The organism is Streptomyces sp. NPDC020597, from assembly GCF_044335095.1.
Classification (GTDB): Bacteria; Actinomycetota; Actinomycetes; order Streptomycetales; family Streptomycetaceae; genus Streptomyces.
Window position 1 is genome coordinate 113,664 of the sequence record NZ_JBIRUL010000015.1, and the last position, 56,916, is coordinate 170,579.

Here is a 56,916-nt window from a genome sequence, read left to right on the forward strand (position 1 = left end):
CCCTCCGGGGCCGGAAAGTCGACTCTGCTGGCGTGCCTGGCCGGACTCGACGAACCCTCCGGCGGCGAGGTCCACGTGAGCGGCATACGGATCAGCCACCGGCCGGAGGCCGAGCGGGCCCGGCTGCGCGCCCGCCACATCGGCGTCCTGCTGCAGACCCGCAATCTGCTGCCCCACCTGAACGTGCTCGACAACGTCCGCCTGCCGCAGCGGGCGCAGGGCCGCAGGGCCCCCGTCCCGGCCCAGACCCTGCTGGCGCAGGTCGGGCTGGCCGGGCGGGCACGTGCCCTGCCCCGGCAGCTGTCGGGTGGCGAGCTGGCGCGGGCTGGGCTCGCCGTCGCCCTGGCCAACGCGCCTGCCGTGCTGCTCGCCGACGAACCGACCGGCGAACTCGACGGCGAGACAGAACAGTTGGTGCTTTCGCTGCTGCGGGAGCGGGCCGCGGAAGGCTGCGCGGTGCTGCTCGTCACGCACAGCGCGGAGGCGGTCCGGGTCGCGGACCGGGTGATCACCCTGACGGACGGCAGGGCCACCGGTGCCCCGCCGCCGAACGACCGCGAGGAGGCACACGATGTCGTCGGATGACGTGCTCGTCAGCTGCACGGACGCGGCCCTGACCTTCGGCCGGGGAGTCCAGGCGGTGGTGGCCGTGCACGGCGCCGGCCTGACGATCCGGGCCGGGGACCGGCTCGCGGTGGTCGGCCCCTCGGGATCGGGCAAGAGCTCGCTGCTCCATCTGATCGCCGGACTCGAACAGCCCACCAGCGGCACCGTCACCCGCGCCGCCTCCCTCGGGCCGTACGACATCGGCCTCGTCTTCCAGGGCGACAGCCTGATCCCCGCCCTGAACGTGGCAGAGAACACCGCCCTGCCCCTGGTCCTCACCGACTGCGCGGAGGACGAGGCCAGGCGGGCCGCGCTCGCCGCGCTCGCCCGGGTGGACGCCGCCGACCTCGCCGAACGGCTGCCCGAGGAGATCTCCGGCGGCCAGGCCCAACGGGTGGCCGCCGCCCGGGTGCTGGCCCAGGCGCCTCGCCTGATCCTCGCCGACGAACCCACCGGCCGCCTCGATCACGCCACCGGCGCCCGTGTCCTGGACGCCCTGCTGACGGCCGCCGACCACACCGGTGCGGCCCTCGTCGTCACCACCCACGATCCGGCCGTCGCTGCCCGGCTCGCCGTCCGGCGCAGCATGCACGACGGACGGCTGCTCGCACCCGAGGAGGTGTCATGATCACCGCATGGGCGCACGGCCTGGCCCGCCACCGCACAGGTCGGCTGCTGGCCGCCCTGGCAGGCGTCACGCTCGCGGTCGCCCTCGTCGCCGCGCTCGGCTCCTTCCTCACCGCGTCCAAGGCGACCATGACCCAGCGCGCCCTGCGCTCGGTCGCCGTGGACTGGCAGGTCCAGGTGCAGCCCGGCGCCGACCCGAACGCCGTCCTGTCGCTCGTCCAGAAGACTCCCGGCACCCGCACCGCGCTGCCCGTCGGCTTCGCCCACACCAGCGGCTTCACGGCCCGTGTGCAGGGCAGCACCCAGACCACCGGCCCCGGTGTCGCCCTCGGGCTGCCCGACGGCTACCGTGCCCGCTTCCCGGACGCCGTCCGTACGCTGTCGGGCTCCTCCACCGGCGTCCTGCTGGCCCAGCAGACCGCCTCCAACCTGCACGCCGCCCCGGGCGACACCATCGGCATCCAGCTTCCCGGTGCCGGCACGCGCCAGATCAAGGTGGACGGCGTGGTCGACCTGCCCCAGGCCGACTCCCTCTTCCAGACCGTCGGCGCCCCCAGCCAGTCGCAGCCGACCGCGCCCCCGGACAACGTCGTCCTGCTGCCCGCCGCCCGGTTCGCCTCCCTCACCCGCGGTGCCACGGCCGTGACCACCCAGATCCACGCCGCCCGCGGCAACACCGGGCTGCCCTCCGACCCGGCCGCCGCGTTCTCCTCGGTCACCGGTGCCGCCCACAACCTGGAGGCTCGCTCGGCAGGCACCGCCCTGGTCGGCAACAACATCGGCGCCGCCCTCGACTCCGCCCGCCAGGACGCCCTGTACGCCCAGATCCTCTTCCTCTTCCTCGGCGTGCCGGGCGCGGTCCTGGCGGCCGCGCTGACGGCGGCGGTCGCCTCGGCCGGCGGTGAACGGCGGCGCCAGGAACAGGGGTTGCTGCGACTTCGCGGGCTGCGGCCCCGTCAGATCACCGGCCTTGCGAGCCTGGAAGCCTCCCTCATCGGCCTCGCCGGGGGCCTGGCGGGGCTGGGTGTCGCGGCGCTCACCGGCCGTCTCGCGTTCGGTGCGGCCTCGTTCGGCGCGAGCGCGGGGCAGTGGGTCGTCTGGTACGCGATCGCCTTCGTCCTGGGAGCCGCGGTGGCCGCCGGTGCCGTTCTCGTCCCCGCGCTGCGGGACCTGCGCTCGGTCACCGTCGCCGACACCCGCAAACAGGAGGGCGTACGCCCCTCCCGGTCGCCCTGGTGGCTACGGTACGGCCTGGACTTCGTGCTCCTGATCGGCTCGTGGCTGGTCTTCCGTGCCTCCTCCGGCAACCAGTACGCGCTGGTCCTCGCCCCCGAGGGCGTTCCCAGCATCTCCGTGTCGTACTGGGCCTTCCTCGGCCCCGCCCTGCTGTGGATCGGCGCGGCCCTGCTGCTGTGGCGCCTGACCCTGCTGGTCCTCACCCGTGGCCGTGCCGTGCTGACCAGGCTGGCCCGCCCGCTGACCGCGACCCTGGCCGGGACCACCGCGGCCGTACTGACCCGGCGCCGGCGACCGCTCGCCCGCTCGGTGGTGCTGCTCGCCCTGGCCGTCTCCTTCGCCGTGTCCACCGCCGTCTTCAACGCCACGTACCACCAGCAGGCCGAGGTCGACGCCCGGCTGACCAACGGCGCCGACGTCACCGTCACCGAACCGCCCGGGGCCCGGGTCCCGCCTGCTTCCGGAGCGGCCCTGAAGATCTCGGGTGTCCGCCACGTCGAACCCCTTCAGCACCGCTTCGCCTATGTCGGCTCCGATCTTCAGGACCTCTACGGCGTCCGCCCGGACACCATCGCCGGGGCCACGTCGCTCCAGGACGCGTACTTCGCCGGAGGAACCGCCCGGCAGCTGATGCAACGCCTTGCCCAGCATCCGGACAACCTCCTGGTCAGCGTCGAGACCGCCAAGGATTTCCAGCTCTCCCCCGGCGACACCGTCAATCTGCGCGTCCAGGACGCCCGCACCAAGGCCCTGCACACGGTCCCCTTCCACTACGCGGGCATCGCCAAGGAGTTCCCCACCGCGCCCAAGGACAGCTTCTTCGTCGCCAACGCCTCCTACGTCGCCAAGGCCACTGGCAGCGACGCGGTGGGCGCCTTCCTCCTCGACACCGGCGGCAGCCACCAGAAGCAGATCGCCGCACAGCTGCGCGGGCAGCTCGGCACAGGTGCCAGCGTCACCGACCTCACCCAGACCCGCGGCACCGTCGGCACCAGCCTGACCTCGGTCGACCTGGCGGGCCTGACGCGCATCGAACTCGCCTTCGCGGTGCTGCTGGCTGCGGGAGCCGGCGGGCTCGTCCTCGCCCTCGGACTCGCCGAACGCCGCCGTACCTTCGCCATCGCCACGGTCCTCGGCGCGCGGGCACGTCACCTGCGCGGCATGGTCCTCGCCGAGGCCCTGCTGCTGGCCGCCGGCGGTCTCGCCGGAGGCGCCCTGATCGGCTGGGCCCTGTCACAGATGCTGGTCAAGGTCCTGACCGGCGTCTTCGATCCGCCACCCGCGGGCCTCTCGGTCCCCGGCGCCTACCTCGCACTCACCGGCGCCGCCGCCGTCGCCGCCATCGTCGCCGCGGCCCTCAACGGCATCCGCAGGACCCGACGCCCCGCCGTGGAGGAGCTCCGCGACCTGTGAACACTCCCCGCGCGCGACGGGCTCGTCGCCCTGTCCGCTCCTAGGCTGTCGTCCATGCGCACGCCCGCCGCACCGGCCCACCACCACCGTGTCCTCGTCGTCGAGGACGACGACACCATCGGCCGCCATCTGGAAGCCGGCCTGCGCGGCCACGAGTACGCGCCGACCTGGTGCCGTACGGGGGCGGGCGCCCTGGCCGAGGCCGCGCGGGCACCGTACGACGTGCTGCTGCTGGACCTGGGACTGCCCGACATGGACGGTCTGGACGTGGCCCGGGATCTGCGGGCCCGCCTGCCCGATCTGCTGATCGTGGTGCTGACCGCGCGGACCGAGGACATCGACGTCATCGCCGGACTGGATGCCGGGGCCGACGACTATCTCGTCAAGCCGTTCAGCATGACCGTGCTGCTCGCCCGGCTGCGAGCGCATCTGCGGCGGCAGGCAGTGGCCGCCCCGGTCCGGAAGCCGGTGCGGCTGGGCGATCTGGTCGTCGACGTCTCCGCCCGCCGATGCGCGCTGCACGGTGTCGAGATCCCCCTGCGGGCCAAGGAGTTCGACCTGCTCGCGGTGCTGGCCGAGCGGGTCGGCGAGGCGGTGTCGCGGGAGACGTTGATGGCCGAGGTGTGGGACGAGAACTGGTTCGGGCCCACCAAGACTCTCGATGTGACGATGGCGGGTCTGCGGCGCAGCCTGACCGAGGCGGCGCAGGCCAGGGGCGGTCCTGTCAGCCTGCCGGAGATCACTACGCTGCGAGGGCATGGATACCGGCTGGACCGGCCGCCGGATCCGGTGGGTTGAGAATCGGCTGACGTGTCCGCGAGCAAGGACAGGTGGGGAACGTGACGTCGAGTGCGACATCCCTCGTACCGGTCGACATCACCCTCGGCGTCCTGCTCGCCGCTCTGCTCCTGGCGGCGGCCGTGGTCGCGGCGCGGTTCCGTCTCGACCCGCACCCGTACCGGAGCCGAGCCCGGGAGATCATCGTTGCCGGACTGAGGGCCGCGACCCAGCTGGCCGTCGTGTCGGTGGTCATCACGTGGGCCGTCAAGTCCGTGGCAGGGCTGTTGGCCTTCCTGGTCGTCATGTTCTCGGTGGCGGTGCGTACGGCCGGACGGAGGATCACCAGCGACCACACCTGGTGGCTCACGGCCGCCCCGATCGCCGCAGGCGTGGTTCCGGTCGTCGCGGTCCTGCTGCTGACGGGGCTCGTCCCGCTGCGGGGCATAGCACTGATCCCGATCACGGGCATCCTCATCGGCGGCGCACTCACGGTGACCGTCCTCGCCGGACGTCGTGCCCTGGACGAACTGACCCAGCGCCATGGGGAGGTGGAAGCCGCGATGGCCCTGGGCTTCCCGGACCGGGACGCACGGATGGAGATCGCACGGCCGGCGGCATCGGAGGCACTGCTGCCCGGCCTCGACCAGACTCGGACGGTGGGGTTGGTCACCCTCCCTGGTGCTTTCGTCGGCATGCTGATGGCAGGGGCGAGTCCCGTGATGGCCGGGGCGGTGCAGTTGTTCGTCCTGATCGCGCTCATGACAGTGCAGTCCGTCGCGGTCGCGGTGACGCTCGAACTCATCGCCCGCGATCACCTGCACCGCCCGGTAGCCAGCGCGCCGACGGGATCGCCGCGCAAGGCGAGGTGGCCGATGAAACGGCTGCCGCGTCGCTGAGGACAGGGACGTGCGGGGCCGCTGGAGGCGACCGAGTGAGGGCGTTCCGCCGTCTCAGAGCGCCGACCGGCGGGCAAGCAACCCCAGGACCAGCAGTCCCGGTGCCATCGGCAGCCAGCCGGTGAGCAGGCGGTAACCGATGACCGCCGAGATCGCCGTCTGCCCCGGCGCTCCGGCGGCCGTGAGCGCGAAGGCGAGCGCGGCGTCCAGCGACCCCAGTCCACCGGGCGTGGGAAGCAGAGCCGCCGCCCCGCTGGCCACAAGGTACGCCATCACCACATGGCTCGTGGGCAACGCGAGCCCGAGCGCGTGGACCACGGCCACGACCACAGCCGCGTGCAGCAACGCGAACGCGACCGAGCCGCCCCACAGCGCGCAGGCCCGCCCTCGGGAGCGATGCACCTCCCGCACGTCGGTCACGGCCCGCCCCACCGCCCGCCTGATCCGACCGCTGGCCATCAACGCCGCCCCGACGGCCGCCCCCACCACCGGCACCAGGACCAGCACGTGCGGGACCCGCTCCGACAGCGGGACAGCGCCCGGTGACGCCACCAGCAGGACGACACCCAGCACGCACCGGACGATCCCGCCGACAGCCGCCTTCACCGCCAGCGCGGTCGCCGAGCGCCTGGTGGACAGGCCGCACCGCGTCAGGAACCGCAGGTTGACCAAGCTCGCCCCTGCTCCCGCGGGCAGGATGTGGTTGGCGGCGCACGCCGCGAGCTGAGCGGCCACCAGCCGTCCCTTCGGCAGCCGCTCGACGACCGCCCCCTGCTGCGCCACAGCCGAGCACACCCACGTGGCGAGAGTGGCGAAGCAGGCGAGCACGAGCCATTCCCCGTCGGCGGCGGCCAGTTGGTCGGTACCGCTGTCGAGGGTGGCCCGGTGCGCCGCGAGGGTGCCGCCGGCGGTGACGAGCACCGCGAGGGTGATGCCCAGCCGGACGTACGGGCGCCTGCCCGCGGTCGCGGTCACGCTGTCGGACACGGTCACCACGGTCACCGCCCCTGCCGGACGAAGGGAGCGACGTAGGCGTGGAGAACGCCGGCCCGCTCCATGGACCAGGTACGCGCGTAGGCGGGCGGGCGGTCGCCGGACCGGGTGAGGACGGCGAGGGGGGTCCGGTGGGCGGCCCGGGCCAGTGCGGCCGCGGTGGTGCTGGTGTCGTGGCCGTCGGTCTGTGCCGAGCCGCAACCGGTGTAGAAGGCGATGGGCACGGCCTCGTAGCCGCTGAGCAGGCACGGCGGCCGTACGCCGAGCGTGTGGAGGGCCGAGGCGGTGCGGAACCAGTTGTCACGGGTCGCGGCGGAACTTCGCAGAGTACGTTCCAGGACGACGTACTGCACGGCCAGATGAGCCGCAAGGCAGGATGCGACGAGGCCCACAGCGACGGTGCGCCCGGTCCTCCGACGTGGGGTGCTGACCAGGTGAGCGAGGCCATGGGCGACGGGGAGGGCGAGCAGGGCGTAGGCGGGCAGCAGGAAGCGGGGGGCCGCGTAGCCGATGAGGAACAGGTAGGGGACGGCGGCCGTGGCCGCGCAGGCCAGCGGCAGCAGGACGGGCAGGGCGCGGCGGGCGCGGACGGCGCCGAGCGCGGCGAGGACGGGCAGCGCGAACCACCACAGGGTCTCCACCAGGTTGGGGGCCGATCCGGTGCAGGGACGGCAAAGGGTACGCCCGCCGAGACTGTGCCACTGGTCGACGACCGCCAGGTGCAGACCGAGACCGCCCTGGATGCGGGAGGCGTCGGAGAGGCGTTGCGCGAGGCCGCCGTAGCTCACGTACGCCTCGATCACCCACTCACCAGCACCTGCCAGCAGGCCGGCGGCCAGTACGACGAGGAGGCGGGGGCGGCGCAGGGCGAGGGCGAGCAGGGGAAGCACCACGTAGACGGCGTCCATCGGGCGCATCCACGCCATCAGTGCCGCGCCCGCGAACACACCCCACAGTCCTGCCCGGTCCCCTGAGTCCGCGCGGGCACGCAGGAAGCAGCCGACGCAGGCCAGGGCGCCGAGGGCGACCCAGTAGTTGGGCATTGCCTGCGGGCCGTAGAACAGGGTCACCCAGAGGGAGGCGAACAGGGCACCCGCCAGCGCCAGGACGCGCGGCATGACCTGGGCTCGCCAGACGCGCAGGGCGAAGTAAAGGGCCAGACCGGAGAGGACCGCCAGGTAGATCCTGAGGAGGGCGGTGGAGTCGGACCACGACGCGATCGGCGCGGCGAGCAGAGAGATGCCGCGGGCGCGGGGCGCGCTGAAGAAGGCGGCGGGAACCTGGCCGCTGACCTGGCTGACGTAGACCGTCTCGTCCCAGCCGAGACCAAGATCCGGTCGTACGAGGACGAGCTGGGCGAGTGTGAAAGCCCCCGCGACCGCCGCGAGCCAAGGTTCGCCCCACCGGCGCCGAGGCCGGGCCGACCAGGGCGGGCAGCCGGTGCGGATGGCACCGGTCATCGTGACGTTCGAGCCGTCGGCCATCCTGCACCTTTCGTCGTCACGCGCCCCGGAAGCATGAGCTCCTACACGTCGTAGGAGGTCAATTCGCCGTACGGCTCGTCGGTTGGAGACGGGTGAGAGGAGTCGTCTCCCTCATCCCTGTCCACGGTGAGGGGAGGGCGGGCCGCAGCCCACGCGGGAGGCCCGAACGGCGTAGGGGACCGTTCAGGTTGCGTTCATGCTCGGAGTGCGATCGTGCGGATCATGACCGCGGAACCTGTCCTCGACGAGCGCCCCCTCACCCCCGCACGCCGACTGGCGAACAAGGTGCCGGAGGTGACCGTCTATTTCTGGATCATCAAGGTGCTGACCACCGGCATGGGCGAGACGGCATCGGACCTCCTGGCCCGCACGCTCGGCCCGATCCCGGCGGTGGCGCTCGGCGGCCTCGCCCTCGCGGCGTCCCTGGCCGTGCAGTTCACGGTCCGCCGGTATGTCGCCTGGGCCTACTGGACCGCCGTCGTCATGGTCAGCGTCTTCGGCACCATGGCCGCCGATGTCCTGCACGTCGGCCTCGGTGTGCCGTACGGCGTCTCGACCCCGGCGTTCCTCGTCATGCTGGCCGCGGTCTTCGGCCTCTGGTACGCGAGCGAGCACACCCTCTCCATCCACACGATCCGGACGCGGCGCCGTGAGGCGTTCTACTGGGCGGCCGTCCTGGCAACCTTCGCCCTCGGCACCGCCACGGGCGATCTCACCGCCACCGCCGGCTTCGGCTACCTGGGCTCTGTCGCCCTCTTCGCAGTCGCCATCTGCGTACCCGCCCTGGCCCACCGCTTCGGGGCCCTCGGCGCGGTGACCGCTTTCTGGACCGCCTATGTGATCACCCGCCCCCTCGGAGCCTCCCTCGCCGACTGGATGGCCCTCCCCCACACCCGCGGCGGCCTCGCCCTCGGCCTGGCACCGGTCACCCTCGCCTGGACGGTGGCGATCATCGGATTCGTCGGCTACCTGGCCGTGTCACAGCCCGACAGGGGCGCGCACGCGGCGGTATGAGGTGAGGCCGCGGAACGTGTCGGCCCGGTGTGCTGCTGTGGGACACGGGGCGGTCGGAGCCATCGGCACCGGCTTGGACCGCCCCGACGGGGTTCGCGGAGGGGGGTGGACGGTCAGCCCATGTCCGTCAGGAGGGCGCTCAGTTCCTTCTCCTGCTGCGCGGGCGGCATCGGCGGGTTCGAGTGGTCGATGCCGAAGGTCCCCAGCACCTTGTCCATCTGGGCGTCGATGGAGGTCCACCCGGTCTCGTCCAGCGGCTCCAGGGCGGCCTGGTCGGCATCCCACAGGTCACGCAACGACTGTGCGGCCGTGTGCGCACCCTTCGCGTCCCCCGAGCGTGCGTCCTTGAGCGAGGTGGAGGCGAGCGCCTTCAGAGCGGCGACCTTGGCGGGCGGGAACTTCTTCACCGCCTCGCCTGGGGCCATCTGGACCGCGGAGGTGTTGTCCTCCTCCGGCGCGGGGCCGGTGTGCGGCTGGCTGTGGGCCCAGATCAGCAGGCCCGCGGTGGCGACGGCGAGCAGTGCGAAGCCGGCCAGACCGACGCGCTCCTTTCGCCGGTCGCCGGTGGTGTGGGTGGCGTGGGCGGCCTCGTAGGTCTCGGTCACGTCCGAGCGCGTCACCGTCAGGTAGACCACGGTCGCCAGGATCAGGCCGAGGAAGATCAGGCTGGTGGTGAAGGTGCCCAGCGCGAGGCCGGTCGGCTCGCCCGGCTGGGCGACCTTCGGGGAGGCGAGCCAGTCTCCGATGTTCGCGCCCAGCGGGCGGGTCAGGATGTAGGCGAGCCAGAAGGACAGCACGGGGTTCGCGCCGAACTTCCACAGCAGCGTGATCGCGGCGATGAGGCCGAGCGGCAGCAGCACCGAGGCGCCCGGGCTCCAGCCGGTGAGCTCGAGGGTCCAGTCGCCGGTCGCGGTGCCGAGCGCGAACGTGACGAGTACGGCGAGCCAGTAGAATGACTCGCGCGGAAGCGTGGTGACCGAGTGGATCGACAGCGTGCGCTCGCGCAGCCACCACACGCCGAAGACCACGGCGAGCAGCACCGAGAAGACCGCGGAGCTGATCCACAGCGGCACGTTGAGCTGGTCGGTGAGGATGTCGGTGTACAGGGTCCCCGTGACGCTGACAACGACCACGGTCAGCCAGTAGGGGAACGGTACGTACCGCTTCAGCCGCAGCTGGACGGCCAGGACCACTACGAACACCCCGGTGAAGATCCAGGCCGTGTTCACCAGGCCGACGCCCAGCTTCATGTTGATCCAGTCGGCGAAGCTCTCACCCACGGTGGTGCACAGGATCTTGATCACCCAGAACCAGATGGTGACCTCGGGGACCTTGTTGAGCATGAGATGCCCGCTGCGCGTGCGCGCTTCCGCTGTCGTTGTCATGCCGCCAGGTTCACGCGGGGAACCTGCAAGCAACCTGACTACGTGATCGCGCGCACGGCCGGGAGCGTCACCTCGACATGACCGCGGCCGTCCGCGATCGCGCGGACCTCCGCACCGGCCGAGGCGGCGATGCGCCGGACCACCGGGAGCCCCAGCCCATATCCGTCACCGCGGGTCACACCCGCTTCGAAGACCCGCTCGACGTCCGCAGGATCGATGCCCGGGCCGTCGTCCAGGACATCGACCACGACGGCCGCACCCTGGTTGCGCGCGGTGATCCACACACGCGTCTTCGCATGCCGCAGGCCGTTCTCCAGCAGGGGTGACAGCAGCGACACGGCGACGTCGGGCGCCACGGCCACCTCGATCTTCGCGGGAAAGGCGACCTCGACCGCGCGGCCGCCGATCGCCTGCCGCGCGGCGGAGCGCAGATCGCACCGGGTGCCCTCGTCCGTGCGGGCGCGCGCGGCGCGCAGGATCGTCGTGATCGCCGCGTCGAGGCGGTCGACCTCGCTCAGGACCGCCTCCGGCGGCACCGGCTCGCCGGACAGCTGCGCCAGCTGCGCCTCGCCCCGCAGGACCGTGAGCGGTGTCCGCAGCTCGTGGGCGATCTCGTCGGTGAGCCGGCGCTCGTCCGCCAGTGCGTTGTCGACGCGCTCCAGGAGGCGGTCCAGCGTCTGTCCCAGTTCCCCGAACTCATCCCGGGGGACGCCGAGGTTGAAGCGGCGCCCGGGTTCGTGATGGCCCCAGTCGTCGGCGAGGGCGGCCATTTCGTGCACGACCCGCAGCGCGCGGTGCACCACGAGATGCGCGACACCGCCGGCGAGGACGATCGTGAGGCCGCCCAGGATCAGCGACAAGGTCAGACTGCGCTGCTCGGACGTCTCATAGGGCGTGAGGTCCACCCTCACGACCACCATGACGTGGTGGCCGTCGACGGGAACCTGCCGCGCGTACAGGAGGGAGTCGCCGACGGTCGCGGTCTGCGAACGCCCCGAGTCCACCAGCTCCTCGACACGCCTGACCACGCTCGCCGGCACGTTCCCGTCGATCAGGCGGCCGTCGGCATACACCCAGGCGACCTCGTCCAGCGCCTCGCTGTCGTTCTCCGTGAGCACGACACGGCCGCCTTTGGCAGTGACGTTCGCCGCGACCGCCTCGGCTCGCGTACGGGCCAGATCGTGTGCGTCGGCGTCCGTCACCCTGCTCAGCAGCACGTGCGAGACGACGACCAGGATGGCGACCACGGCGGTGGCGATCAGGACGGTGAGCGCGACGACGCTTCTGCGGAATCCCGTCACTGCCATCGGTAGCCCACGCCTCGGACGGTCGCCAGACGCTCGGCCACGCCCAGCGGACCGAGCTTGGTCCGCAGCCGGCGCACATAGGAGTCGAGGGTGTTGTCGCTGACGTGCGCCCCGTGCGGCCAGCCGGCGGCGACGAGGGCGTGGCGGCGCACCGCGTCGCCCTGCGAGGCGATCAAGCGGCCCAGCAGACGGAACTCGGTCGGGGTCAGGCTCATGCTCACCGCATCGTAGGTCACCACGTGCTTCGCCGGATCGAGGACGACCTCGTGCGATGCGGGCGCCACGGTGGCCCGGCGCAGCAGGGCCCGGACGCGGACCAGCAGTTCCGGGATGTCGAAGGGTTTGGTCATGTAGTCGTCGGCGCCCGCCTCGAAGCCGCCCACCTTGTGATGCAGACCGTCCAGGGCGGTGAGCATCAACACCGGCACGTCGACGCCGCGAGCCCTCAGGGCCAGGCAGACGTCGCGGCCGTCGGCGTCGGGCAGCCCGAGATCCAGGACGACCAGCTGGGGCGCCGGTGCGAGCTGCCGTAGCAGGCTGTCTGCCGTGGCAGCGACGGAAACGGTGTGACCGTCGTGCTCCAGCGCACGCTTGAGGATGCCGCGAACCGCCGCGTCGTCTTCGCACACCAGGATGAAAGCCACGTGCCGACCCTAGATTCCCGCATCTCAATACTCCATCTTCCCCGGCCGGGTACTTGACGCCGGGGCGCGGCCAGCCGAGGGCAGCTCGACTACATAGTCCTCCAGGTCGCCGACGGTCTCGCGCACGCCGCGTCCGTCGGCGTCAGCCGCGATCTCACTGTGCGTGACGTGGCGCGGCGTAGCGGCTCAGGGCCATGGCTCTCGCCTGCGCCGCCCCCTTCATGGGAGTCGTGGCCGTCCTGTCCGTGACGGCGCCCCGTCTCGTGCCGGCTCCGTTCTCCACAGGGGTGAGGGGACCGCGACCGACACGGCCGTCCCGCTCCTGCCATCGCCGCCGTTCTGCAGTGCTTCGACTGTGCGCGCAACATCGGGGTGGGCCTGCTGCACGGCCTCGACGACATCAGGGGCAGATTTCGGGCCACCGTCGTCGGTGGTCGGTGAAGGGCGCCGCTCAGGCTTCCAGCAAGGTGCGCCCGAGCCAGTCGGAGGAGTTACGGGCGCCGGGCAGGGCGTAGAAGTAGCCGCCGCCGGTGGGGAGGATGTAGTCGACGAGGGGTTCGTCGATCAGGCGGGTCTGGGTTGCTTCGAACTGCCGTTCGACGTCCTGCTGGTAGCAGCAGAAGACCAGCCCCATGTCGAGGTTGCCGACGTTGTCGACGCCGCGGTCGTAGTTGTAACCGCGGCGCAGGATGCGGGAGCTGTCGGTGGCGGCGGTACGCGGGTTGGCCAGCCGAATATGGGCGTCCAGCGGGATCGCGTTGCCCTTGGGATCCTGGGCGTACTGGGGGATGTCGGTCTCCTGAGCGCCGTCCAGCGGGGCTCCGGTGTCCTTGCGGCGGCCGAACATCAGCTCCTGCTCGCTCAGCGACACCCGGTCCCAGAACTCCACCAGCATCCGGATGATCCGGATCACCTGGTAGCTGCCGCCCCTCGCCCAGACGGGCTCGCCCTGGCCGTCGCCGACCCAGATCAGGCGGTTGGTCTCGCGGGCCGAGGACACGTCCGGGTTGGCGATGCCGTCCTTGAAGCCGAGCAGGTTGCGCTGGGCGCCGGTGGGACGCGGGGTGTTCTGGAACCCGTCGATGCGCCACTTGATCTGCATGGCGCCGCGGGTGTGCCTGGCGATGTCGCGCAGCGCGTGCAGCACGGTGTCCTGGCGGTCGGCGCAGATCTGCAGGGAGAGGTCGCCGTGACACTCGGCGGGGTCGAGGCTGTCGTTGGGGAAGGTCCGCATCGGTGTGAGGCGGACCGGCTTGGCCCTGGCGAGGCCGTAGCGTCCGTCGAAGAGGGAGGCGCCGACACCGACGGTGACGGTGAGCGCGTCGGCGGGGACGGTCGGGCCGAGGATGCCGTTGTCGGAGGGCGGGGCGCCAACGCCCAGGTCGGCGGGAATGCCGCCCTCGGTGAGGAAACGGGCCCGCTCCGTGATCGTCCTGAACAGGCCGGCCAGTTCCGCGCGGGACGGCGCGATGACGTCGAAGGAGACGAACGTGGCCGCCGTCGGAGTGGGGGTGAGGATGCCGGCCTGGTGCGCACCGTGGAAGGGCACCTTGGCCGCGTTCGTGGTGCCCGCGGCCTGCGCCCGGGGTGCGTCTGTCTGGCTGAGGGCGAACCCTCCGCCCGCCAGGACGGCGCCGGCGGCCCCGGCGCCGAGCGCCGACTTCACGAAGGAGCGGCGGCCGTGACCGGCGGGGCAGCCGCCCGGCGGGGCGGGCGTTTCGGCGGACGGCATCGGTTGATTCCCTTCCATGGATGCGGGCGCTGGTGCGGAGTGCTCGGCGGTCATCAGGCGGCCTTCCTGATCTCCAGGAGGTCCGGGACGGGCGCCACGTCCTCAAGAAGCTGTCCGGTGGCTCCGTTGATCCGGGCCCGGGAAGTGGCGTCCAGGCGGTCCACGGGGGTCCAGGCGGTGCCGTGCTGCGCGGCGTCGAGGAGCGTCTGCAGACGGGCGATGTCCGCGTCGACGCTCGGCAGCAGCTCGGGCGCGCGAGTGGTCAGCAGCGGCCTGAGTACGGTGAGCAGCTCGCGAGTGCCGGCCAGGTTGGCGCCGGCGGTGGCGAGGTTGGTGCCGCTGCCCTCGTCGGTGTCGCCGGTGAGCTCGAACTGGAGGGTATTCTCCAGGATCTCGTGGGCGCGCAGCGGCAGGTCCGACGAGGCGAAGTCCTGGCTGGGGAACGCCTTCTGCAACCCGGCGGCCGAGGCGACGAGCTGGTCGGCCGGGGCCTCGAGGCTCGCGGCCGACTCGCCGTGCCACAGGCCGTACTCGAGGCGGTGAAACCCGGCGAAGTCCTTGTCCCGCTCGCCGCCCGGAAGGCCGTCGGCCCGGCCGTTGACCATCTTGTCGAAGTCCTCGAAGGTGCCGTAGGCGGCTCCGAGGGAGGAGTACGTGAGGTGCGCGGTGAGCCAGTCGATGCGGGCCTTGTCGAGGTGGTTGCCCTTGATGTCGTCGTCGAGGGTGCGGGTCTGCACGACAAGGGTGGCCAGGCCGTGGTTGACGTACGCCTTGTACTCCTGGAGCGGGGCGGCGAGGTCCTCCTCGGAGACCGGTACGACGGCCTTGGCGCTGCCGCCGCCGGTGACGCGGACGGCCTTGGAGGTGACGGCGGTCCCTCCGGTGGGCACGCAACGCCAGGCGTAGGTGCCGCCGGCGACGGTAGCGACAAGGGCGCGGGTGGTGCCCGGGGCCAGTCCCTCGATCTCGCCGTAGACGGCACTCGTCGACGGGTCGATCAGGTATACCTCGGACGTCTTGCCGCCGGTGTTGTGCATCTGGAAGGTCTGCCGACCCGGTTTGGGCGCGGTGAAGCCGTTGCCGCACTCCTTGTCGGAGACGGCGATGGTCTGCGCGGCGGTGGGCTTGGGGCGGCCGAGGGCGACAGCGAGCGAGGCGATCACCACGGGGACGGCGACGACGGCGACGGGGACGATCCAGGTGGGACGGCGACGGGGTGCCTTCTCGGCCTTCCCGGCCCGCGACACCGGCTCCTTCGCCGCGTAGGCCTTCGTCGGCTCCGTCGTCGTGGCCCGGGCGGGGGCGCGTACACCGCGGACGAACAGGGTCATGACGACGGCGAGGTAGCCGACGTAGGCGAGGACCTGGAGCCAGGTCATCATCGGGGTCAGGTTGAACACGCCCTGGACAAGGGTGCTGTACCAGGATCCGGTGTCGACGTTGCCGCTCAGGTCGAGGGCGTAGGCCGACTTGCCGGGCAGCACACCGCCTTCCTGCAGGTCGCGGAGGCCGTAGCCGAGGACGCCGGCGGCGATCACGATGAGGACGACGCCGGTGGCGGTGAAGAACTTCGTCAGGTTGATCTTCAGGACGCGGCGATACAGGCCCCAGCACAGGCCGGCCGAAAGGACCAGGCCGATCCCGGCACCGGTGAGGGGGCCGGCGGACTCGCCGGCGGCCTGGGCGGTGGTCCACAGGAACAGTGCCGTCTCCAGGCCCTCACGCCCCACCGCGAGGAAGGAGGTGACGATCAGCACGCCCGCGCCCGTGCCGAGCGCACCGGTGACTTTCTCCTTGAGCTCGCCGGAGAGGCCGCGTGCGGAGCGGCGCATCCAGAAGACCATCGCGGTGACGAACACGACCGCGATCACGCTGAGAGTGCCGCTGAAGGCTTCCTGGGCGGCGGCCGACAGGGAGGCTGCGGTGAAGGTGAGAACCGCGCCGAAGCTCATGGACAGGGCGACGGCTGCCAGGACGCCCGTCCATACCTGCGGCAGACGGGACTTGGCCCCGGCCCGGACCAGGGTGGCGACCAGGATGGAGACGATGAGTCCCGCTTCGAGCCCCTCCCTCAGTTCGATCAGGAAACTCGGAAACGCGTCGTCCCACATACGGCTCTCCCAGCTCCGGCCGAGCCGGTACAAGTTAGCGAAGGCATGCCTTATCCACGCCCGGTCCATCATGACTACAGGCCTGTAGTCAGTTGGTCATGAAGGGGTAACGGCGGAGCAAAGTCCGAGGCGGAGCGTCAGGCGAGACCGAACCAGCCGAGCACCGTCCGGACCAGCCGAGCACCGTCCGGACCAGCAGGATGGCGGACATGGCGACGACTCCGACGCGACCAGGGCGGTCGCCGCCAGGCCGTAGCGAGGGCCGCCAACGGCCTCGCCGAGCAAGGCGCAGCGATGGGCCGGCACCAGGAGTACACCAGAACGACAGAGCTGATCAGGACCTGTAGGACCTGAGCGCCGATGAGCAGTTGGATGACGTCGCCCGGATCGCGTCCGAGACGGGAAAGCCAGCCGAGGTGCTGACGTGAGCAGGCTGCGAACCTACACGTCCCGTCATGCCGGTCGTGATCGTCCTGGAGGGGGCCGCCGCCGACCGCTTGACTGTCACCGTGTCGCTCGCGGAACTGACGGCGAGCTTCCACGTCCTGACCGAACACACCCATCACACCGAACACGCGCTCTGGGCATAGACGACCAGCCGCGACGTCCCGGCCTCACCCCGGGCCGGCCTGCGTCGCTTCGCCCCGCCGTGTACGGCGCTGCGCTGGCGGGGCATCTCCCCGGGGCTGAACGCACCCCTGCCGGAACTGGCGACGGACCGGTGTTCGCCGAACCCACCGCCTACACCTGCGCCAGCGGCTACCGCAGCTTCGGCTTCAGCCGCCTGCTCCACAACCCGGCACGGCCGCCGCGCCGCGCCGGGCGGCCTCCGGTCTGCCGGAACCGCAACCGGCCCTCGCCGAAGACCTGCTGCGCGACCCGAAGCAAACTGCGCACCGACATCCTCGACCTCTGCCGCCGCGTCTTCTTCGCCGGCCTGTGGGCGACGACCGAGCCCGCGCTCACCCGTGCCGCACACCTCGCGCGGCAGCGGCTCGCGGACGAGGGACCGGAGGCGGCCCTGCTCTCATCAGCCCGTCCAGCGCACGGCCGACCGGTCCATCGCGGGTCGCCTTCGACAAGTGCTCCACGCGGTGATCAGCCCGGCCCGTACGCCGATCCTGCTCATCTTCACCCGATACGGCGCCGCCGCACCTGCTCGTGAAGGACGAACCGGAACTCCCACCGGTCGTCCACTTCCCGGTGAAGCCCCGGGGACGGGCGTCACCTTGGCCCGCAGCCGCATGCTCGCGCTCACCGATCCGCGCCGCGTCCGGCTGCGCCGGCTCATCGCCAGGCGATGACCACGGCCGACCTCGCGGGCCAGCAGTCGATGACCCGCCCCCAGGTTTCCCGTTGCCTTCGCGCCCTGGGGCTCGTGCGGGTGGAACGCAACCGGCGCTACGTCCACCACGGTCTCGACCTCGCGGCGGTCGAGCGCATCGGCAGGGACGTGGCCACGGGCCTGCAGCACTGAAGGCGACGGCATGACGACCCGATACCCGATCCTCCGCCACCGCGAACTGCGACCTCGGCTGCGGTGGAGAGGGTGGCGCGAGCGGCGCGCTCCGCTGGTAGCAAGGCCGGTGGAGTCCTCGCGCACGAGATCGACGGGGAGCACAGGACGGGGGCCGACAACACGGCGCGGGCCACGGCCGACTCCGCGGCACATCAGGAGGATCACAAACCGGCCCGCGGCCGATTCCCCTTCCAGCACATAGAGGACACCCGGCATGATCAGAGGAAACGAAGATCGCCATCTCGGGTTTCACGGAACCCGCGACGGAGCCGGTATGCCGAGGCCACGACCGCATGGGCCTTCTCACAATTCGGGCCGGAATGGGTTCGTAGTGACAGGGGCCACTTCACCTCGCGCGCGTTATCTCTACCTTTACCATGCACTTTCCCTTTGTCGACCCACTGCGAGGCCTGCCCGACTATGTCCCGCCCGCGCTCCATACCGTATTCGAAGACCTCAGCCAGGCGCCGCGGAAGCCGCATCGGCGCCTGCACCGGTGTGCTCCTGGCCTCGGTGACGACCCTCGTCTCCCTTGGCGCCCTGCACGCGGCACCCGCTGCCGCCGCGCCCGCGCTGTCGGCGCACACCCAGGCCACGGCCGGCGTCAACGCCGCGATGCAGGCTCAGAGCAAGGCACGCGTGACAGCGGCCGTGCTCCGCCTCGACGCTGGGAGCCGGAAGCCGTCGCTGTACGGCCCGGACGCCCTGTACGACACCGCCAGCATCATCAAGGTCGACATCCTCGCGACACTGCTGCTGCAGGCTCAGGACACGGGCCGACATCTCACCGCCCATGAACGCGCCCTGGCCGAACCGATGATCCGCAACAGCGACAACGCGGCGGCGAACCTCCTGTGGCGCGAGATCGGCCAGGCACCGGGCCTGGATGCGGCCAACAAACGTCTGGGACTGACCTCGACCAAGGGTGGTCACGGCCCGAAGTGGGGGCTGACGCGGACGACGGCGAGTGACCAGATCAGGCTCCTGCTCTCCGTGTACGACGGCGCTGCGACGTCGAAGACTGACTCCCCGCTGAACAAAGAGTCCCGGACCTACGTCCAATCCTTGATGAGCCGTATCGCGAGCGATCAGGCGTGGGGGGTCTCGACGGCCTCCGGCGCGGAGTACGCATTGAAGAACGGCTGGCTGCAGCGCAACACCACCGGACTCTGGGACGTCAACAGCGTCGGCCAGGTGACGGTGGACGGACACCAATACCTCGTCACCGTGCTGTCGGACGGCAGCGCGTCGATGAGCGACGGCATCTCACTGGTGGAGCGGGCGGCCCGACAGGCCGTGACCGCGACCGCCCGCTCCTGATGGGCAGACCCGTCCTACCTGTCCGCACGCGTCACGCCTGAGTCGGTCGCCGACTGGGCTCAACGCCCTCTTGCGCACAGCTTCGGAGGCCGTTCATGAGCGACCTCGCGCCCCCTGCCGCAGGGCTTCTGCACCGAAAAACCGGTGCCCCAGCTCCAGGAGAGCCGGCGCACCTTCGCGGACTACCGCGGCACCTTCACCTTCCTGCTTGGCTTCGCAGAGCGGCGAACCGGACGGCGGCCGACCCGCTTGAGCATCGCCGACCTGGACGCACCGACGAACGGCGCGTTCCTCAAGCACCTCGAAGCAGTCCGCGGCACTCCGCGGCGACCCGCCACGTCTGTCACACCGCGATGCGCTCGTTCCCGCACTACGAGGCCTACGGACACCCGAACGCGCGGCGCGATCCAGCGGGGCGCGAACGCTTCGACCGGGCCAAGGTCAACCACCTCACCACCACCGAGACCGACGCCCTCGTCGCGGCACCGGACCGCAGCCCCTGAAGCGGACGCCGCGACCACGCCCTGCTCCCATAATCGGCTGCAAACCTGCTAAATAGTGGCCTATGGCTGAAAATCGATCAAAAGGATATTCGGGCTTGTCATTACCCAGCCCAGCCCCTGGGTGCGGCGTCTCTCGCCAGAGCCGGGGCCGCTCCGTCAGGCGTACAGGGCTCTCGTTCCCGCGCCGTGGCGGCCCGGCGCACCTTCCGGGCAAGGAGGGGACTGATTGATGCGTGACTTCGGACAGCCGGCATCACCGGTCGGTCGCCGGACGATACCGCTGGCGGCGGGTGGAATGGCATTCGGCGCCGCAGGCTGTTCCAGTGACCGCCCTCATGCCACCGCAGCGGAAAGCCCCGGAAGCCCGTCGGGACTCGCGCGCGCCACGTCGTGGCATCCCAGCCCTGATGATGTCGATCCGCAGGTCAAGCCGCGCGCCATACAGCTCATCGAGGCTCTCGGCAACTGGCGCGTCGGGGGAAGATGACGCGATTCCCCAGGGTGTCGTCCCTGAGATCGGGCACCGGCCCCTTGCCGTGGGAACCTGGATGGATGGCTGATCGTCCTCTTGGGCATGCCTCGAGTGCTCATTCTTGGAATCGACCCACGTGCAGTGCCCGGTATGGACGGAGACGCCCTTCGAGCGGCCCTTGACCAGGAACTGGCGCGATTCGGCAAACACGCCATCGATGCGTCCATGACGCTGATCGAGCTGGATGAGTCGGCAGAGCCGGCGATCGTCGCAGCACTGTCCGAGCACGACTGGGACGTCGTCGTCATCGGGGGTGGGATCCGCAAGCCGGAACCGCTTCTGCCGCTCTTTGAGCAGGTCGTGAATCTGGTCCGGCGTCATGCGCCGAAGGCTGCGATCGCGTTCAACACGAGCGGCGGCGACAGCGTCGAGTCAGCCAAGCGGTGGCTGTAAGCCCGAAGTCGCCGACAGGCTTCGGCGGCGGTGGAAGTGTGGGCTCAGGGCCGCGAGTCCGGCCGGGCAAGGCCAAGGTGATGGCCCCGCCCTTGAGAACGATCAGTCCCGCTGGGCTTCGAGGGAGGCCGACTGCCCGCTTCTCCGGGTGCTTCGACGGGTGATTCGCCTGGTCATCAAGGTGATCGCGGCCCAGGTGACGAGCGATTCCGAGTGCTGGATGAGCCGTTCGTAGTCCCGCGCCCACGGATAGTGGTCGCAGACCTCCGGAAATCCTGCGTCCCCAACACGTCCCCACGATCATGAAAATGAGGTCAAGGAGATGGTGCTGTCTTCGACAACCTGTCTCGGCACCACTTGGGCAACGAGATCGGGCGCCACCCATGCCACCCGGAGCCTGGCGTCGACATACGGGCTGAGCTGGGTACTTCCCCCTGTCGCTGCCGTCTTTGGCAGTCGGAAGTGGCGCCCGTTTCCGTTGCCCGAGTGGTGCTCAAACGACTTGCCCAAAACAATGGTGCCGGCTCGTCGGCTCAGGCCCCGCTGGCCAGCGTCGCGAACGCGTCCCGGAGGGACACGCATACCCGGTTCAAGGACCTTCCCGCCATCTGGGGAGAGGGCCTCGGAGCCATGCGCAGCGGATTTGCCTTCCAACGCGCGGCGATGCAAGGGCAGATGGATCGCTCCCCAAGTAGCGGAGCCGACATTTACCCTCCGTCACCTCAACAACGGCGCCGTACGGGCTGTACCCACGCCCGGGGCCGGCCGGGCACCTCCAAGGTGCCGAGCCCGAGTGGAAGCGGCCCCCGCGCACTTGGGACAGCTCCGCATGTGCGAAGCCTGCTCTCCCTCACTGCCACAGGCGACGTCGCCCCGGATAGCCACTGGGCCTTCCCTGCGGCCTCGGAGGCCTTGCCGGCCGCTACCTCGGCGCCCACCTCCCACCGCTCCTGCCCGAGAGCGCACTTCGGCTCCTGCTGGGCACCCTCGCCACCGGAATCGACACGCTCTACACGGTCCAGATCCTGCGCTGACCACGCACGACTCAGGCCCCGTAGCCACGGCCGGGCCGCCACCGGACACGGTGTTCGCCTCGACCCGGCACCGGCATTCGCAACACGACGCCGAGCGACTGCGGGACCGCAGCCGAGCGACGCATCGCCCAGACCGGACAGTTTTCAGTTCGGGCAGTTTCCATGAGCTCCAGCAGCGAAGAGCGGGAGCCACACTGCGCCGCGCGGTGCCGACCCCCTACCCGCCCTCAGGTGACGCCGGCGCGGCGGACGGAGCGACACCTTCCGTTTCCCTGCGTCCTAGCAGCGTCCCGACTCAAGCGCCCCAGCCACTCACGGAAGCCACCTGCGGCGACTTCTCCGGTTACGCTCCGAGGCATCTGTGCAGGTCAGAGCAGTTCGGACTCTCGCTGGCGACAACGCTGCCGAACCCACGAGCAGCGGATTCAGTCCGTTGAGGCAAAGTTGACGCTCCAGCACCCAAAAATGAACGTTTCCGCAGGTCAGAGACCTGCACAAGTGGGGCGGGTGGGACTCGAACCCACGGCCGACGGATTATGAGTCCGCTGCTCTAACCGGCTGAGCTACCGCCCCATAGCGGCGTGTCGCGTACATGAGTGCGCGCCGTCTGCCGCAGCATAGCCGCTCATACGATCTCACGCTCCGGCTGGTCGGCCTTGCCACCGACCTGGGGACAGCACCCCTGGCCTGCACGGTTCCCGCCGGTGTGACACCACATGAAAAAGGACCCCCACGGGGTCCTCGTTCACGATGCTCCCCCGACTGGACTCGAACCAGTAACCTGCCGGTTAACAGCCGGCTGCTCTGCCAATTGAGCTACAGGGGACCGAGCTCCCCCGACTGGACTCGAACCAGTAACCTGCCGGTTAACAGCCGGCTGCTCTGCCAATTGAGCTACAGGGGAATGCCTCGTCGCATCGAACGTGCCTAGCTGGGTATTCGCCAGGAAGCGCTCGCTCGCTGCGACACATACATTAGCGCAAGCAGGGGGGTGCTCCGCCAATCGGTTCCCCCCGGCGCCGCTGTCGTGCCAGGGACCTACACGAGGGAAGGTGGCCGTCATGCGCTACAAGCTCACGTTCGTCGTCGGGCTGGCTGTCGGTTACGTGCTGGGCACGCGTGCCGGGCGCGAGCGTTACGAGCAGCTGAAGAAGTCGGCGCGGCAGGTCGCCCAGAACCCCGCCGTGCGCAACACCGCCGAGACCGCGGCCCAGCAGGGCCGTCAGTACGCGGGCAAGGCGTATCACGCGGTCAGCGACAAGGTCGGCGAACGGATGCCGGAGTCGGTGGCGGGCCGGGTGCGCTCGCTGCGCGACCGCAGCGTCAACGGCGCGGGCGGCGACGACTGGGGCACGAGCAACACCTGAGGACGCCGCGGCGACGGCGGGCGGCGGTGCCGTTCGGCGGTTCCGCCCGCCTCCGAGGCGACTGACGGCCGCATCCGGGCCCGGCGTGCGGCAGAATTTTCGGCATGGGGATAGTCGCCGGGTTGGACAGTTCGCCCGATTTCACTCGTATCGTCGTCTGCGACGCGGACACCGGAGCCGTGCTCCGGCAGGGATACGCGCCACATCCGGTGGAAGGCGCCGAGGGCGGCGGCCGTCCGTCCGACGTCGATCCGCAGGCCTGGCTGCTGTCCCTGGGCGAGGCCGCGGGCGGGGGCCTGCTCGAAGGCGTGCAGGCCATCGGCGTGTCCGCACAGCAGAACGCGGTCGTACCGCTGGACTCGCAGGGCAACACCGTGCGGCCGGCGATGGTCGGCGGGGACAAACGGGCGCAGGTCGCGGCGGCCGACCTGGTCGACGCCCTCGGCGGACGCGAGGCGTGGGCGCAGGCGGTGGGGTGCGTGCCCCAGGCGGCCCAGCCGGTGACCAAGCTGCGCTGGCTGGCGAAGAGCGAGCCCGACGCCGCCGCGCGGAGCGCCGTGCTGCTGCAGGCGCACGACTGGCTGGTGTGGCAGCTGCTGGGGCGGCCGGTGCGCAGGACCACCGACCGCGGCGGCGCCTCCGGCACCGGGTACTGGTCGGCCGCCACCGGCGGATACCGGCCCGATCTCGTGGAGCTGGCGCTCGGCCACCAGGCGATGCTGCCGGAGGTGATCGGGCCGTCCGACGCGGCCGGCACCACTCCGGAGGGGCTGCTGATCTCCGCCGGGACCGGGGAGACGATGGCGGCGGCGCTGGGGCTCGGGCTGGGGATGGGCGACGCGGTGGTCTCGCTCGGAGCCTCGGGCTCGGTGATGGCGGTGCACCCCGAGGCGCTCGTCGACCAGAGCGGGATGATCACCTCGCTGGCGGACGCGACCGGCATGCACCTGCCCGTCGTCACCACGCTGAACGCCGTACGGACCCTGCGCGGCGCGGCCGAGCTGGTCGGCGCGCCCGACCTGGACGCGCTGTCGGACCTGGCGATGAAGTCGACGCCGGGATCGCACGGGCTGGTGATGCTGCCGTACCTGGAGGGCGAGCGGACGCCGAACCTGCCGCACACCGCCGGAACGCTGGCCGGGCTGCGACGCGAGTCGATGAAGCCGGAGCACTTCGCGCGGGCCGCCTTCGAGGGCATGCTGTGCGGGCTCGCGGACGCGCTGGACGTGCTGCGCGGCCGGGGCGTGGACGTGCGGCGGGTCTTCCTGCTGGGGGCGGCGGCGGAGCTGCCGGCGGTGCAGTCGGCGGCGCCCGCGCTGTTCGGGGCGCAGGTCGTGGTGCCGCAGCCGGCCGACTACGCGGCGATCGGGGCGGCCCGGCAGGCCGCATGGGCGCTCGGGGCCTCGCAGGGCACACTCGACCCCCGGACGCCGCCCGCCTGGCAGGGAGCGGCGGCGCAGGTCCTGGACCCGGGCGAGGACCTGGCCGTGGGGCAGGCGGTGCGCCAGCAGTTCGTGTCGGTGCGGGAGCAGACCCATCCCGGAGCATTCCGGGCTTGAGGGTGCAGATGGGGCATATCGGACGTTCGGGGGCCGGAAAAGCACTGCTGTCGGCTTAATCGGTTGAGGTAACACGGGTGGGGTGTCGGACGATAGGGGCCAGGGGCAACCAATGCCCTCCCGGCTACCCGATGCCCCTCCCGCCGACTCCGAGAGACGTAGCGTGCTCATACGACTTCTGCGGACCTATCTCAGGCCCTACAGGAAACCCATCGCTCTTCTGGTGCTGCTGCAGCTCCTGCAGACCTGCGCCACCCTCTACCTGCCCACCCTGAACGCGCACATCATCGACAACGGCGTCGTCGAGGGTGACACCGGTTACATCCTGACGTCCGGCGGCGTGATGATCGCCGTCTCGCTGGCGCAGGTCGTGTGCAACATCGGCGCCGTGTACTACGGCGCCAGGACCGCCGCCGCCCTCGGCCGGGACGTGCGGGCGGCCGTCTTCGACCGGGTGCAGTCCTTCTCCGCCCGGGAGGTCGGCCAGTTCGGCGCGCCCTCGCTGATCACCCGGACGACCAACGACGTCCAGCAGATCCAGATGCTGGCCCTGATGACGTTCACGCTGATGGTGTCGGCGCCCATCATGTGCGTGGGCGGCATCGTGCTGGCGCTCGGCCTGGACGTGCCGCTGTCCGCGGTGCTCGTCGCCGTCGTGCCGACCCTCGGCATCTGCGTGACGCTGATCGTGCGCCGGCTGCGGCCGCTGTTCCGGTCCATGCAGGTGAAGCTGGACACCGTGAACCGGGTGCTGCGCGAGCAGATCACCGGCAACCGGGTCATCCGCGCGTTCGTGCGGGACGAGTACGAGCAGCAGCGGTTCCGGGAGGCCAACGCCGATCTCACCGGCGTCTCGCTGAAGACCGGCAACATGCTGGCGCTGATGTTCCCGGTGGTCATGACCACGGTGAACCTGTCGTCGATCGCGGTGGTGTGGTTCGGCGCGCACCGGATCGACAGCGGCGGGATGCAGATCGGCGACCTGACCGCGTTCCTCGCCTACCTCATGCAGATCGTCATGTCCGTGATGATGGCCACCTTCATGTTCATGCAGGTGCCGCGTGCGGAGGTGTGCGCCGAGCGCATCCAGGAGGTGCTGGACACCTCGTCGTCCGTGGTCCCGCCGGTGGCTCCCGTCACCGAGCTGCGACGGCACGGGCACCTGGAGGTCCGGGGGGCCGGGTTCCGCTATCCCGGCGCCGAGGAGCCCGTCCTGAAGTCCATCGACCTGGTGGCCCGCCCCGGTGAGACGACGGCCGTGATCGGCTCGACCGGCAGCGGCAAGTCCACGCTGCTCGGGCTGGTGCCCCGGCTGTTCGACGCCACCGAGGGGGACGTGCTCGTCGACGGGGTGGCCGTGGACGAGGTCGACCCGGTGCTGCTGGCGAGGACCGTCGGTCTCGTGCCGCAGAAGCCGTATCTGTTCGCGGGCACCGTCGCCAGCAATCTGCGGTACGGCAACCCGGACGCCACCGACGAGGAACTGTGGCACGCGCTGGAGGTGGCGCAGGCCAAGGACTTCGTCAGCAAGCTGGAGAACGGCCTCGACTCCCCCATCGCGCAGGGCGGGACGAACGTCTCCGGCGGTCAGCGCCAGCGGCTGGCGATCGCCCGCACGCTCGTGCAGCGGCCGGAGATCTACCTGTTCGACGACTCCTTCTCGGCCCTCGACTACGCCACCGACGCGGCGCTGCGGGCGGCGCTCGGGCGGGAGACCGCCGAGGCGACCGTGGTGATCGTCGCCCAGCGGGTGGCGACCATCCGCGACGCCGACCGGATCATCGTCCTCGACGAGGGCCGGGTCGTCGGCACGGGCACCCACCGCGAGCTGATGGCGGACAACGAGACCTACCGGGAGATCGTGCTCTCCCAGCTCACGGAAGCGGAGGCTGCCTGATGGCCGGGCCCATGGGGCGCATGATGGCCGGCGGAGGTCCCGAGAACCGCTCGCTGGACTTCAAGGTGTCCGGCAGGCGGCTGCTCGCCCAGTTCAAGCCGGAACGGCTCACGCTCTACGCGATGCTGGTCTGCGTCGTGCTGAGCGTCGGGCTCAACGTGGTCGGGCCGAAGATCCTCGGCCGGGCCACCGACCTCGTCTTCGCGGGCATCGTCGGCCGGGAGATGCCGGCCGGTGCGACCAAGGAGCAGGTCCTCGACTCGATGCGGGAGCGCGGGGACGACGGTGTCGCCGACATGCTCAGGAGCACCGACTTCACGCCCGGCAAGGGCATCGACTTCGGCGCGGTGGGCGAGGTGCTGCTGGCCGCGGTCGGGGTGTTCCTGGTCGCCGGGCTGATGATGGCCGTGGCGACGCGCCTGGTCAACAGGACCGTCAACCGCACGATGTTCCGGATGCGCGAGGACGTGCAGACGAAGCTGTCGCGGCTGCCGCTGTCGTACTTCGACAAGCGCCAGCGCGGCGAGGTGCTGTCCCGCGCGACCAACGACATCGACAACATCGGGCAGACGCTCCAGCAGTCGATGGGGCAGCTCATCAACTCGCTGCTGACGATCATCGGCGTGCTGGCGATGATGTTCTGGGTGTCGTGGCTGCTGGCACTGGTGGCCCTGGTCACCGTGCCGCTGTCGGCGGTCGTGGCCACCCGTGTGGGCAAGCGCTCGCAGCCGCACTTCGTGCAGCAGTGGCGCTCCACCGGCAAGCTCAACGCGCACATCGAGGAGATGTACACCGGTCACACCCTGGTGAAGGTGTTCGGCCGTCAGCAGCAGTCCGCCGAGCAGTTCGCCGAGCAGAACGAGGCGCTGTACGAGGCCGGGTTCAAGGCGCAGTTCAACAGCGGTGTCATGCAGCCGCTGATGATGTTCGTGTCGAACCTCAACTACGTCCTGGTGGCCGTGGTCGGCGGGCTGCGCGTCGCGTCGGGTTCGCTGTCCATCGGCGACGTGCAGGCCTTCATCCAGTACTCCCGCCAGTTCTCGATGCCGCTGACGCAGGTCGCGTCGATGGCGAACCTGGTGCAGTCGGGCGTCGCCTCGGCCGAGCGGGTCTTCGAGATCCTGGACGCCGAGGAGCAGGAGGCGGACCCGGTGGCCGCCGAGCGGCCCGCGGAGCTGCGCGGACGGGTGGCGCTGGAGGGCGTGTCCTTCCGCTACGACCCGCAGAAGCCGCTGATCGAGGACCTGTCGCTGGCGGTGGAGCCCGGCCACACGGTCGCCATCGTCGGCCCCACGGGCGCCGGCAAGACGACGCTGGTGAACCTGCTGATGCGGTTCTACGACGTCTCCGGCGGACGCATCACCCTCGACGGCGTCGACATAGCGCGGATGTCGCGTGACGAACTGCGGGCTGGGATCGGCATGGTGCTGCAGGACACCTGGCTGTTCGGCGGCACCATCGCGGAGAACATCGCGTACGGCGCGTCGCGGGAGGTCACCCGGGGCGAGATCGAGGAGGCGGCGCGGGCCGCGCACGCCGACCGGTTCGTCCGCACGCTGCCCGACGGCTACGACACCGTGATCGACGACGAGGGCAGCGGGGTCAGCGCGGGCGAGAAGCAGCTCATCACCATCGCGCGGGCGTTCCTGTCCGACCCGACGATCCTGGTGCTCGACGAGGCCACCAGCTCCGTCGACACCCGTACGGAGGTGCTGATCCAGAAGGCGATGGCGAAGCTGGCCCACGGCCGCACGTCGTTCGTCATCGCGCACCGGCTGTCGACCATCCGGGACGCGGACACGATCCTGGTGATGGAGAACGGCTCGATCGTGGAGCAGGGCGCGCACGGCGACCTGCTGGCGGCGGACGGGGCCTACGCCCGGCTGTACAAGGCGCAGTTCGCGCAGGCCGTGGCGGAGGTCGACTGACCGGGGACGGCTGGCAGGGGGGCGGACGGCCGGGTGCGGATGGCCGGCCGGCCGCCGTGCCGTGGGGGCCGCCCGCGTCGGGTGACGGCGAGCGGCCCCGCCCGGTCCGCGGGCCCCGTTCTTCCGGGCGCCCGGTCCGCGGGCTCAGTCCAGGTAGCCCCTGAGCTGGTCCGCGAAGGCGTGGTCGCGCAGCTTGTTGAGGGTCTTCGACTCGATCTGCCGTATCCGCTCGCGGGTCACGCCGAAGATGCGGCCGATCTCCTCCAGGGTGCGCGGGCGGCCGTCGGCCAGTCCGTACCGTAACTGGACGACCTTGCGCTCGCGTTCGCCGAGCGTGGAGAGCACGGCCTCCAGGTGCTCGCGCAGCAGCAGGAAGGCCGCCGACTCCACGGGGCTGGCCGCGTCGCCGTCCTCGATGAGGTCGCCGAGGGCGACGTCGTCCTCCTCGCCCACCGGGGCGTGCAGGGAGACGGGCTCCTGGGCGAGCCGCAGGACCTCTCCCACGCGCTCCGGCAGCAGGTCGAGCTGGGCGGCCACCTCCTCCGCGGTGGGCTCGTAGCCGCGTTCCTGGAGCATCCGGCGCTGGACGCGGACGACCCGGTTGATGAGCTCGACGACATGGACCGGGACGCGGATGGTGCGGGCCTGGTCGGCGAGCGCGCGGGACATCGCCTGCCGGATCCACCAGGTGGCGTACGTGGAGAACTTGTAGCCGCGGGCGTAGTCGAACTTCTCGACCGCCCTGATCAGGCCGAGGTTGCCCTCCTGGACGAGGTCGAGCATGGTGAGACCGCGGCCGACGTACCGCTTGGCGACGGACACCACGAGCCGCAGGTTGGACTCGATGAGGCGGCGCTTGGCCATCCGGCCCATGACGACGAGCCGGTCGAGGTCGAGGGCGAGTTCGCCGGCCAGGTCGGCCGACCCGGCCAGTTTCTCCTCGGCGAACAGGCCGGCCTCCACGCGGCGGGCCAGGTCCACCTCCTCGGCCGCGGTGAGCAGCGGGATGCGGCCGATCTCCCGCAGGTACTGGCGGAACAGGTCGGAGGACGGGCCGGCGCTCTCGGTGACGCGGGCGCGGCGAGGGGCCTCCGCGGCGTCGGGCTCGGCGCCCTCCGCGAGCGCCTCGGGCGGCGGGTCCGCCGCCTCGGGGCCGGTGTCGGGGTCGGGTTCCGCCGCGGCGTCGGTTCTCGTCTCCGGGTGGTGCGCGGCACGGTTCTGCGGCGGGACCGCGACCAGGACGTCGGACTCGGCGTCCGGATCCATGCCGTCGGGGGCGCTTTCGGCGGTGCTGTCGGTCGGGGTGAGGGTCCGGGTCTGGGTCTGCACGGGGGCGACCTCCAGGATGATCGCTGCTGAGGTGAGCGGCGGCGGTTCCGGGGGGCCGCTCCGAGGACTCAGGCACCGGACCCAGTGTGGCGTACGGCACATCCTCGCCACGAGGGGCGTGCGGTGACTTTTTGAGTCCGGACCGTGACGTGCAGTTCAGAGGGCGTCGGGGCCGTGCACCTTCAGCGCCTGGTCGTACTGCTGGAGGACCCACAGCTCGTTCTTTGCGGCGGCCAGCTGCGCCGGGTCGCCGCCCGCCTCCAGCCGTTTGACGGTGATCTGGATCTCCTGGACGCGGCGCTCGACGGCGCGGCGGCGCACCTGCACCAGGACGTTGCCCGCGTACACCTCGTCGACCGTGCGGCGCATGATCGGCTCGACGGCGAGCTCGGTGACCATCGCGCGGACGGCGTCGTCGGGGGCCGTGTCACGGACGCGGACCAAGTACTCCGAGCCGTCCTGGACGCCGAGCTCCGCGCCGCCCGCGTCGAGGACGGCCTGGCGGACGGCGGCGTAGGGCGCGGCGGTGAACTCGTCGGCCCCGTACGCGTCGAAGGCCGGGGAGACCAGCTCCGGGCGCTGCAGGGCGAGCTTGAGCAGCTCGCGTTCCGTGGCGTAGACGGGGTTGCGCAGGGTGAGGGCCGGGCCCGAGGCCTGGCGGGGGGAGGCCTCGAACTGCTGGGGGCCTCGGCCGGCCGGCGCGGGACCCTTGCCGCCCCGGTCGCGGGCCCAACGGGCCAGCTGGGCGACCCGCTTGACGACGAACTGGGTGTCCAGGATGCCGAGCATGCCGGCGAGCTGGACGGCGACCTCGTGCTGTGCGCCGCTGTTCTTGATGCGGGCGACGATGGGCGCGGCCTCGTCGAGGGCGGCGGCGCGGCCCGCCGGGGTGTCGAGGTCGTAGCGGACGACGATCTGGCGGAGGGCGAACTCGAAGAGCGGGGTGCGGGGCCGGACCAGGTCGGCGACCGCCTCGTCGCCCTTGGCGAGGCGCAGGTCGCAGGGGTCCATGCCGTCGGGGGCGATGGCGATGTACGTCTCGGCGGCGAACTTCTGGTCGTCCTCGAAGGCGCGCAGGGCCGCCTTCTGTCCGGCCGCGTCGCCGTCGAAGGTGAAGATCACACGGGCGCTGCCATTGTCCATCAGCAGCCGGCGCAGGATCTTGATGTGGTCGCCGCCGAAGGCCGTGCCGCACGTCGCGATGGCGGTGGTGACGCCGGCCAGGTGGCAGGCCATGACGTCGGTGTAGCCCTCGACGACGACGGCGCGGCTGGACTTGGCGATGTCCTTCTTCGCGAGGTCGATGCCGTAGAGGACCTGGGACTTCCGGTAGATCGCGGTGTCGGGCGTGTTGAGGTACTTGGGCCCGTTGTCCGCCTCGTAGAGCTTGCGCGCGCCGAAGCCGACGACCTCGCCGCCGATGTCGCGGATGGGCCACATCAGACGGCCCCGGAAGCGGTCGATGGGCCCGCGGCGGCCCTCCTGGGCGAGCCCGGACAGGAGCAGCTCCTTGTCGGTGAAGCCCTTGCCGCGCAGGAAGCGGGTGAGGTGGTCCCAGCCCTGGGGGCTGTAGCCGACGCCGAAGTGGACGGCGGCGGCCTGGTCGAATCCGCGTTCGGCGAGGAAGAGCCGGCCGGTGTCGGCCTCCGGGCTGAGGGCGAGCTGTTCCGCGTACCACTCGGCGGCGATCTTGTGGGCCTCGACCAGGCGGATGCGTTCGCCCCGCTGGTGGGCGGGGTTGTAGCCGCCCTCCTCGTAACGCAGGGTGATGCCGGCCTGGGCGGCGAGCCGCTCGACGGCCTCGGAGAAGGTGAGGTGGTCGACCTTCATCACGAACGTGATGGTGTCGCCGCCCTCCTGGCAGCCGAAGCAGTGGAAGAGCCCCTTGCTCGGGCTGACCTGGAAGGACGGCGACTTCTCGTCGTGGAACGGGCAGAGGCCTTTGAGGTTGCCGCCGCCCGCGTTGCGCAGCTGGAGGTACTCGGACACCACGGCGTCGATCGGGACCGCGTCCCGAACAGCCTTCACGTCCTCGTCGTTGATCCGTCCTGCCACGTGGTGATTCTACGGGGGCGCACCGACACTCACGGGAGGAGACCGTCCAGGGGGACGTGGGGGTCGGCCAGTGCCTGCGTGTCCACCGGGGACCGGGAGGCGATCAGTTTCTGGATGGGCTCCGTGACGTCCCACACGTTGACGTTCATCCCGGCCAGCACCCGGCCCGACTTCACCCAGAACGCGATGAACTCGCGTTTCGCCGCGTCGCCGCGGATCACGACCTCGTCGTAGGCGCCCGGCGGCGCCCAGCCGCTGTACTCCATGCCCAGGTCGTACTGGTCGGAGAAGAAGTACGGCACGCGGTCGTAGGAGACGTCCTTGCCGAGCATCGCGCGGGCGGCCGCCGGGCCGCCGTTCAGGGCGTTCGCCCAGTGCTCGACGCGCAGCCGGGTGTCGAACAGGCCGTGCGGGAAGGACGCGACGTCGCCGGCGGCGTAGATGTCGGGGTCCGAGGTGCGCAGCGTCGCGTCCACGGCGACGCCGCCGCCGTGGGCGCGGTCGGCCATCTCCAGGCCGGCCGCCTCGGCGAGGGCCGTCCGCGGGGCCGCGCCGATCGCCGCGAGGACGTCGTGCGCCGGGTGCTCCTGGCCGTCGTCGGTGCGGGCGGCGAGGACCATGCCGTCCTGTCCGACGATCTCGGTGAGCCGGGCGCCGAAGTGGAAACGCACGCCGTGCTCGCGGTGCAGGTCAGCGAAGACGCTCCCGAGCTCGGGGCCGAGGACCCCGTGCAGCGGCGTCGGCTCGGGTTCCACGACGGTGACCTCGGCGCCGTACTCGCGGGCCGCCGCCGCGATCTCCAGCCCGATCCAGCCGCCGCCGGCGATCACGATGTGGCCGTTGTCGCGGCCGAGGGCCGCGAGGACGCCCTTGAGGCGCTCGGCGTGCGCGAGGCGGCGCAGATGGTGCACGCCGGCCAGGTCGGTGCCGGGGATGTCCAGACGGCGGGGTTCGGCGCCGGTCGCCAGCAGCAGCTTGTCGTAGTGGGCGAGCGTGCCGTCGTCGCCGAAGCGGACCGTCTTCGCGGTGCGGTCGATCGCGTCGACGGTCTGGCCGAGGTGCAGCTCGATGTCGTTCTGCGCGTACCAGGCGGGCTCGTGCACGAAGACGCTCTCGCGCGGCTCCTTGCCGAGCAGATAGCCCTTGGAGAGCGGCGGCCGCTCGTAGGGGTGGTCGCGTTCGTCGCAGATCAGTATCACGCGGCCGGTGAAGCCCTCCGCTCGCAGCGTCTCGGCCGCCTTCGCGCCGGCCAGGCCTCCTCCGACGATGACGAATGTCTGATCCGCGTCGACCACGTGATGCCTCCTCGTTGAACGTGCCGCCATATGCGAGCGTCCCGCACGCAGCGTGATGGGGGAAGGGGGACGTGCCCGATCACGGCACGCCGTGGCGCGTTCCGGCCCGTTTGGGCGCACGGGGCGGACGGGGCGCTCCCGGTCAGCGTCTGGTGTGCGTCGTCAGCCGGCGGTGGAGCGAGCGGGCGGAGGCGTCGGTGAGGGACGCGATCTGGTCGACGACGACGCGTTTGCGGGCGCGGTCGTCGGGGGCCCGGTCGAACAGCGCGCGGAACTGGGGGTCGAGGCCGTCGGGGGCGCGGGCGGTGAGGGCCTCGGCGAGTTCGCCGATGACGACGCGCTGGTCGGCGCGCAGGCGTTCCTGCTCGGCGCGCTGCATGACGTACCGGTCGGCGACGGCCTTGAGGACCGCGCACTCCAGGCGGGTCTCGTGCGGGACGACGAGTTCGGCGCCGTAGCGCGTGAGGCGGCCGGCGTGGTGCCGCGCGCGCGTGGCGCCCTCGGCGGCGAGACAGAAGCGGCCGATGAGCTGGCTGGTGGCGTCCTTGAGGCGGGCCTGGGCCACCGCCGTGCCGTCGTAGCCGTGCGGCCACCACTCCTGGTCCTGGAGGCGGTCGAGGGCGGCGGCGAGCTCGGCCGGGTCGGTGCCGGCGGGCACGTAGCGGCCGACGGCGACCCGGAAGATCTCCTGGCGTTCCGGTTCGGCGTGCAGGCAGTTGGGGTCGATGTGGCCCGCGTGCAGGCCGTCCTCCACGTCGTGGACGGAGTACGCCACGTCGTCGGCCCAGTCCATGACCTGGGCCTCGAAGCATGTGCGCGTGCCGGGGGCCTCCTGGCGGACCCAGTCGAAGACGGGACGGTCGTCGTCGTAGACGCCGAACTTGGGCGAGCCGGCGTCGGTGGGGTGGCCGCCCCGCGGCCAGGGGTACTTGGTGGCGGCGTCGAGGGTGGCCCGGGTGAGGTTGAGGCCCACGGAGCCGTCCTCCGTGAAGCGCTTGGGCTCGATCCTGGTCAGCAGGCGCAGCGACTGGGCGTTGCCCTCGAAGCCGCCGCAGTCCCGCGCGAAGTCGTTGAGGGCCTGTTCGCCGTTGTGGCCGAAGGGCGGATGGCCGAGGTCGTGGGAGAGGCAGGCCGCCTCGACCAGGTCCGGGTCGCAGCCGAGGGCCGCTCCGAGCTCCCGGCCGACCTGGGCGCACTCGAGGGAGTGGGTGAGGCGGGTGCGCGGCGTCGCGTCCCACTCGGGGGTGCGCTCTCCGGGGGTGACGACCTGCGTCTTGGCCGCGAGCCTTCTGAGCGCCGACGAGTGCAGGACGCGCGCGCGGTCGCGCTGGAAGGCGGTACGGCCGGGGCGTTTGTCGGGCTCGGGGGCCCAGCGGGCGACTGACGTCGGGTCATAGGCGGTGTCGGGGTGTGCGGTGCCTTCCATGATTCGACAGTAAGCGGCGGGAGTGACAATCGGGGCGCTACTCGCCTGCCGGGTTCCGTGGGGGGCGTGTTCGTGTCGTCCGCGGCGGGCCGTGTGCGTGCGCGCGCACGTCAGGCCGCGTCGCTCCTGCCGTCGGCCGCCAGGGCCCGGTCGTAGCGGTGGAGCAGGAGGTCCGCCATCAGGGGGTGGACGCCCAGCGGGGCCGCGGCGATCCACGGGGCCGCCTGTGCGGCCTCCGTCGCGAAGCGTCCGGGGGCCGTGAAGCAGGAGGCCATCGCCACCCGGTCGCGCCCTCGCGCCGCCAGGGCGCGCACCGCCGTCGCCACCGTCGGGGCCGAAGCCGACGCGTAGGCGGGCACCACCGGCACGCCCAGGCGTTCGGCGAGCAGCCGTGCCGTGCGGCGCGTGTCGGTCGCCGCGTCGGGGTCGCGGGAGCCGGCCGCCGCCAGCACGACCGCGCTCGACCGCCGCTCCCGCTCGGTCTCCGGCGCGCGCCAGCCGGCCTCGGTCAGGCGCGCGTGCAGGGTCTCGGCCAGCAGCGGGTGCGGTCCCAGCGGCGCGGCCACGCGCGTGCGTACCCGGGCGCGAGCCGCCGTCTCGGGGATGTCGCGCTTGACGTGGTGGCCCCGGGCGAGGAGGAGCGGGACGAGGACGGCGTCCGTCGTGCCGTGCGCGTCGAGACCGGCCAGGGTGTCCGTGAGCAGGGGCTCGTTCAGCTCGATGTGCCCGAGGTGGACCGCGAGGCCGGGGCGCTCGGCCCGGACGACGTCCAGGAGCGCGCGGACGGTGCTCAGGGCGCGCGGGTCACGGCTGCCGTGGGCGACGACGACCAGCGCGGGCGGGCCGGACCGCCGGCGGCCGTCGAGGTGGACGAGACGTGGCTGGCTCATGCGTCCATCCTGCCCGGCCGAGGTTGCACCCCCGTTGCCTGACCGTCACGACTGTTTTCCGGGGGTTCACCGAGGGGGCCGGGCGGATGTGAGGTGCGGGACACACCGCGGGAGGGCGAACCGGATCACCGCCGGGCGCGTCTTTCCCGGCCGAAGGGGAGTTCGACCAGGGGGATCTCATGGACGTCCGTCGACCGCGGCTGCCGCGCACCCGCGCCGGGCGGCGCCGGCTGGTGCAGGCCGTGATGGCCGGGTGCGTGCTGGCGCTGCTGCCGTCCACCTGGCTGTACGTGTCCACGTCCGACCGGATCGGCACGACGGCGAAGGCGCCGCGCCGCGAGGTCGCCGTGGTGTTCGGGGCGGGGCTGTGGGACGGCGAGCCGTCGCCGTACCTCGCGCACCGGCTGGACGCGGCGGCGAAGCTGTACCGGGCCGGCCGCATCGAGGTGGTTCTCGTGACGGGCGACAACAGCCGCGAGGACTACGACGAGCCCGACGCGATGCGCGCCTATCTGACGAGGCACGGCGTGCCGGACCGGCGGATCGTCAGCGACTACGCCGGGTTCGACACCTGGGACTCGTGCGTGCGCGCCAAGAAGATCTTCGGCGTCGACGAGGCCGTGCTGATCAGCCAGGACTTCCACATCCGGCGGGCGGTCGCCCTGTGCGAGGCGGCGGGCGTCGACTCCTACGGCGTGGGCGTCGCCGCCACGCACGACGTCACCTGGCTCTACGGGGGCGCCCGGGAGCTCCTGGCGGCCGGCAAGGCGGCCCTGGACGCGGTGTTCGAGCCGGATCCGCGGTTCCTCGGGCCGAAGGAGCAGGGGGTGGCACGGGCGTCGGCGGCGGCCAGGTGAGACGCCGGGGGCGGGCGCCGGGCGCGAGGTGCGCTCCCCACGCCCCCCGTACCCGCCGCGCGCCCCCCTGTCTCGTCGTGACCGCCGCGCGGGGCAGCGTCAGCGTCCGGTGAAGCGCGGCGGGCGCTTCTCGAGGAACGCGGCCATCCCCTCCTTCTGGTCGTCCGTCGCGAACAGGGCGTGGAAGACGCGGCGTTCGTAGCGGATGCCGTCCCGCAGGCCGGTCTCCAGGGCCCGGTCCACGCACTCGCGGGCCGCCCGCACCGCCGCGGCGCCGTACGAGGCGACGGCCGCCGCCGCCTCCCACGCCTCGGGCAGGACCCGCTCGTCGGGGACCACGCGGGAGACCAGGCCCGCGCGTTCCGCCTCGCGGGCGTCCATCGTGCGGCCGGTGAGAACCAGGTCCATCGCCTTGGCGCGGCCGACCAGGCGGGTCAGTCGCTGGGTGCCGCCGATGCCCGGGATCACCCCCAGTTTGATCTCCGGCTGCCCGAAGACCGCGGACTCCCCCGCGATCACCAGGTCGCACATCATCGCCAGTTCGCAGCCGCCGCCGAGGGCGACGCCGTGCACCGCGGCGATCCGCGGGGTGCGCAGGTCCGCGAAGTCCTCCCAGGCGGAGAAGTAGTCCTCCCGCGCCATCTCCACGGCCGACTTCCCCGCCATCTCCCTGATGTCGGCGCCGGCCGCGAAGGCCCGCTCGGAGCCGGTGACGACGACGCATCCGACGGAGTCGTCCGCGTCCAACGGGCGCAGGACGTGCAGGAGTTCGGCCAGCAGTTCGGCGTTCAGCGCGTTGAGGACGTGCGGTCGGTGCAGACGGACCGTCACGACCGCGCCCGCCCGTTCCAGCTTCAGGTTGTCCATAGTGCTGCCTTCCTCTCCCCCTCTCGGGGCGTCACGAGTCCCAGATCGCGCCGTAGGCCGGAATCCCTCGCCGTTCCAGCCCGTGCACCACCTGCCAGGTCAGCTTCTTGTTGGAGATGCAGATCACCGCCTCCGCCCCGAAGTCGCGGTAGGCGGCGTACGCGAGCGCCACCATGTCGGGCTTGCCGCCGCGGGAGGTGTCCCGGACGACGGCGTCCGGCTGGGCGGCGAGGATCTCGTCGACGAGGGCGTCGCCGTAGGTCGCCCGGGGGTCGCGGGTCGCCCAGACCAGCCTGGAGGGGACCTCGGCGGCCAGCAGATGCGGCAGGCAGGGCCCGATGCCGCTGCCCGTCGCCACGTACACCACCTTCGTGAACAGGACCTCGATGTTGGCGACCCCGGCGGTGGTGATGCCCTTCGTCCACACCCTCGGGGGCAGGTCGTCGATGAAGGCCCCGGTCCAGTCGCCCGCCCGCGAGACGGTGAGGCGGAAACCGGGCTCCCCGGGGGCCGGGACGTTGGCGAAGGAGTGCCACTCCTTCAGCGGGCTGCGGCTGATCGCGGTCGAGGAGCCGGCGAAGGGCGTCACGCCGTGGTCGAAGCGCGCCAGCGCCACATGGCGCGAAGGCCGTTCGAGGCGCACGTCGACCTTGCGCAGCCGCAGCCAGGGCAGCGCGACGCTGAAGGTGACCAGCGCCAGCACGGAAACCGGCCCGGGGCCGGGAGCCGCCATCAGCGTGTGCGTCCAGAAGAGGGCGAGGGCGCCCCAGCCGCCGAAGCGGTGGATCCTCTCGAAGACGTCGTGGTGACGGGCGCGGAAGGACGGCAGGGCGGTGGCGACGATCACGGCGAGCAGCCCCACCAGGATCCAGCCGACGGCCCGCAGCGAGCCGTCGGTCGTCCGCAGGGTCAGCGCCAGGAACCAGCCCGCGCCGGCCAGCGCCCCGCCCACGTGCAGTCCCCCGAAGTGGTAGACCTTGCCCAGCGTCCAGCGCAGTCGCAGCGGCCAGTGCGTCGGGGCCGAGGTCGCCAGCCGGAACAGCAGGTTGACGACGTACTGCTGGCGGACCAGGACGGCGAGGGCGAGGTTGGCGAGGGACGCGTGCGCCAGGGACGACGCCGGCAGGGGCCGGTTTCCGTAGGCGTAGGCCAGGTTGGCCAGCAGCACCAGCGCGGCGAGGCGGTTGTGGTGCATCAGCCGCGGGTGCTTGAGCAGACGCCGGGGCGCGGAGAGCAGCGGGGGCAGCTCTACGGACCGGCTGTCCGGGGACGGCGGGACGGGGGTGGGTGCGGGGGTGGAGGCGGAGAGCGCGGGAAGCGGGGACGGCGCCGGGGACGCGGGCGGGGGCGGGGAGGAGGACGTCGTCATCGGACGACCACCGCCGTCCGCTCCCGCGCCAGCTGCAGCAGCGCCGCCTTGTCGATCTTTCCGCGGTCGGTCTCCGGCAGGGAAGTCATGGGCATGACATCCTCGGGCACGCAGTAGTACGGCAGTGCGTCCGCCACCGCGCGCCGGGCCGTGTCGGGGTCCACGTCGGCCGGGCAGACGAAGGAGACCAGGCTGCGGGCGTCGCGCCGCAGGGTCACCGCCCGGGTGCAGCCCGGCACCCCTTCGAGAACCGACGACACGGAGTCCAGCTCGACGCGGAACCCGCGCACCTTGACCTGGTCGTCGGTGCGGCCGAGGTGTTCGAGTTCCCCGCCGGGTGTCCAGCGGCCGAGGTCCCGGGTGCGGAACATCCGGCGTCCTGCGCCGAGGAAGGGGTCGGGGGCGTAGCGCTCGGCGTTCAGCTCGTCGTTGCCGAGGTAGCCGGCCGAGACGCAGTCGCCGCCGGCCCACATCTCACCGACCTCGCCGACGGGCAGGGCACGGCGGTCGGCGTCGAGGACGTAGACGGTGTTGTTCGGGGTGGGACGGCCGATGGTGAGCAGCGGCGCGGCCGGGGCGTGACGGCTCATCGTGTTCACGATGGTCGTCTCGGTGGGGCCGCAGCAGTTGTGGAAGGCGGCGCGGGCGGCCCAGGCGTCGGCGAGCGGGCGCGGGCAGGGCTCGCCGGCGACGGCCACCGTGCGCACCCGGGGGCAGGCCGCCGGGTCGATGCCGGCGAGCACCGTCGGGGTGGCGACGAGCACGGTGGCGGTACGGGCGGCCGCCGCGATGTCCTTGCCGCGGACGACCAGGGTGGCGCCGTGGGCCAGGCAGCCGAGGATCTCCCAGGCGGCCATGTCGAAGGCGATGTTGAGGAGTTGGGCCACCCGGTCGCCCGGGCGGATGCCGAGTCCGCCGGGTTCGGTGCACAGCAGGTTGGCGACGTTGCGGTGGGTGACCTTCACACCGTTGGGGCGGCCGGTGGTGCCGGACGTGAACAGGACGTAGCAGCCGTCGTCGGGGGCGATGCGGGGGCGGGGCGCGGGGGCGCGCGAGAGGGGTTCGTCGAGGGCGAGGACGCGGGGGCCGCGCGGTATCCGGGCGAGGTGTGCGCGCTGGGTGAGCACGACACGGGTGGCTGCGGCCCGGACGACGTGGGCGAGCTGGGCCGGGGGTGCGAGGCCGATGTCCTGGGGGACGTACGCCGCGCCCGCCTTCAGGATGCCGAGCAGGCCGACGAGCATCGGCAGTGAGCGGCGGACGAAGAGGCCGACGTGGTCGCCGGGGCGGACGCCCTCGTGGGCCAGCCGGGCGGCGAGGGCGTCCGCGTACCGGTTGAGCTCGCCGTAGGTGAGGGTGGCGCCGCGGTGTTCGGCGGCGACGGCGTGCGGGGCGGCGGCGGCATGCCGTTCGACGGCGTGGTGGATCAGCGGGTCCGGGACGTCGACGGTGGGGCCGCGACCGTAACGCCAGAAGAGTTCCTGGTCACGGGGGGTGAGATGGCGCAGAGGCATGGTGGGGTGACCTCCAGGCTGCTTCGGGATGCAGGTGACATGACCGGCGGTGACGGCTCGCCCGGGGTGCGAACGCCTGCGGGAGCGGGCGCCGTGCGGGTCGTGCGCCGTGCGATCGTGCGCCGTGCGGGGGCGCGCCCCATGCGAGGTCGCACCCCCGTACGGGGTCGTGCGCGCACTCGACTGTAACGGCGACTTTTCAACCATCAAGCATGCGCAACCGGACATCCCCTGCATGGAATGAGTCACCTGTGGCGTCTTCGTTCACGAGGGCAACGTTCGTGCGGGTCGGCGACGACTCAAGGCGGGGTCCCCTGCGCCTCACTCCGGGGGGCGGCGCTCGGGGAGGTCGCCAGCACACCGCCGTAACAGGAGGCCGCACGGCGCGTAACACGCACGACGCACGCTGGGGGCATGCCGACCGCCTCGACGCCCACCCACTGCCCGTACTGCGCCCTGCAGTGCGGGATGGCCCTCTCGCCTCTGCCCGCGGGAGGCGTCGAGGTGGTCGAGCGCACCGCCTTCCCGGTGAACCGGGGAGCGCTGTGCGGCAAGGGACGCACGGCGGCCGCGGTGCTCGCCCCCGGCGTCCGGCTGACCTCGCCCCTCGTGCGGTCCGGCGGCTCGCTCGTGCCGGTCTCCTGGGACCGGGCGCTGGACCGGATCGCCGAGGAGTTCGGCCGGGTGCGCACCGCGCACGGGGCCGACGCGCTCGGCGTGTTCGGCGGCGGCGGGCTGACCAACGAGAAGGCGTACGCGCTCGGCAAGTTCGCCCGCGTGGTGCTCGGCACCTCGCAGATCGACTACAACGGCCGGTTCTGCATGTCGTCCGCCGCGGCGGCCGGAATGAAGGCGTTCGGACTCGACCGGGGGCTGCCCTTCCCGCTCGAGGACGTCCCGCGCACGGGCTGTGTGATCCTGGTGGGCTCCAACCTCGCCGAGACCATGCCTCCCGCGCTGCGGTTCTTCAGCGAACTGCGGGAGAACGGCGGCACGTTGATCGTCGTCGACCCGCGCCGCACCAGGACGGCCGAGCAGGCGGACCTGCATCTCGCGCCCCGGCCGGGGACGGATCTCGCGCTGGCGCTCGGCCTGCTGCACCTGATCGTCGCCGAGGGACGGGTCGACGAGGAGTACGTGCGCGAGCGCACGGTCGGCTGGGAGGACGCCAGGGCGGCCGCCATGGCCCACTGGCCGGAGTACGTGGAACGGATCACGGGGGTGTCCGTTCCGCAACTCCGGGAGGCCGTGCGGCTGTTCTGCGAGCCCGAGGCCGCGATGGTGCTCACCGCGCGCGGGCCCGAGCAGCAGTCCAAGGGCACCGACACGGTCGGCGCGTGGATCAACCTGTGCCTGGCCACGGGCCGGGCGGGGCGGCCGCTCAGCGGCTACGGCTGCCTGACCGGGCAGGGCAACGGGCAGGGCGGCCGCGAGCACGGCCAGAAGGCCGACCAGCTGCCCGGCTACCGCAAGCTGGACGACCCGGCGGCGCGGCGGCACGTGGCCGAGGTGTGGGGCGTGGACCCGGACTCGCTGCCGGGACCCGGTCGCAGCGCGTACGAACTCCTCGACGCGCTGGGATCCGACATCCGGTCGCTGCTGCTCATGGGATCGAACCCGGTGGTGTCCGCGCCGCGCGCCGCGCACATCGAGGAACGTCTGAAGTCCCTCGACTTCCTCGCCGTCTGCGACGTCGTCCTGTCCGAGACGGCGGCCCTCGCGGACGTCGTCCTGCCCGTCACCCAGTGGGCGGAGGAGACGGGGACGACGACCAGCCTGGAGGGCAGGGTGCTGCTGCGCCGCCAGGCGGTCACCGCCCCCGAGGGCGTGCGCAGCGACCTCGCGGTGCTGCACGAACTGGCTGCGCGGCTGGGCGTCGAGAAGGGCTTCCCCGTGGAGCCCGAGGAGGTCTTCGAGGAGCTGCGCCGGGCCAGCGCGGGCGGGATCGCCGACTACTCCGGGATCAGCTACCGGCGACTGGCGGAAGAGGACGGGGTGTTCTGGCCCTGCCCGGCCGGTCAGGACGGCCGCCCGGCGCCCGGCACGCCCCGTCTGTTCCTCGACCGGTTCGCCCACGAGGACGGCCGGGCCCGGTTCGCGCCCGTCTCGCACCGGCCGAGCGCCGAGGAACCGGACGACGACTACCCCGTGCTGCTCACCACCGGGCGGGTGGTCGCGCAGTACCAGTCCGGCGCCCAGACCCGGCGCGTCGCCGAACTGAACGCCGCCGCGCCCGGCCCGTTCGTGGAACTGCACCCCCGCCTGGCTGCGCGGCTCGGGGCGGCCGAGGGCGACGCGCTGGCGGTCGTGTCCCGGTGGCGCCGGCCCGGATCACCACGGGCATCCGCCCGGACACCGTCTTCATGCCGTTCCACTGGCCGGGTGCCGGGCGGGCCAACACCCTGACCAACCCGGCCCTGGACCCGACCTCGCGAATGCCGGAGTTCAAGGTGTGCGCGGTGCGGGTGGAACTCGCGGAACCGTCCGCCTGACGATCCCCTGCGCCGACACGGCGGGCTCGCGCTCAGAAGCCCCGCCCGGGCCTCATTCCGGAAGGCGCAGGGCCAGGCCGTCCAGCAGGACGTCCAGGCCGTAGGCGAACTTGCCCTCGCGCAGCGCCTCGGGGTCGGCCGACTCGGCGGCGCTCGCGGCGTATTCGCTCGCCAGGTGGGCGTAGGGGGCGGCGGCCTCCTGGGCCGCGGGCATCAGGCGGGCGACGAAGTCCGCCTCGGTCTCGCCGGAGCGGGCGACCGTGGTGAGCCAGGCCGCCTCGGTGGTGCTCACGCCGATGACGTAACTCAGCAAGGGCTCGATGGCGCGGCCCGGTTCGGCGAACCCGGCGGCCGTCAACAGCTCGGCCAGCCGCTCCGAGAAGGACATCAGGTTGGGGCCGAGATAGGCCAGTCCCGCCTGGCCGAGGACCGAGGCGAGCCAGGGGTGCCGCAGCGCGGTCGCGCGGAAGGAGCCCGCGGCCTCGGCGACGGCGGTGCGCCAGTCGGACCCGCCGGCCGACGGGACGTGGATCTCGGCGGCGACCTCGTCCACCGCCAGCTCCATCAGCTCGTCCTTGGTGGCGACGTGCCGGTAGAGGGAGGTCGCGCCGGCGTTCAGCCGGGCGCCCAGCTTGCGCATGCTCAGCGCCTCGATGCCGTCGGCGTCCAGCATGGCGACCGCCTCCCGGACGATCGCGTCCCGGCTGAGCGCGGGCTGGTCGGGCTCGCGGCGCCCACGGGCCCACACGGAGGGGACGGGGCGGGGGTTCTTCGTCTCGGCGGCCACGGCTCTGCTCCCGAAGGGGTCGACTGACAGCGGGCGTACATCGTGCGCTTCCAGCGTACAGAGTCCCCTTCTTGCGTACACCGTTCTGCTCTGCGTACAGTGTGCGCATCGCATGGAACAGTGTGCGCAGCACGGGAACGCCGTGCGCACGAAGACGAACGAAAGGACCCGGACGTCATGGAAACCCGTAGTCCTCGCCGCTGGTGGATCCTGGTCGTGCTGTGCCTGAGCACGCTGGTCCTGACGGTCGACAGCATGGCGCTGACCGTCGCGGTGCCCTCGATGACCGAGGACATCGGGGCGAGCGCCCAGGACACCCAGTGGATCCTCGACTCCTACATCCTGGTCTTCGCCGGCCTGCTGCTGACCTCGGGAAGCCTCGGCGACCGCTTCGGGCGCCGGCGGGTGATGCTGATCGGCCTGACCCTGTTCGGGGCGGCCTCCCTGGCCGCGACGTTCTGCACCGCCCCCGGCGAGGTGATCGCCGTCCGGACCGCGATGGGCGTCGGCGGGGCGCTGATCATGCCGTCCACGCTGTCGATCCTCATCACCGTCTTCGACGAGGAGGAGCGCGGCAGGGCGATGGCGGCGTGGGGCTCGGTGTCCATGCTGGGCCTGGTCGGCAGTCCGGTCCTGGGCGGCGTCCTCATCGACCACTTCTCCTGGCACTCGATCTTCCTGATCAACGTTCCGGTCGTCGCGCTCGCCGTCGTCGCCGCCGTGACCCTGATGCCGGAGTCCAGGGCGCCCTGGCAGAAGCCCGATCCGCTCGGCGCGGTGCTCTCCGCGGTCGGCATGACGGCCCTGGTCTGGTGGATCATCGAGCTTCCGCTGCACGGCGCGTTCGGCGGGCGCTCCGCGGTCAGCCTCGCGGTGGCCCTCGTCGGACTGACCGGCTTCGTGGTCTGGGAGAACGTCACCCCCTCGCCGATGGTCCCGCTGGTCCTCTTCAAGCACCGCAACTTCAGCGGCGGCTCGCTCTCGCTGGCCCTGGTGCAGATCGGCAACGGCGGTCTGCTGCTGGTCCTCACCCAGTACCTGCAGTTCGTCCTCGGCTACTCGCCCGTCCGGGCCGGTCTCGCCTTCCTGCCGTTCGCCCTCGCGGCGCTGGCCGGCAACGGGGCCGGCGCGCACCTCACCGGGAAGATCGGCAACCGGTTCGTCGTGCTGGCCGGGATGCTCGTGATGGCCGCCTCCTTCGGCCTCCTCGCCACGGTCGGCGCGGACTCCGGCTTCACCGTCCCGGCCGTGGCGCTGGGACTGCTCGGACTCGGCGCCGGACTCGCGATGCCCGCCGCCGTCGCCGCCCTGATGGGCACCATCCCGGCGGACAAGGCGGGTGTCGGCTCGGCCCTGAACGACACCGTCCAGCAGGCCGGCACCGCGCTCGGCATCGCGATCCTCGGCTCCCTGCTGACCAGCGGCTTCGCCGCCGAGATGCCGGCCGACGCCCCCGAGGCGGCCCGGCAGTCGATCGGCGGGGCGCTGGCGGCGGCCGGCGGCGACGGCACGCTGGTCCGGGCGGCCCGGGAGGCCTTCACCGCCTCGATGACGACCACCTTCACGATCAGCGCGATCGGCGTCCTGGCGGCGGCCGTCCTGGCGGCCCTGGTCATGCGGGACGCCGCGCCGCGGCAGCCCGTCGCCGAGGCTCCCGCGAAGGAGCCGGAGCCGGTCGCCTGACCGCCCCGCTCCCGCACCGCTCCGGCACCGGGAAAGGCCGGCGCCCCACGGGGGGCGCCGGCCTTCGGCGTGTCCGGTCGGCGGGCGGCCGGTCGGCGCGCGGCCGGTCGGCAGGCGGCCCGTCAGCGCCCGGCCCGTCAGCGCGCGGTGGCCCAGCCCGGGATCGTGGGCAGGACCTGCTGGGCGACGCGCAGCAGTGCCGTGTCGTCCGGCCGCACGTTGTCCTGGCGCCAGATGGAGAGCTCGTAGGAGCCGCCGCCGTCCTTGACGTCCGGTGCGACGACCAGGGTGCGGGCGACGCCGCCCGGCGCGCTCTGCGACTTGCCGCCGCCCAGGTTGAACCGGATGGCGATCGTCGGGCTCGAGTAGAGCACGGCGGGGTGACCCGCGATCGTCTTCGTCTGCGCCTCGCTCAGCAGACTCTGCATGCCGCCGATCGGCAGACCGTCGTAGGAGCGCGACAACTTCACCGTGTAGGTGTCCAGTTGGACGGTCCCCTCGGGGGACGGGATGCTCCTCTCCCCCGTCTCGACCGAGCCGTCGCTGCCGTAGGCGGTCCGCGCCTGCTCCGCCGGCGTGCCGAGGAGCGTCGGCAGGTCCGTGCGGTTGAGCGCGGTGCACAACTGCGTCCCGGAGACGCGCTTCGCCGCCTTCGCGGCCTCGTCCGCCTTCTTGTCCTCGTCGTCGGCCCTGCACGCGGCCGGCTTGTCGGCGGCCTTCGCGTCGTTCTGCTGGATCACATACAGCGCGCCCCCCAGCGCCCCGACCACCACCAGCGCCGCGATGGCCTGAGCCCATGCGTTCGGGCCCTTCTCGGCCGCGGCAACGTCCTCGCCCATGTCCCCCATTACCCCCGGTACCCCCTGCTCGCGCCGGATGCGCGCGGAGGGAGCGTAGCGGGTGATCAGGCCACGCGGAAGCGGGATCGCGCCGCGGCCCGCCCCGGGAGGTCGTCGGGGCGGGCAGCGGTGTGCGGGCGTGCTCGGGTCAGTTCACGTTGACGGCGCTCCAGGCCGCCGCCACCGCGTTGTACTCCGTGCTGCCGGCGCCGTAGAGGTCACGGGCGGCGTTCAGGGTGGCCGTCCGCGCACCCGCGTACTTGGTGGAGGACGTCATGTAGACGGTCAGGGCCCGGTACCAGATGGCGCCCAGCTTGTCGCGGCCGATGCCGGTGACCGTCGAGCCGTTGGACGTCGGGGAGTTGTAGGTGACGCCGTTGATCGTCTTCGTCCCGCTGCCCTCCGCGAGGAGGTAGGCGAAGTGGTTGGCGACGCCCGAGGAGTAGTGCACGTCGAGGTTGCCGACCGAGCTGCTCCAGTAGTCGGCCGAACTGCCGTCCCTGCTCGGCTTGTCCATGTAGCGCAGCGCGTCCCGGCCGAACCCGGGACGGACGATCTTCTCGCCGATGAGGTAGTCGCCGACGTCGGAGGAGTTGTTCGCGTAGAACTCCACCAGCGAGCCGAAGATGTCGGAGGTCGCCTCGTTCAGACCGCCGGACTCGCCCGAGTAGGTCAGGTTCGCCGACTTCGACGTCACGCCGTGGGACATCTCGTGCCCGGCCACGTCCAGCCCCACCAGCGGGCCGAGCTGGGTGGCGTTGCCGTCGCCGTACGTCATGCAGAAGCAGCTGTCGTCCCAGAAGGCGTTGGCGTAGTTGTTGCCGTAGTGGACGCGGTTGTAGGAGCCCTTGCCGTCGTTGCCGATGCCGTTGCGGCCGTGCACGTTCTTGTAGTAGTCCCAGGTCACGTCGGTGCCGTACTGGGCGTCCACGGCGGCCGTCGCGCGGTCCGCGGCGGCTCCCGTCCCCCAGTGGTTGTCGGCGTCCGTGAACAGCGTGGCGGGGGCGCGGCTGAAGCAGATGCCGAAGATGCACAGGTCGGTCTTGTTCTCCGCGTCGCCGGTGTACGTGTTCCCGCGCGTGGGGTCCTTGAGCTGGTACGTCGATCCGGACTGGGTCGTCTGCAGCGGGACCGTGCCGCCGTACAGGGACTTGCCGTCGCCGGTCGCCGTCTCCAGCGCGTCCCAGGCGTCGATCTGGGCGCCGGTGCGCGCATCGGTCAGCACGGTGCGGGCGACCGGGTTGCCGAGCGTGTCCAGCCCGACGGCGTTGGTCCGCCAGGCCAGTCTCGGGGCGCCGTGCAGGGCGTCGACGACCAGCTGCGGCTTGGCCTTCACCTGGTTCAGGCGTTCGCCGAGGTTGGCCGCGCGCAGAGCGTTCACGGCGACGTCGGCGGCCTTGGGCGCGGAGACCTTCGGGGTGATGCTGGACAGCGAGATCGCCGCGCCGGTCGCGCGGTCGGCGCTGCGGTACGAGCCGTCGGGGGCCAGGTGGACCACGAAGTCGCCGCCGAGAACGGGGAGTTGACGGTAGGTGCGGTCGTAGCGGACGTGCTGGGCGCCGCCCTTGTCGACGACCACGTCACGCACGGACGTGGCCTGCCCGGAGGTGAGGCCCAGGGCCGCGGCGCGGTCGACGAGGACCGCCGCCGCGTTGTCGAGGGCGGTGGCGCGGGTCGGTCTGTCGGCCGCGCCGGCGGCCGGAGAGAGCGCGGCCGCCAGGAGTGCGGCCGTGGTGACGGCGATGCCGGTGGTGGCGAGACGGGAACCTCGGACGTGCTGCCGTATCCGACTCATCAGTCTCTTCGGTCTCCTCAGGAAGGCGCCGTGGGGGCGCGCGTGGGGATGGCGCTGACGTCGTCCTGGCATTTAAGAGGGCTCGACATGTCATGTCCATAGCATCGGCGCGAGGGACCGGTGCAGGGGCGGTGAGGAGAGAGAATCGTTTCCGTGACCGCCCTCGCACTCCCCTTCTTCGTCTACGGCACCCTGCGCCCCGGCCAGGTCAACCACGACCTCTTCCTGCACGGCCGCACCGTGCGCGAGGAACCGGCGCGACTGCCGGGCGCGGTGCTGTACGACGGGCCCGGCTATCCGTACGCGGTCGAGGAGCCCGGCGAAGCGGGCTCGAGCGTCGCCGGGGACCTCGTGACGGCCCGCCCCGAGGCGTACGCGCAACTGCTCGCCGCCCTCGACCGGCTGGAGCAGTACGCGCCCGGCGACCCGCGCAACCTCTACGAGCGCGTCGCGCGCGAGGTGACGACGAGGGCGGCCGGCGCCGCTCCGGTCCGCGCCTGGGTGTACGTGGCCGCGCCCGCCGTCGCCGCCGGCCTGCGGGCGCGCGGGAAGCCGATCGCGGGCGGCGACTGGCTCACCCGGCGCTGACCGGTCACCCGTTCACACCCCCTCGCGGAGGGTTTTCCGCGCGATACCGTCCACACGCTGGTGACCTGGTGAAACGCACAGGCAGACCCCTCCGGCCGCGGGACGTCCGACACCCGTTCATCCCATTCCTGACACACCGTCAACAAGCGCGTCCGTCCCGCCGCGACTTTCCTCGGAAGGGCAGGGAATCTCGAGGAGCGAGCTCGAAGGAGCATCGATGCGACGACGGACCGCCCGTCTGCTGACCGCCCGTCTGCTGACCGGCACCGCGCTCGCCGTCACCGCCGCGGCCGCCTTCGCCGCGCCCGCGCACGCCGTCGCCGCACGCGGCGGCGCCACGCCCGACGCCGGGCGCCTGGAGGTGTACCCGGCCACCGCGGTGCCGGGCGGGCAGGTCTCGGTGAACACCGCGGACTGCGGAGCCGGCGCGGCGGCCGGCGACGCCGGAGCCGTGGGCGCAGGCCGTTTCCCGCTCGCGCCCGACAGCCACGAGGGCGAGGCGGCCGGACGGTTCGCGGTGCCGCCGAGCGCGCAGCCCGGCACGTACGAGATCGTCGCGGAGTGCGCCGCGGACGGCCGGCGGATCACCGGGGACCTGGTGGTCGTCCTGGCCTCGGACCGGCAGCAGACGCTGCCGCGAGGAAGTGTGAAGACGGGGGTCGGCGGCGCACTGGGCCCCGACCCCGTACAGACCGCGGCCGGCGTGGCGGCCCTCGCCATCGCCGCCGCGGGCGGTACCTGGCTCCTGCATCGCCGGGCGAGAGGCGACGGGATCTGACGGACACCCTCCGCTGTCCGTCCGCCGGTACCGCATGTCCCCTCCCCCTCCGGGTCCGACGCCCCTCGCGGCCCGGAGGGGGACACGGGACACGCCTGACGTCACAGAAACGGGGGCTCCGATGCTCAAGGTCGGCAACACCGCCATAGCCGCCGTCACCGCTGCCGCCCTGTGCAGCGGCGCGTGGCTGCTGCGCAGCGGCGCCGAGACGCACGCCCCGCCGCAGCCGTCCGCCGCACAGGCCCACGCGTCCGGCCCCGCGAGCGCCGGCGCCGGCGGCAGATCCGCCCCGGCGCTGCCGCCCTCCCCGCCCGACCGCATCCGCATCCCCGCGATCCACGTGGACGCACCGCTGACGGGCCTCGCCCTCACCCCCTCCGGCAGCCTCGCCGTCCCGCCCGCCGAGAAGGAGAACCTCGCCGGCTGGTACGAGGCGGGCGTCACCCCCGGCGAGACCGGCACCGCGATCGTCGCCGGCCATGTCGACAACGCCGACGGTCCCGCCGTCTTCTACGACCTCGGCGCGCTGCGCAAGGGCAGCGCCGTCGAGGTGGACCGGCGCGACGGCCGCGTCGCCGTGTTCACCGTGGACGCCGTCGAGGTCTACCCGGCCCGCGACTTCCCCGACCGGAAGGTGTACGGGGCCGCGAGCAGGCCCGAGCTGCGGGTGATCACCTGCGGCGGCGGATACTCCAAGGCGACCGGCTACCAGGGCAACGTGGTGGTGTTCGCCCACCTGACCTCCGCCCGCGGCTGACGGCGCCGCACACCGCGCCGCGCATCCTGCGTCCACCGCCCCGCCGCGCATCCTGCGTCCACCGCCCCGCCCCGCCCCGGCATCGGCCGCCCCGCCCACCCCTGCGTCGCCGCCCCGCGGAAACCCTCACACTCCCGCCCGGCGTCCGCTGAGGGCAGCGTTCCTCACGGGAAACAACCGTGATGCGGCCGGGTAACGTCGGCACCGCACGCTCCTGGACATGACCTCGAATTCGCGTGTGGTGGTGATCGGAGCCGGCCTCGCGGGCGCCCGACTCGCCCGCCGGCTCGGCGAGCTGGGCACGCCCGCACTGCTCGTCGGCGAGGAGGAGCACCGGCCCTACAACCGGGTCCTGCTCGCGGAGGTGCTGGCCGGCCGGTACGCCCCCGAGGTGATCTCGCTGCCCGCACCCGCCGGACTGGTCCGGGCCCGGGTCACCGGCATCGACCGCGACCGCCGCACCGTCTCCTGCGCCGACGGCTCCGAGATCGCGTACGGCACACTCGTCCTGGCGACCGGCTCCAACCCGGTGCTGCCGCCGCTGCGCGGCCTGTTCACCCCCGACCACGTCCTGCCGGAGGGCGTCCACGCCTTCCGGACCATGGACGACTGCCTCGGGCTGTCCAAGGCGGTGCGGCCGGGTGTCCGGGCCGTCGTCATCGGCGGCGGTCTGCTCGGCGTCTCGGCGGCCCGCGCGCTCGCCGTGCGCGGCGCGCAGGTCGTCCTCGCCCAGCAGGCCGAGCGCCTCATGGAGCGCCAGCTCGACCCGAACGCCTCCCGGCTGGTCCTGCGGCACCTGAAGGACCTCGGCGTCGAGGTCCACACCGAGTGCCGGGTGCGCGACGTCCGCTGCCTGGGCGGCGCCGTCCGCTCGGTGGAGATGGCCGACGGCTACGCCCTCGACGCCGACCTGGTCGTGCTGGCCTGCGGCGTCTCGCCGCGCGCCGGTCTCGCCAAGGACGCCGGGATCGCCGTCCACAAGGGCGTCCTCGTCGACGACGAACTGCGCACCTCCGACCCGCACGTCCGCGCGATCGGCGACTGCGCGCAGCACGACGGGACCGTGTACGGCCTCGCCGCCCCCGCCCTCGAACAGGCGGACGCGCTGGCCGAGTCGCTCGCCGGGCGGCCGTCGCGCTACACCGGCACCCGCGTCCTCACCCGGCTCACCCTCGCCGGCAACAGCGCCTTCGACCTCGCCGCGTTCGGCGAGACCGAGCCGCTCCCCGGCGACGACGTCGTGCAGCTCGCCGACGCCACCCGGGGCACCTACCGCAAGGTCGTCGTCCGCGACGACCGCCTGGTCGGCGGGGTCCTCGTCGGCGAACTCGGCACCGTCGGCGCGCTCGCCCGCGCCTGGGAGGGAGCAGAGCCGCTGCCCTCCGACGGCGGCCCCCTGCTCCACCTGCTCACCAACGATGGAGGCTCCTGATGACCACCGCCGCCCCGGAGGCCACGGAGGCCACCCCCACGATCGTGCTCGTCGGCCACGGCATGGTCGGCCAGCGCTTCCTCGAGGCGCTCGCCGAGCGCGGCCTGACCGCCACCCACCGCGTGGTCGTGCTCTGCGAGGAGCCGCGTCCCGCCTACGACCGGGTCGCCCTCACCTCGTACTTCTCGGGGAAGACGCCCGAGGACCTGTCCCTCACCGACCTGGAGTTCATCGCCGCGCACGGCATCGAGCTGCACGTCGGCGACCCCGCGGAGACCGTCGACCGCGACGCCCGCCGGGTGACCGCCCGCTCCGGACTGGCCGTCGACTACGACGTCCTCGTGCTGGCCACCGGCTCCTACCCGTTCGTCCCGCCGGTCCCGGGCAAGGACGCCGAGGGCTGCTTCGTCTACCGCACCATCGACGACCTCCTCGCCATCGAGGAGTACGCGAGGTCGCGCGCCACGACCGGCGCCGTCGTCGGCGGCGGGCTCCTCGGACTGGAGGCGGCGGGCGCACTCAAGGGCCTCGGACTCACCTCCCACATCGTGGAGTTCGCGCCCCGGCTGATGCCCGTCCAGGTCGACGCGGGCGGCGGCGCGGCCCTGCTGCGCACCATCGAGGACATGGGCCTTTCCGTGCACACGGGCGTCGGCACCCAGGAGATCGTGGTCGGCGAGGACGGCGCGGTCACCGGCATGAAGCTGTCCGACGGCTCCGAACTCGCCGCCGACATGGTGGTGTTCAGCGCCGGTGTGCGCCCCCGCGACCAGCTCGCCCGCGACTGCGGACTGACGGTCGGCGAGCGCGGCGGCATCACCGTCGACGAGCAGTGCCGGACCGTCGCCGACCCGCACGTGTTCGCGATCGGCGAGTGCGCGCTGGCCGCCGACGGCCGGGTGTACGGCCTGGTCGCGCCCGGCTACGAGCAGGCCGAGACCGCGGCGGCGACGATAGCGGCCGACGAGGCCAGCTTCACCGGCGCCGACCTGTCGACCAAGCTGAAGCTGCTCGGCGTGGACGTGGCGTCCTTCGGCGACGCGCACGGCACCGCCGAGGACTGCCTGGACGTCGTCTACTCCGACTCCCGCTCCGGCCTGTACAAGAAGCTGGTCATCGGCCGAGACGGCACCCTGCTCGGCGGCATCCTCGTCGGCGACGCCGAGGCCTACGGCACCCTGCGGGCGTTCACCGGATCCGTGCCGCCCGTCTCCCCCGAGTCGCTGGTCCTGCCGGCCGGTTCCGGCGAGTCCGTCCAGCTCGGCCCGTCCGCGCTGCCCGACGAGGCGATCGTCTGCTCCTGCCACAACGTGTCCAAGGGCGCCATCCGCGGCGCGGTGACCGAGCACTCCTGCACGACCGTGCCCGAGGTCAAGAAGTGCACCAAGGCCGGCACCGGCTGCGGCAGCTGCGTGAAGGTGCTCGGCCAGCTCGTCACCGCCGAGCTGGAGGCGAGCGGCGTCGAGGTCGACAAGGGCCTGTGCGGTTGCTTCTCGCAGACCCGCGAGGAGCTGTACGAGATCGTCCTCGCCCTGCGCATCAACACCTACCAGGACCTCCTGGACCGCTACGGCCGCGACGACGCCCGAGGCGGCGACGGCTGCGACGTCTGCAAGCCCGCCATCGGCTCGATCATCGCGTCCCTCGCCCCGACCATCGGCGCGAGCGGTTACGTCCTGGACGGCGAGCAGGCGGCGCTGCAGGAGACCAACGACCACTTCCTGGCCAACCTGCAGAAGAACGGCTCCTACTCGGTCGTCCCGCGCATCCCCGGCGGTGAGATCACCCCCGAGGGCCTGATCGTGATCGGTGAGATCGCCCGCGACTTCGGCCTCTACACGAAGATCACCGGCGGTCAGCGGATCGACATGTTCGGCGCTCGCGTCGAGCAACTCCCCCTCATCTGGACCCGGTTGGTGGACGCCGGTTTCGAGTCCGGGCACGCCTACGGCAAGTCCCTGCGCACCGTGAAGTCCTGCGTCGGCCAGACCTGGTGCCGCTACGGCGTCCAGGACTCCGTCCGCATGGCGATCGACCTCGAACTGCGCTACCGGGGGCTCAGGTCGCCGCACAAGCTCAAGTCGGCCGTGTCGGGCTGCGCCCGCGAGTGCGCCGAGGCCCAGTCGAAGGACTTCGGCGTCATCGCCACCTCCAACGGCTGGAACCTGTACGTCGGCGGCAACGGCGGCGCCACCCCGCGCCACGCCGACCTTCTCGCCCAGGACCTGTCGGACGCCGAACTCGTCCGCCTGATCGACCGGTTCCTGATGTTCTACATCCGCACCGCCGACCGCCTGGAGCGCACCTCGACCTGGCTGGAGCGCATCCCCGGCGGCCTGGACCACGTGCGGGACGTGGTGGTCGAGGACTCGCTCGGCATCTGCGAGGAGCTGGAGTCCCTGATGACGGCGCACGTGGCGCACTACGCCGACGAGTGGGCGACCACCATCAACGACCCCGAGAAGCTGGCCCGGTTCGTGTCCTTCGTGAACGCGCCGGACACCCCCGACCCGGTCGTCGGCTTCGTCCCCGAGCGCGACCAGATCAAGCCCGACCTGCCGCTGCTGACCATCGGCCACCGACCCCTGGAAGGGAGTGCCCAGCGATGACCCTGGCGCCCGAGACCACCGATCTGAAGGTTCAGCTCCGACTGGCGCAGCACGAGGAGGAGTGGTTCACGATCTGCGACCTGAGCCTGCTCGTCCCCGGCCGGGGCGTGGCCGCCCTGCTGCCGGACGCCCGCCAGGTCGCCCTCTTCCGCGACCGCGCCGGCGAGCTGTACGCCGTCGACAACCGCGACCCGTTCAGCGGCGCGGCCGTCCTCTCCCGCGGCCTCACCGGCACCCACCGGGGCCGCCCCTTCGTCGCCTCCCCCCTGCTCAAGCAGCGGTTCGACCTGACCAGCGGCGAGTGCCTGGACGACGAGACGGTACGCATCCGCACGTACGAGGTCCGCACGGCCTGACGGCCGGACTCCTGAAGAGGCGCGGCCGGCCCGGCCGCCCTCCGGCGGTCAGGCCGTCAGGGTTGTAGAGGTGGGCGTCAGGGTTGCAGGGCCGTCAAGGTTGAAGGGCCGTCAGGTCCTCAAAGCCTCAGGCCTTCAGGGCGTCGTACGACACCCCGGTCAGCTCCTCCGAGGCGGCCCACAGCCGTGCCGCCACCCGGTCGTCCAGGGTCCAGGGCGCGCGCCACGAAGGTGCGGGAGCGCCGCGCCACATCGCGAGGGACGGGCCGGTGAACGAGTCCGGACGGACGCCGGGCGCGGTCGCGGCATACAGGGCGGGCAGCGCCCCGGCCTCGGCGGGCTGCGCGAGCACCCGGTTGCCGAGCGCCATCATCCGCTCGGCCGCCCGGCGGCCCTCCGCGCGCGGACCGGCCGTCTGGAGGTTGGTCGACGCGTATCCCGGGTGCGCGGCCGCCGCCACGACGTCGGCGCCGGTCGCCGCGAGCCTGCGCGCCAGCTCGTGCGTGAAGAGCAGGTTGGCGGTCTTGGACCGCCCATAGGCGATCCAACGGCGGTACTTCTTCTCGGAGTTGAGATCCCCGAGATCGACGGCGCCGAGCAGGTGCGCCATGCTGGACACGGTGACGATCCGAGGCCCTGGGGCCCGGTCCCGCGCGGCGAGCAGCGTCGGCAGCACAAGCCCGGTGAGGGCGAAGTGCCCGAGGTGGTTCACCCCGAACTGCGTCTCGAAGCCGTCGGCGGTGACTCCGTACGGCATCGCCATCACACCGGCGTTGTTGACGAGCAGGTCGAGCCGCTCGTACGGCAGCGACGCGGCGAACGCCCGCACGGAGGTGAGATCCCCGAGGTCGAGCGAGCCCAGCTCCACCTCGGCCTGCGGAACTTCGGCGCGCAACCGCTCGACGGCGTCCCTCCCGCGTGCCTCACTGCGGCAGGCGAGCACGACGCGCGCACCCCTTCGTGCGAGCTCCCTCGCGGTGACGTACCCGAGCCCGCTGTTGGCCCCGGTGACCACGGCGGTGCGACCGCCCTGGTCAGGCATGTCGCGCACACTCCAGGCAGCCATGGCCGTCTTCCCTCCGCACTCCCCGCGCCGATCGCAGGCACAGCGTACGGCGGCCTCGGCCGGGGCCCGCGCAAGGGGCCTCAGCCGCCGGCCACCCGGTACCCGTCGGCGTAACCGATCAGCGTGTTCTCCGACCGCAGCTCCACGGGGCGCTCGCAGAGGACGACGACGTCCTCCAGGGGCCACCACCTGCCGACCCCGTAGAGGGCCTCCTGCGCGGTCTCCAACGCCGGCGAGGCGGGCAGTCCCGCGGCGGCCAGCATGCACCGCCACCGGATCAGCTCCCACGCCGAGCCCCAGCAGTCCAGACCGCCGCCGAACTCCTCGTAGAAGTACATCTCCTCCCGGCTCGGCGGCGGGGGCGGCGTGACGACGTCCCCGTCCCGCTCCGGCCGCACGATGCGCTCCGGAACGGGACCGCGGACCCTCCCCAGCAGGTCGTGGTGGACCGAGAGGGCGAAACGGGTCAGGGACGGATGCGGCGACGAACCGAACCTCTTCGTCATCTCCTGCTCCAGCTCGTACGCGCCGTGCACCCCCTGGTCCCAGTAGCAGTCGAGCTGGTCGTACATCGGAAAGCCCAGGGCGTCCACCAGTCGCGCCTGCGCGTCGGCGACGTCGACGAACGCGTGGCCCACCGCCCGTCTCCCCCTCCCGGCCGCCGGCGCCTGTTCGCGAAGGAGTGCCTCCGCCCGCTGCGCGAACTCCGGCGGCGCCGATATCGGCGGCCCGGCGACGGGGTCGCCGAGCAGTGTCCCGTCGAGCCGGTCCTCCCACCCGTGGCGCACCGCCCAGGACGCCAGCGCGCCGCCGAGCGGTGACTCCATCCACACCGCCGTCCGCGGCGCGGCCATGCCGTGGGCCCGGTACACCTCGGCGACCGCCGCCTCCGCCGCCGTCCGGTCGCACCGCTCCGTGGACAGCGCCGCCCTCAGCAACCTGTCCGACTCCGCCGCCACCCGCTCCGCGACCGCCTCGGTCACCAGCTCCTCGTATCCCATGCCCCCACACCTCCCCCTCTGCCGCCCGGACCACGCCCGGGTGGGCGCCGCGGGCGCGGCCGGGCCGACGGAAGCGCTCCGGCCCGGCGTTCTCGCCGTCCGTCTGCTCCCCTGCCGCCGAGTAGCGTCTTGACCCTCACACGGTGTGAGGCGGTCAGCTCGGAGACATCATGTTCACCATCGGAGACTTCGCCCGGCACGGCCGCGTCTCGATCCGCATGCTGCGTCACTACGACGCGATCGGACTGCTGCGCCCGGCCCATGTCGACCCCGCCAGCGGCTATCGCCACTACACCGCCGCCCAGCTCGCCCGCCTCAACCGGATCATCGCCCTCAAGGACCTGGGGTTCACCCTCCAGCAGGTCCGGGACATCGTCGACGAAAGGGTCGGCGTCGAGGAACTGCGCGGCATGCTGCGGCTGCGACGGGCCGAACTGGAGACCGCGATGGCCACCGCCGGAGCACGGCTGGTCCAGGTCGAGGCGAGGCTCCGAGCCATCGAGAGCGAGGGGCACATGCCCACGAACGACGTCGTCATCAAGAGTGTCGCTCCCCTGAGGGTCGCGGAGCTGACCGCGACCGCGGCGAGTTACGGGCCCGAGGACATCGGGCCGGTCATCGGGCCGCTGTACGACGAGCTGTTCCGGCGCCTGGGCTCGGCGGGCATCACCCCCACGGGCCCCGGCGTCGCGTACTACGAGGACGCCCCGGAGGGCGGCGGCGCAATCATCGTCCACGCCGCCGTCCAGGTCTCCGCGCCGCTGCAGGACGACGTTCTCCGCGTCGTCGACCTGCCGTCCCTCGAGGAGGCGGCGACCATCGTGCACCGCGGCTCGATGGACACCGTGCTC

At 72.1% G+C, this 56,916-nt stretch carries 45 protein-coding genes, 3 tRNA genes and 2 pseudogenes (2 of these 50 running past the window's edge); 26 read left to right on the top strand and 24 right to left on the bottom strand.

What is annotated here, in order from left to right; all coding sequences use genetic code 11:
• The 5 genes in view from ACH4ZA_RS25065 to ACH4ZA_RS25085 are tightly spaced (at most 54 nt apart) and all read left to right on the top strand, a layout consistent with a single transcriptional unit that may run on beyond the window.
• Positions 1-585, top strand: partial view of an ABC transporter ATP-binding protein gene (locus ACH4ZA_RS25065; protein ID WP_398431750.1) — the 3' portion only. 156 nt of this gene lie to the left of the window's left edge; the window shows 585 of its 741 coding nt (coding positions 157-741); its start codon lies beyond the left edge, outside the window; it ends in the stop codon at positions 583-585.
• Complete coding sequence (locus ACH4ZA_RS25070; protein WP_398431711.1) at positions 572-1,234, top strand: ABC transporter ATP-binding protein; 663 nt, start codon at positions 572-574, stop codon at positions 1,232-1,234. The genes ACH4ZA_RS25065 and ACH4ZA_RS25070 overlap by 14 nt, the downstream gene beginning before the upstream one ends.
• A complete protein-coding gene (locus ACH4ZA_RS25075; RefSeq protein ID WP_398431712.1) occupies positions 1,231-3,882 on the top strand; it encodes an FtsX-like permease family protein in 2,652 nt (883 codons plus the stop codon). The genes ACH4ZA_RS25070 and ACH4ZA_RS25075 overlap by 4 nt, the downstream gene beginning before the upstream one ends.
• Positions 3,883-3,936: 54 nt before the next feature.
• On the top strand, positions 3,937-4,680 hold the full coding sequence (locus ACH4ZA_RS25080) for a response regulator transcription factor (protein WP_398431713.1): 744 nt from the start codon (positions 3,937-3,939) through the stop codon (positions 4,678-4,680).
• A 41-nt stretch (positions 4,681-4,721) separates the two neighbouring features.
• Positions 4,722-5,558, top strand: a complete 837-nt coding sequence (locus ACH4ZA_RS25085) for an ABC transporter permease (protein WP_398431714.1) — start codon at positions 4,722-4,724, stop codon at positions 5,556-5,558.
• Between the two features lie 54 nt (positions 5,559-5,612).
• Here ACH4ZA_RS25085 and ACH4ZA_RS25090 read toward each other — a convergent pair whose 3' ends face one another.
• Together ACH4ZA_RS25090 and ACH4ZA_RS25095 are read right to left on the bottom strand one after the other, a co-directional pair.
• Complete coding sequence (locus ACH4ZA_RS25090; protein WP_398431751.1) at positions 5,613-6,551, bottom strand: YbhN family protein; 939 nt, start codon at positions 6,549-6,551, stop codon at positions 5,613-5,615.
• Between the two features lie 5 nt (positions 6,552-6,556).
• Positions 6,557-8,035 (bottom strand): hypothetical protein, encoded by a 1,479-nt coding sequence (locus tag ACH4ZA_RS25095; RefSeq protein WP_398431716.1) that lies wholly within the window; start codon positions 8,033-8,035, stop codon positions 6,557-6,559.
• A gap of 222 nt (positions 8,036-8,257) precedes the next feature.
• Here ACH4ZA_RS25095 and ACH4ZA_RS25100 point away from each other — a divergent pair, with 222 nt between their 5' ends.
• Positions 8,258-9,049 (top strand): hypothetical protein, encoded by a 792-nt coding sequence (locus ACH4ZA_RS25100; protein ID WP_398431717.1) that lies wholly within the window; start codon positions 8,258-8,260, stop codon positions 9,047-9,049.
• A 113-nt stretch (positions 9,050-9,162) separates the two neighbouring features.
• Here ACH4ZA_RS25100 and ACH4ZA_RS25105 read toward each other — a convergent pair whose 3' ends face one another.
• The 5 genes from ACH4ZA_RS25105 to efeU form a co-directional block, all read right to left on the bottom strand.
• Positions 9,163-10,434, bottom strand: a complete 1,272-nt coding sequence (locus ACH4ZA_RS25105; protein WP_382173943.1) for a hypothetical protein — start codon at positions 10,432-10,434, stop codon at positions 9,163-9,165.
• Between the two features lie 38 nt (positions 10,435-10,472).
• The gene (locus ACH4ZA_RS25110) at positions 10,473-11,741 is read right to left on the bottom strand and encodes a sensor histidine kinase (RefSeq protein ID WP_398431718.1); all 1,269 of its coding nucleotides are present in this window, start codon (positions 11,739-11,741) and stop codon (positions 10,473-10,475) included.
• Positions 11,732-12,385, bottom strand: a complete 654-nt coding sequence (locus ACH4ZA_RS25115) for a response regulator transcription factor (RefSeq protein WP_398431719.1) — start codon at positions 12,383-12,385, stop codon at positions 11,732-11,734. The genes ACH4ZA_RS25110 and ACH4ZA_RS25115 overlap by 10 nt, the downstream gene beginning before the upstream one ends.
• A 451-nt stretch (positions 12,386-12,836) precedes the next feature.
• Positions 12,837-14,117: an iron uptake transporter deferrochelatase/peroxidase subunit gene (gene efeB, locus ACH4ZA_RS25120; RefSeq protein ID WP_398431720.1), complete on the bottom strand. Its 1,281-nt coding sequence runs from the start codon at positions 14,115-14,117 to the stop codon at positions 12,837-12,839.
• A gap of 53 nt (positions 14,118-14,170) precedes the next feature.
• Positions 14,171-16,228: an iron uptake transporter permease EfeU gene (gene efeU, locus ACH4ZA_RS25125; protein WP_398431721.1), complete on the bottom strand. Its 2,058-nt coding sequence runs from the start codon at positions 16,226-16,228 to the stop codon at positions 14,171-14,173.
• A gap of 455 nt (positions 16,229-16,683) precedes the next feature.
• Here efeU and ACH4ZA_RS25130 point away from each other — a divergent pair, with 455 nt between their 5' ends.
• Positions 16,684-16,818 (top strand): DUF5937 family protein, encoded by a 135-nt coding sequence (locus ACH4ZA_RS25130; protein ID WP_398431722.1) that lies wholly within the window; start codon positions 16,684-16,686, stop codon positions 16,816-16,818.
• A 169-nt stretch (positions 16,819-16,987) separates the two neighbouring features.
• On the opposite strand, the gene ACH4ZA_RS25135 is transcribed toward ACH4ZA_RS25130, so the two are convergent.
• Positions 16,988-17,125 (bottom strand): hypothetical protein, encoded by a 138-nt coding sequence (locus ACH4ZA_RS25135; RefSeq protein ID WP_334478306.1) that lies wholly within the window; start codon positions 17,123-17,125, stop codon positions 16,988-16,990.
• A gap of 403 nt (positions 17,126-17,528) precedes the next feature.
• On the opposite strand from ACH4ZA_RS25135, the gene ACH4ZA_RS25140 reads away from it, so the two are divergent.
• From ACH4ZA_RS25140 to ACH4ZA_RS25160, 5 genes and pseudogenes are all read left to right on the top strand, one after another.
• The gene (locus ACH4ZA_RS25140) at positions 17,529-17,705 is read left to right on the top strand and encodes a hypothetical protein (RefSeq protein ID WP_398431723.1); all 177 of its coding nucleotides are present in this window, start codon (positions 17,529-17,531) and stop codon (positions 17,703-17,705) included.
• 462 nt (positions 17,706-18,167) lie between these two features.
• A complete protein-coding gene (locus ACH4ZA_RS25145) occupies positions 18,168-19,067 on the top strand; it encodes a serine hydrolase (protein WP_398431724.1) in 900 nt (299 codons plus the stop codon).
• Positions 19,068-19,420: 353 nt separating this feature from the next.
• Positions 19,421-19,570: a hypothetical protein gene (locus ACH4ZA_RS25150; RefSeq protein WP_398431725.1), complete on the top strand. Its 150-nt coding sequence runs from the start codon at positions 19,421-19,423 to the stop codon at positions 19,568-19,570.
• Positions 19,571-20,144: 574 nt separating this feature from the next.
• A complete protein-coding gene (locus ACH4ZA_RS25155) occupies positions 20,145-20,495 on the top strand; it encodes a hypothetical protein (RefSeq protein WP_398431726.1) in 351 nt (116 codons plus the stop codon).
• Between the two features lie 837 nt (positions 20,496-21,332).
• A pseudogene (locus tag ACH4ZA_RS25160) lies at positions 21,333-21,529 on the top strand (sulfite exporter TauE/SafE family protein); the annotation flags it as partial.
• Between the two features lie 499 nt (positions 21,530-22,028).
• Here ACH4ZA_RS25160 and ACH4ZA_RS25165 read toward each other — a convergent pair.
• The 3 genes from ACH4ZA_RS25165 to ACH4ZA_RS25175 form a co-directional block, all read right to left on the bottom strand.
• Positions 22,029-22,102, bottom strand: a tRNA-Ile gene (locus ACH4ZA_RS25165).
• A gap of 180 nt (positions 22,103-22,282) precedes the next feature.
• Positions 22,283-22,355, bottom strand: a tRNA-Asn gene (locus tag ACH4ZA_RS25170).
• Between the two features lie 5 nt (positions 22,356-22,360).
• Positions 22,361-22,433: transfer RNA gene (locus tag ACH4ZA_RS25175), tRNA-Asn, on the bottom strand.
• A 157-nt stretch (positions 22,434-22,590) separates the two neighbouring features.
• Here ACH4ZA_RS25175 and ACH4ZA_RS25180 point away from each other — a divergent pair.
• The 4 genes from ACH4ZA_RS25180 to ACH4ZA_RS25195 all read left to right on the top strand — a co-directional run bounded on the left by ACH4ZA_RS25180 (position 22,591) and on the right by ACH4ZA_RS25195 (position 28,280).
• On the top strand, positions 22,591-22,896 hold the full coding sequence (locus ACH4ZA_RS25180; protein ID WP_319277282.1) for a YtxH domain-containing protein: 306 nt from the start codon (positions 22,591-22,593) through the stop codon (positions 22,894-22,896).
• Positions 22,897-23,000: 104 nt separating this feature from the next.
• Positions 23,001-24,455, top strand: a complete 1,455-nt coding sequence (locus ACH4ZA_RS25185) for an FGGY-family carbohydrate kinase (protein WP_107444080.1) — start codon at positions 23,001-23,003, stop codon at positions 24,453-24,455.
• 163 nt (positions 24,456-24,618) lie between these two features.
• Entirely contained in the window at positions 24,619-26,352 is a 1,734-nt protein-coding gene (locus tag ACH4ZA_RS25190) for an ABC transporter ATP-binding protein (RefSeq protein WP_319277283.1), read from the top strand.
• A complete protein-coding gene (locus tag ACH4ZA_RS25195; protein WP_319277285.1) occupies positions 26,352-28,280 on the top strand; it encodes an ABC transporter ATP-binding protein in 1,929 nt (642 codons plus the stop codon). Before ACH4ZA_RS25190 ends, ACH4ZA_RS25195 begins: the two co-directional genes overlap by 1 nt.
• A gap of 144 nt (positions 28,281-28,424) precedes the next feature.
• Here ACH4ZA_RS25195 and ACH4ZA_RS25200 read toward each other — a convergent pair whose 3' ends face one another.
• The 5 genes from ACH4ZA_RS25200 to ACH4ZA_RS25220 form a co-directional block, all read right to left on the bottom strand.
• Positions 28,425-29,711, bottom strand: coding sequence for an RNA polymerase sigma factor (locus ACH4ZA_RS25200; protein ID WP_398431727.1), 1,287 nt, complete (start codon positions 29,709-29,711; stop codon positions 28,425-28,427).
• A 54-nt stretch (positions 29,712-29,765) separates the two neighbouring features.
• Positions 29,766-31,664, bottom strand: coding sequence for a DNA primase (gene dnaG / locus ACH4ZA_RS25205; RefSeq protein ID WP_319277288.1), 1,899 nt, complete (start codon positions 31,662-31,664; stop codon positions 29,766-29,768).
• A gap of 29 nt (positions 31,665-31,693) precedes the next feature.
• Complete coding sequence (locus tag ACH4ZA_RS25210) at positions 31,694-32,959, bottom strand: FAD-dependent oxidoreductase (RefSeq protein WP_319277290.1); 1,266 nt, start codon at positions 32,957-32,959, stop codon at positions 31,694-31,696.
• 142 nt (positions 32,960-33,101) lie between these two features.
• Positions 33,102-34,385: a deoxyguanosinetriphosphate triphosphohydrolase gene (locus ACH4ZA_RS25215; RefSeq protein ID WP_319277291.1), complete on the bottom strand. Its 1,284-nt coding sequence runs from the start codon at positions 34,383-34,385 to the stop codon at positions 33,102-33,104.
• A 110-nt stretch (positions 34,386-34,495) separates the two neighbouring features.
• Positions 34,496-35,275, bottom strand: coding sequence for a sirohydrochlorin chelatase (locus ACH4ZA_RS25220; RefSeq protein WP_398431728.1), 780 nt, complete (start codon positions 35,273-35,275; stop codon positions 34,496-34,498).
• 179 nt (positions 35,276-35,454) lie between these two features.
• Here ACH4ZA_RS25220 and ACH4ZA_RS25225 point away from each other — a divergent pair, with 179 nt between their 5' ends.
• On the top strand, positions 35,455-36,132 hold the full coding sequence (locus tag ACH4ZA_RS25225; RefSeq protein ID WP_319277294.1) for an ElyC/SanA/YdcF family protein: 678 nt from the start codon (positions 35,455-35,457) through the stop codon (positions 36,130-36,132).
• 99 nt (positions 36,133-36,231) lie between these two features.
• Here the strand turns inward: ACH4ZA_RS25225 and ACH4ZA_RS25230 are convergent, their stop codons facing one another.
• From ACH4ZA_RS25230 to ACH4ZA_RS25240, 3 genes are read right to left on the bottom strand one after another with little or no spacing between them, the layout of a single operon-like run.
• Positions 36,232-36,999, bottom strand: a complete 768-nt coding sequence (locus tag ACH4ZA_RS25230; protein WP_398431729.1) for an enoyl-CoA hydratase-related protein — start codon at positions 36,997-36,999, stop codon at positions 36,232-36,234.
• 31 nt (positions 37,000-37,030) lie between these two features.
• The gene (locus ACH4ZA_RS25235; protein WP_319277296.1) at positions 37,031-38,368 is read right to left on the bottom strand and encodes a hypothetical protein; all 1,338 of its coding nucleotides are present in this window, start codon (positions 38,366-38,368) and stop codon (positions 37,031-37,033) included.
• Positions 38,365-39,882 (bottom strand): amino acid adenylation domain-containing protein, encoded by a 1,518-nt coding sequence (locus ACH4ZA_RS25240; protein WP_398431730.1) that lies wholly within the window; start codon positions 39,880-39,882, stop codon positions 38,365-38,367. Before ACH4ZA_RS25240 ends, ACH4ZA_RS25235 begins: the two co-directional genes overlap by 4 nt.
• Positions 39,883-40,296: 414 nt before the next feature.
• On the opposite strand from ACH4ZA_RS25240, the pseudogene ACH4ZA_RS25245 reads away from it, so the two are divergent.
• Positions 40,297-42,374, top strand: a pseudogene (locus tag ACH4ZA_RS25245) (molybdopterin oxidoreductase family protein).
• 52 nt (positions 42,375-42,426) lie between these two features.
• Here ACH4ZA_RS25245 and ACH4ZA_RS25250 read toward each other — a convergent pair.
• Positions 42,427-43,161: a TetR/AcrR family transcriptional regulator C-terminal domain-containing protein gene (locus ACH4ZA_RS25250; protein ID WP_319277302.1), complete on the bottom strand. Its 735-nt coding sequence runs from the start codon at positions 43,159-43,161 to the stop codon at positions 42,427-42,429.
• Positions 43,162-43,338: 177 nt separating this feature from the next.
• Here ACH4ZA_RS25250 and ACH4ZA_RS25255 point away from each other — a divergent pair, with 177 nt between their 5' ends.
• On the top strand, positions 43,339-44,844 hold the full coding sequence (locus ACH4ZA_RS25255) for an MFS transporter (RefSeq protein ID WP_319277304.1): 1,506 nt from the start codon (positions 43,339-43,341) through the stop codon (positions 44,842-44,844).
• Between the two features lie 137 nt (positions 44,845-44,981).
• Here the strand turns inward: ACH4ZA_RS25255 and ACH4ZA_RS25260 are convergent, their stop codons facing one another.
• Positions 44,982-45,683 carry a DUF6215 domain-containing protein gene (locus ACH4ZA_RS25260; protein WP_398431731.1) on the bottom strand — a complete coding sequence of 234 codons (702 nt, stop codon included), beginning with the start codon at positions 45,681-45,683 and terminating at the stop codon, positions 44,982-44,984.
• Between the two features lie 148 nt (positions 45,684-45,831).
• Positions 45,832-47,478, bottom strand: coding sequence for a M4 family metallopeptidase (locus tag ACH4ZA_RS25265; protein WP_319277307.1), 1,647 nt, complete (start codon positions 47,476-47,478; stop codon positions 45,832-45,834).
• Between the two features lie 153 nt (positions 47,479-47,631).
• Between ACH4ZA_RS25265 and ACH4ZA_RS25270 the strand changes: the two genes are divergently transcribed.
• The 6 genes from ACH4ZA_RS25270 to nirD all read left to right on the top strand — a co-directional run bounded on the left by ACH4ZA_RS25270 (position 47,632) and on the right by nirD (position 53,998).
• Positions 47,632-48,066, top strand: coding sequence for a gamma-glutamylcyclotransferase family protein (locus tag ACH4ZA_RS25270; RefSeq protein ID WP_398431732.1), 435 nt, complete (start codon positions 47,632-47,634; stop codon positions 48,064-48,066).
• Positions 48,067-48,283: 217 nt separating this feature from the next.
• Positions 48,284-48,844 (top strand): hypothetical protein, encoded by a 561-nt coding sequence (locus ACH4ZA_RS25275; RefSeq protein ID WP_398431733.1) that lies wholly within the window; start codon positions 48,284-48,286, stop codon positions 48,842-48,844.
• 121 nt (positions 48,845-48,965) lie between these two features.
• On the top strand, positions 48,966-49,601 hold the full coding sequence (locus tag ACH4ZA_RS25280; protein WP_319277314.1) for a class F sortase: 636 nt from the start codon (positions 48,966-48,968) through the stop codon (positions 49,599-49,601).
• Positions 49,602-49,821: 220 nt separating this feature from the next.
• Positions 49,822-51,033 carry an FAD-dependent oxidoreductase gene (locus ACH4ZA_RS25285; protein ID WP_319277315.1) on the top strand — a complete coding sequence of 404 codons (1,212 nt, stop codon included), beginning with the start codon at positions 49,822-49,824 and terminating at the stop codon, positions 51,031-51,033.
• Positions 51,033-53,642 (top strand): nitrite reductase large subunit NirB, encoded by a 2,610-nt coding sequence (nirB, locus tag ACH4ZA_RS25290; RefSeq protein WP_319277317.1) that lies wholly within the window; start codon positions 51,033-51,035, stop codon positions 53,640-53,642. The genes ACH4ZA_RS25285 and nirB overlap by 1 nt, the downstream gene beginning before the upstream one ends.
• A complete protein-coding gene (gene nirD, locus ACH4ZA_RS25295; RefSeq protein WP_319277318.1) occupies positions 53,639-53,998 on the top strand; it encodes a nitrite reductase small subunit NirD in 360 nt (119 codons plus the stop codon). Before nirB ends, nirD begins: the two co-directional genes overlap by 4 nt.
• A gap of 127 nt (positions 53,999-54,125) precedes the next feature.
• Here the strand turns inward: nirD and ACH4ZA_RS25300 are convergent, their stop codons facing one another.
• Positions 54,126-55,064, bottom strand: a complete 939-nt coding sequence (locus ACH4ZA_RS25300; protein ID WP_398431734.1) for an oxidoreductase — start codon at positions 55,062-55,064, stop codon at positions 54,126-54,128.
• 80 nt (positions 55,065-55,144) lie between these two features.
• On the bottom strand, positions 55,145-56,065 hold the full coding sequence (locus ACH4ZA_RS25305) for a hypothetical protein (protein WP_398431735.1): 921 nt from the start codon (positions 56,063-56,065) through the stop codon (positions 55,145-55,147).
• 170 nt (positions 56,066-56,235) lie between these two features.
• Between ACH4ZA_RS25305 and ACH4ZA_RS25310 the strand changes: the two genes are divergently transcribed.
• Positions 56,236-56,916, top strand: the 5' portion of a protein-coding gene (locus ACH4ZA_RS25310; RefSeq protein ID WP_319277321.1) for a MerR family transcriptional regulator. Its footprint extends 141 nt past the window's final position; the window shows 681 of its 822 coding nt (coding positions 1-681); it begins with the start codon at positions 56,236-56,238; the stop codon falls past the right edge of the window.

Bases quoted from the DNA above. Each gene is read 5' to 3' on its own strand.
- ACH4ZA_RS25080 (WP_398431713.1), top strand. From the start codon at position 3,937: ATGCGCACGCCCGCCGCACCGGCCCACCACCACCGTGTCCTCGTCGTC.
- ACH4ZA_RS25275 (WP_398431733.1), top strand. From the start codon at position 48,284: ATGCGACGACGGACCGCCCGTCTGCTGACCGCCCGTCTGCTGACCGGC.
- ACH4ZA_RS25200 (WP_398431727.1), bottom strand. From the start codon at position 29,711: ATGTGCCGTACGCCACACTGGGTCCGGTGCCTGAGTCCTCGGAGCGGC.
- ACH4ZA_RS25305 (WP_398431735.1), bottom strand. From the start codon at position 56,065: ATGGGATACGAGGAGCTGGTGACCGAGGCGGTCGCGGAGCGGGTGGCG.
- ACH4ZA_RS25155 (WP_398431726.1), top strand. From the start codon at position 20,145: ATGCCTCGAGTGCTCATTCTTGGAATCGACCCACGTGCAGTGCCCGGT.
- ACH4ZA_RS25235 (WP_319277296.1), bottom strand. From the start codon at position 38,368: ATGACGACGTCCTCCTCCCCGCCCCCGCCCGCGTCCCCGGCGCCGTCC.
- efeB (WP_398431720.1), bottom strand. From the start codon at position 14,117: ATGCCGTCCGCCGAAACGCCCGCCCCGCCGGGCGGCTGCCCCGCCGGT.
- ACH4ZA_RS25265 (WP_319277307.1), bottom strand. From the start codon at position 47,478: ATGAGTCGGATACGGCAGCACGTCCGAGGTTCCCGTCTCGCCACCACC.
- ACH4ZA_RS25230 (WP_398431729.1), bottom strand. From the start codon at position 36,999: ATGGACAACCTGAAGCTGGAACGGGCGGGCGCGGTCGTGACGGTCCGT.
- ACH4ZA_RS25100 (WP_398431717.1), top strand. From the start codon at position 8,258: ATGACCGCGGAACCTGTCCTCGACGAGCGCCCCCTCACCCCCGCACGC.
- ACH4ZA_RS25185 (WP_107444080.1), top strand. From the start codon at position 23,001: ATGGGGATAGTCGCCGGGTTGGACAGTTCGCCCGATTTCACTCGTATC.
- ACH4ZA_RS25260 (WP_398431731.1), bottom strand. From the start codon at position 45,683: ATGGGCGAGGACGTTGCCGCGGCCGAGAAGGGCCCGAACGCATGGGCT.
- ACH4ZA_RS25145 (WP_398431724.1), top strand. From the start codon at position 18,168: ATGTCCCGCCCGCGCTCCATACCGTATTCGAAGACCTCAGCCAGGCGC.
- ACH4ZA_RS25280 (WP_319277314.1), top strand. From the start codon at position 48,966: ATGCTCAAGGTCGGCAACACCGCCATAGCCGCCGTCACCGCTGCCGCC.
- ACH4ZA_RS25070 (WP_398431711.1), top strand. From the start codon at position 572: ATGTCGTCGGATGACGTGCTCGTCAGCTGCACGGACGCGGCCCTGACC.
- ACH4ZA_RS25300 (WP_398431734.1), bottom strand. From the start codon at position 55,064: ATGGCTGCCTGGAGTGTGCGCGACATGCCTGACCAGGGCGGTCGCACC.
- ACH4ZA_RS25180 (WP_319277282.1), top strand. From the start codon at position 22,591: ATGCGCTACAAGCTCACGTTCGTCGTCGGGCTGGCTGTCGGTTACGTG.
- ACH4ZA_RS25095 (WP_398431716.1), bottom strand. From the start codon at position 8,035: ATGGCCGACGGCTCGAACGTCACGATGACCGGTGCCATCCGCACCGGC.
- ACH4ZA_RS25225 (WP_319277294.1), top strand. From the start codon at position 35,455: ATGGACGTCCGTCGACCGCGGCTGCCGCGCACCCGCGCCGGGCGGCGC.
- ACH4ZA_RS25255 (WP_319277304.1), top strand. From the start codon at position 43,339: ATGGAAACCCGTAGTCCTCGCCGCTGGTGGATCCTGGTCGTGCTGTGC.
- ACH4ZA_RS25215 (WP_319277291.1), bottom strand. From the start codon at position 34,385: ATGGAAGGCACCGCACACCCCGACACCGCCTATGACCCGACGTCAGTC.
- ACH4ZA_RS25110 (WP_398431718.1), bottom strand. From the start codon at position 11,741: ATGGCAGTGACGGGATTCCGCAGAAGCGTCGTCGCGCTCACCGTCCTG.
- ACH4ZA_RS25130 (WP_398431722.1), top strand. From the start codon at position 16,684: ATGCCGGTCGTGATCGTCCTGGAGGGGGCCGCCGCCGACCGCTTGACT.
- nirD (WP_319277318.1), top strand. From the start codon at position 53,639: ATGACCCTGGCGCCCGAGACCACCGATCTGAAGGTTCAGCTCCGACTG.
- ACH4ZA_RS25075 (WP_398431712.1), top strand. From the start codon at position 1,231: ATGATCACCGCATGGGCGCACGGCCTGGCCCGCCACCGCACAGGTCGG.
- ACH4ZA_RS25105 (WP_382173943.1), bottom strand. From the start codon at position 10,434: ATGACAACGACAGCGGAAGCGCGCACGCGCAGCGGGCATCTCATGCTC.
- ACH4ZA_RS25195 (WP_319277285.1), top strand. From the start codon at position 26,352: ATGGCCGGGCCCATGGGGCGCATGATGGCCGGCGGAGGTCCCGAGAAC.
- efeU (WP_398431721.1), bottom strand. From the start codon at position 16,228: ATGTGGGACGACGCGTTTCCGAGTTTCCTGATCGAACTGAGGGAGGGG.
- ACH4ZA_RS25140 (WP_398431723.1), top strand. From the start codon at position 17,529: ATGACCACGGCCGACCTCGCGGGCCAGCAGTCGATGACCCGCCCCCAG.
- ACH4ZA_RS25240 (WP_398431730.1), bottom strand. From the start codon at position 39,882: ATGCCTCTGCGCCATCTCACCCCCCGTGACCAGGAACTCTTCTGGCGT.
- nirB (WP_319277317.1), top strand. From the start codon at position 51,033: ATGACCACCGCCGCCCCGGAGGCCACGGAGGCCACCCCCACGATCGTG.
- ACH4ZA_RS25220 (WP_398431728.1), bottom strand. From the start codon at position 35,275: ATGAGCCAGCCACGTCTCGTCCACCTCGACGGCCGCCGGCGGTCCGGC.
- ACH4ZA_RS25150 (WP_398431725.1), top strand. From the start codon at position 19,421: ATGCGCTCGTTCCCGCACTACGAGGCCTACGGACACCCGAACGCGCGG.
- ACH4ZA_RS25285 (WP_319277315.1), top strand. From the start codon at position 49,822: ATGACCTCGAATTCGCGTGTGGTGGTGATCGGAGCCGGCCTCGCGGGC.